Below are 54,213 nucleotides of genomic sequence, written 5' to 3' on the forward strand. Positions count from 1 at the left end.
CCGCGACGCCCGCGTCCCCGACCGCCGCGGCCGCGACGCCCGACGCCGCCGCGCCGTCGCCGGTCCTGACCAGTCACGCCCCCCTGCCCGTCGCCGACCTGGAATCCTATGTCGACGGCGTCGTGCGCGACCGCATGGCCCGCGACCACATCGCCGGCGTGACCATCGCCGTCGTCCAGAACGGCCAGGTGGTGCTGAAGAAGGGCTACGGCGTCGCCAGCCTGAAGGACGGCCGCAAGGTCGATCCCGACAAGACCCTGTTCCGCATCGGCTCGATCTCCAAGACCTTCACCTGGATCGCCCTGATGAACGAGGTGGACGCCGGCCGCATGCGCCTGGACACCCCGATCAACATCTACTTGCCCGAGAAGCTGCAGCTGAAGGACCAGGGCAAGAAGACCCCGGTGCGGCTGCGCGACCTGATGACCCACACCGCCGGGTTCGAGGACCGGGCCCTGGGCCAGCTGTTCGAGCGCGACCCGCGCCGCGAACGGCCCCTGGAGCTGTACCTGCGCCAGGAGCGTCCCAACCGCGTGCGCGAACCGGGCCTGCTGCCGGCCTATTCGAACTACGGCGCCGGCCTGGCCGGCGCGGCTCTGGCCAACGTCACCGGCCAGCCGTTCGAGAAGGAGGTCGCCGACCAGGTGATCCTGCCCGCCGGCCTGACCCACACCACCTTCCGCGAGAACCGTCCGTGGCGGGACGACCTGCCGCCGCCGATGGCCGCGAACCTGGCGGCCGACCTGTCGGACGGCTTCCGCTGGACCCCGCTGGGCTTCCAGACCGAGGACCCGGAGTTCATCGGCCACATCGCCCCCGCCGGCGCCGCCTCCAGCACCGCCGGCGACATGGCCCGCTACATGACCCTGCTGCTGAACGGCGGGACCATCGACGGCAAGACGATCTTCTCGTCCAAGACCAGCGCCCTGTTCCGCACGCCGATGTACCGCCCGGCCGAGGGCGCGCCCGGCTGGAACGCCGGCTTCATGGACATCCCCCTGCCCGGCGGCAAGCGCGGCTTCGGCCACGCCGGCGCCACCCTGTGGTTCCACTCCAACATGGTGATGGTCCCCGAGCTGGGCCTGGGCGTCTTCGTGGCGGTCAACACCGACACCGGCGCCGACCTGCCCGCCACCCTGCCCTCGACGATCATCGAGCGTTTCTACGCGCCGCGTCCGGAAATCCCCGCCGCCAGCCCGATCTCGCACGACGAGGCCCGCGCCTATGAGGGCCGGTTCCTGACCACGCGCCGCTCCTACGGCGGGCTGGAGGGCTTCATCGACCGCCTGATCGGCGAGGCCAGCGTGCGCGCCGCGCCCGACGGCCGCCTGACCCTGACCATCGACGGCCAGTCCAGCCAATGGACGGCGACCGGCCAGCCCGACACCTTCGCCCCCGTCGGCGGGTCCGGCCTGCTGGTCTTCCAGCGCGATGACGGCAAGGTCGTGCGGTTCTTCTCGCCGATGGGCGGAGCGGCGTTCGAGCGCATCGGCTTCCCGCACCAGCTGGGCCTGCTGATCGCCTTCGCCGTGCTGACCGCCCTGGCGGCCATCGCGACCCTGATCGGCGTGGCCACTCGCGACCGCCGCGAGGCGCGCCAGACCCCGACCCAGGCCCGCGCCAGCCTGATGCAGACCATCCAGTCCATCCTCTGGCTGATCGCCCTGGTCGGCGTCGGGGTGTTCGCCAGCGGTTCCTCCGACGTGGCCAACGTGGTCTACGGCTGGCCCAGCGGCTGGCTGCTCAGCGCCTCGGCCTGCGCCTTCGTCTCGGCCTGGCTGACCATCGCCACCCTGGCCATGCTGCCGGTCGTGTGGCGCGGCGGGCGGCGGGTCGACAGCTGGACCTCGCTGCGCAAGCTGGCCTTCACCTGCACGACCCTGGTCTTCCTGGGCTTCACCCTGCTGCTGGGCGCCTGGGGCTTCCTGGAATTCTGGAACACCTGACCCCCTCCGGCCCTTCGGGCCACCTCCCCCAGAGGGGGAGGAGCGGCACGCGATCTGCACCGCCCTCCCCGAGGAAGCCTCGGGGGGAGCCGATCGTGTCAAAACTGGACGCCGCCATCTTCAGCCTGGCCGGCCTGCTGGCCTGGCTCGCGGCCACCCTGTTCTACGCGGCCTATGGCGGCGGGCTGCTGGAGAAGGCCTTCTGGTTCTACGCCCTGAACGCCTTCGCGGCGGCGGCGGCGGCCACCTTCGTCTTCCAGGTCGCCGCGCGGCTGCGGCGGATCCCGCGGGCCCGGCGGCTGTTCCCGGCCATGGCCTTCGGCCTGCCGATCCTGGCCGGCGCCGACCTGGTGCTGGCCCACTTCGAGAAGCTGATGTCCGACGATCCGGCCAGCCTGGGCCGCTACGGCGCCTTCATGCTGGTGCTGCTGGTCTCGGTGGGGGCGTCAGTCTTCGAGCGTGGACCGCAGAAAGCGCGAGTCTAGCTTCCGCACCACGATGACGATCCGCTCGCGCTCGGCCGGGCGGCGCTCGACCAGCAGACGGGCCACCTGGGCGTCGTCGTGGAAGGCGTAGCCCTTGATGGCGTCCAGCAGGGCCTTGGCCAGGTTGTCCAGGTCCATCCACGGCGGCTCGCCGACGAACTCCATGCCGATCTCAACCGAGAACTCGCCCCAGGCCGGGCGCGAGCCACGCCAGACCTTGCGGAAGAACTCGTAGATCAGGGGCTTGTAGTACTTGGCCTGGGTGGTCAGGCCGTCGACCACCAGGGTCAGCTGACCGTCCGCCTCTCGGGCCCGGACCTTGCCGTGATGCGTCCAGCCGTCGTCCACTAAGCCTGCTCGACCTTCACGGCCGTGCCGTAGGCCAGGACCTCGGTGATGCCTTCCATGATCTCGTTGGCGTCGTAGCGCATGGCGATCACGGCGTTGGCGCCCAGCTCGGCCGCGTGGGCCACGAGCAAATCGTAGGCTTCCTTTCGGGCCGCCTCGGCCAGGTTCACATAGATCGACAGCTTGCCGCCGAAGATCGACTGGATCGAGCCGCCGAGATTGCCGATCACGCTGCGTGAGCGGACGGTGACGCCACGCACCAGGCCCAGATGGGCGACGACGCGATAGCCGGGCAGATCGTTGGTGGTGGCGACGAGCATGGGATGTCTCCTGACGTCCCGCCCCTATATCGGACCGCTCGCCGCCTCGCCATCACTAGAGCCGCAGGTGGATGCCCTTGCGATGCAGCGGCGTGATCGCCGCGGTGATCAGGGCCAGGATCGCCAGGGCGCACAGGAACGAGGCCAGGTAGGGATCGGCGGTCAGGCGCTGGGCCGTCTCGTAGCCGAAGCCCTGGGGCGTCAGGGCGGTCCCGTCCGCCCGATGGGCCAGCGCCAGGCCCGCGCAGGCGCCCAGCACCTGCGAGACCACGAAGGCCAGGATGGCGTTGCCGCCCAGCACCTTCAGCGGCGCAGCGACGATCTCGACCGCCCGGACCTTCAGGATCGCCTGCAGCACGACCAGGGCGACCAGCGAGGCGCCGCTGCTGAACAGGGCGAAGCTGGAGGTCCAGATCCGCTTGTTGACCGGCACGACCGGGTCCAGCGCCAGGCCGGCGACCACCAGGGCCACGCCCAGGATCAGAAGTGGGACAAGCCCGCCCGCCGCCTCCCCGTCCCGCTCCGAACGCCGGGTCAGCAGGGCGGCGGCGATCACGCCGACCAGGACGTTGACGGTGGCCGGGAAGGTCGAGAGCAGCCCCTCCGGATCATAGGTCACGCCCACGCCCTCGGTCAGGCCGTAAGGCCACAGGTGCGGGATCGTGAACACCGCCCGGTCGACGAAGGCGGGCAGCGAACCGTTGGAATCCAGCCGTCCGACGCCGAACCCCGGGACCGGCGTGAAGGCCAGCAGCGCCCAGTAGCCGACCAGCAGCACGGCGGCCGCCAGGGCGACGCCGCCGAGGTTGATCCGCAGCCTTCCGTCGCCGGCGGGCTTGGCGGGCAGCAGGCAGATGGCGCTGGCCAGGGCGTAGCAGAGGCCGATCCGCTGCAGGATGCCGGGGATGCGCAGATGGGCCAGGTCGAAGGTCGGCAGGGCGTTGAGCACCAGGCCCAGCAGGAGCAGCAGGCCGGTGCGGCGGGCGATCTTGACCCACAGCGCCGCCGAGCTCTGCTCCCCCGTCCGCAGCCGCGGCGCGGACAGGGCGATCGCCATGCCGACGCAGAACAGGAAGGTGGGGAACACCAGGTCCGCCGGGGTCCAGCCGTTCCAGGCCGCGTGCTTCAGCGGCGCGTAGCTGTGATCCCAAGACCCCGGACTAGTCACCAGGATCATGCCGGCGACGGCCAGTCCCCTCAAGACATCGAGCGCGACAACGCGTCCAGAGCCGACTTTCGTCGATTCCATAGTCACCTCCCCTATCGTTGCGGAAGTTATGACCAAGAAAGACAGCGCTGTCAAATGTGAGATGATTTTTCAATTACCTGACCATCCCCATCCAGAGGTGGATTTCAGGCCTTTACGCGCTTCAAAGCCTTACGAAACAAATGGATGATCGAGGTCAGAGCCCGACCACCGCCGCCAGCTTCAGGACGGTGTTCCAATTGCGGGCGGTGCCCAGCKGAGCCCGCTTGGTCTTCTTCCAGTCGCGATCGAGCATCGAATGGCCGACGTCCTCGGGATAGTCGATATAGAGCTCCCGCGTCCCGACCTTGAAGGTCTCGGGCCCCGTGATCGCCGCGCGCAGGATCGCCTCGTCCTCGTCTGACAGCCGCGCCTTCATGAAGTGCACCAGCAGGTGGTTGGGGTGGCTCTTGACCTGGTCCGGATAGGGGTTGCCGTCGATGATGGCCTTCAGCTCTGCGGGCGACCGGACGAAGAACTCGGTGCGCAGGCCCATGCGCTTCTCCAGCCCGTCCTCCAGGCGCCTTTCGATGTCGGCGTCAGAACCGCCCTTCCCCCACAGCACCAGATTGCCGCTGGCCAGCAGCGTCTTGGCCTCGTCGAAGCCCAGGTCCTTGGCCAGGCTCAGCAGATCGTCCTTCAGCACCTTGCGGCCGCCGACATTGACGCCGCGCAACAGGGCGATGTGAGGGCTCATGGGCGAACTCCGTTCTTCGAACGTTCCCGTCGTAGCGTCGCCGGTGCGGCTTCGCAAGCGCCGAGCGTTGCCCTCCGCCCGCCTTGGGTCTAGACCGCGCTCGACCGTTTTTCCGGAGACCCGCCGCATGACCGCCACGCGCAACGAGACCGACACCTTTGGCCCGATCGCCGTCGAGAACGACAAGTACTGGGGCGCTCAGGCCCAGCGTTCGCTCGGCAACTTCAAGATCGGCTGGGAGAAGCAGCCGCTTCCCGTCGTCCGCGCCCTGGGCATCGTCAAGCGCGCCGCCGCCGAGGCGAACCTGGCCCTGGGCAAGCTGGACCCGAAGATCGCCGAGACCATCGTCGCGGCCGCCAACGAGGTCATCGAAGGCAAGCTGAACGAGCACTTCCCGCTGGTGGTCTGGCAGACCGGCTCGGGCACCCAGTCGAACATGAACGCCAACGAGGTGATCTCGAACCGCGCCATCCAGATGCTGGGCGGCGAGATGGGCAGCAAGAAGCCCGTCCACCCCAACGACCACGTCAATATGAGCCAGTCGTCGAACGACACCTATCCGACGGCGATGCACGTGGCCTGCGCCGAGCAGATCGTCCATGACCTGCTGCCGGCCCTGAAGCACCTGCACACGGCCCTGAAGTCCAAGTCCGACGCCTGGGCCAAGATCATCAAGATCGGCCGCACCCACACCCAGGACGCCACGCCCCTGACCCTCGGCCAGGAGTTCGGCGGCTACGCCCAGCAGATCGAGAACGGCATCGCCCGCATCGAGAGCACCCTCCCCGCCCTGATGCAGCTGGCCCAGGGCGGCACCGCCGTCGGCACCGGCCTGAACGCCCCGATCGGCTTCGCCGAGAAGGTGGCCGAGCAGATCGCCGGCATCACCGGCCTGCCCTTCACCACCGCCCCGAACAAGTTCGAGGCCCTGGCCGCCCACGACGCCATGGTCTTCAGCCACGGCGCGATCAACACGGTCGCCGCCAGCCTGTTCAAGATCGCCAACGACATCCGCTTCCTGGGCTCGGGCCCGCGCGCGGGCCTGGGCGAACTGAGCCTGCCGGAAAACGAGCCGGGCTCGTCGATCATGCCGGGCAAGGTGAACCCGACCCAGTGCGAAGCCCTGACCCAAGTCTGCGTCCAGGTGTTCGGCAACCACGCCGCCGTCACCTTCGCCGGCAGCCAGGGCCATTTCGAGCTGAACGTCTTCAACCCGGTGATGGCCTACAACTTCCTGCAGTCGGTGCGCCTGATGTCGGACGCCGCGATCAGCTTCACCGACAACTGCGTCGTCGGCATCGAGCCCCGCGTCGACAACATCAAGAAGGGCGTCGAGAACAGCCTGATGCTGGTCACGGCCCTGAACGGCAAGCTGGGCTACGACATCTGCGCCAAGATCGCCAAGACCGCGCACAAGAACGGCACCACCCTGCGCGAGGAAGCCGTCGGCGGCGGCTACCTGACCAACGAAGAGTTCGACCAGTACGTCCGCCCCGAGAACATGATCTCGCCGGGCTGAACTTGATCCAGCTCGTTCGGATCATCGATGACCTGCCGGACGGCTTCGACGCCCTCCTCGCCTACGCGGCGAGCGAGGGCGTCCGCAACATGGCGCTGCTGGCCCAGGGCTGGGCCGGCGGCGACCAGCGCTTCGACGGCGACGGCGAGGCCCTGCTGGGCGCGCTGCTGGCCGGGGACCTGGCGGGGATCGGCGGCCTGTCGGTCGAGACCGCCGCCGCCGAGCCGGCCCGCCGCGTGCGCCGCTTCTACGTCCGCCCCGCCTTCCGCCGTCAGGGCGTGGCGCGCACCCTGGCCTCGGCCCTCGTGCAGGAAGCCCTCGACCAGGTMGACCTCCTCACCTGCAACGCCGCCGCCTCCCCCGTCGCCGCGCCGTTCTGGGAGGCCCAGGGCTTTTCGCGGGACACTTCAGGGCCTTGGACGCACGTGCTGCGGCGGAGCGCCGGCTAGAACCGGCGTTTCTGCGGCTGCCCTGACCCGATCGCCGTGTTAGCCTTGGCCCATGGGCAAGGTCGAACTCGACATCGGCATCGATCCGGAGCTGCTGGCGCAGGCCATGCGGCTGGGGATTTCCACCGCCGGCATGAGCGAGATCCAGCTGCGGCTGCACCTCCAGAAGGTCGACCCCGCCGGCGCCGAGGAGCGCGCGCGGCGTTGGGCCGAGGAGAACGCCGAGGCGATCAAGGAACACAACGTCTTCATCGAAGAGCATGGATTGCTCTCGGACCACCTGCGGACCTGGTAGGTGCGGCAATATGATCTCTACGAAAATCCGGCAGCGCCGATGCGTGGCGCTGTCCCGTTCGTGGTGGTCCTGTCCTCACATCTGCTGGCAGGCCTGACGGAGGTCATCGTGGCGCCCGTTCTTGCAGGTCGCAGCGCGCCGCTGAACGCCTTCGAAATTCAAATCGAGCACAATGCGGCGACGCTCCTGATCAGCGTCACGGGCATGACCGCGATCCGACAGCGCGACCTGCGACGACGTGCAGGCTCCCTCGCCGCCTATGAAGACGACATCCGTCGCGCGGTCGACCGCCTGTTCACCGGCTTCTGAAGCCTAGCGCCGGTCCACCACCGTCCGGCCGATCGGGGCAATGGCCGCGATGGCTAGCTGCAGGTCCTTGATGGCGAACGGGATGCCGATGATCGTCACGGCCTCGGCGGCGGCGGCGATCAGGTGCGACAGGGCGATGTACCAGCCGCCCAGCAGGAACCAGATCACGTTGAGCACGCAGCCCAGGCCGCCGGTGCCCAGGTCCTCGCGACCGGTGACCAGTTCGCGGGGGACCATCTCCTTGCCGAACGGCCAGAAGGCGAAKCCGGCGATGCGCCAGGCCGCGCCCGCATAGGGCAGGCCCACGATGGTGATGGCCAGCAGCGCGCCGCCCAGCAGCCACAGGCAGCCCGAGATGAAGCCGCCGCAGATGAACCACAGGATGTTGAGCAGCAGGCGGATCATGGCGGTCTCCGACGAAGGCGGCCTTAGGCGTGCGACGAATCGCGATCGATGTCGAGCTTCACCTTTCTCCTCCCGGCGGACGTGACCTTGCCACAAGCTATCGCTATGTGTCGGTCCAGAAACAAAGGCGGCGCTTCCGATTCCAAGCGCCGCGCCGCACGAGGGCACGATGGGTCTGTTCCGCAAGAAGAAGCACCAGGCGATCTCGCTGCCGGTCGGCGTCGCGCCCGTGCCCGTCCCGGTCAAGTTCCGCGGCTGCACCTACCGCATGCCCGACCACTGGGTGATCACCAAGCAGCTGCTGGACGGCAAGAACTACGAGCCCTGGGTGCTGGACTACTTCCTGCAGATCCTGAAGCCCGGCATGACCGTGCTGGACGTCGGGGCCAGCTGGGGCGCCTTCGCCCTGCCCGCGGCCAAGAAGGTCGGGCCCGACGGCCGGGTGATCGCCATCGAGATGAGCCCGGGCAACGGCCGGGTGATCCTGGAGAGCGCCAAGGCGAACGCCATCGACAACATCCGCCTGATCCTGGTGGGCGTCTCCGACCGGCTGGAGACGGCCTTCCTGCGCCGCCAGACCATGCACAACAATCACCAGCTCGAACCGGCCGGCCAGGCCGCGCCCGAAGACCTCTCCGACTACGACTTCGCGCCCGTCGTGCCGATCGACCTGCTGCGCGGCGAGCTGGGCCAGGTCGACGTGATGAAGATCGACATCGAGGGCATGGAATATCGCGCCTTCATGGGCGCCAAGGCGTTCATGGCCGAGCAGAAGCCGATCACCTTCCTGGAATACTCTCCAGCCTTCCAGGCCGAGACCTCGCGCGCCGAGGGTTCGGCCCTGCTGAGCTTCTTCCTGGACCTGGGCTACGGCGTCGAGATCCTGCACCGCAAGAAGAAGCGCGAGGCCGTGAAGGGCGCGACCGCCGCCGAGGTCATCGCCAATGTCGACGCGGCCTGGAAGCGGCATGTCGAGGACGACAACGGCACCCACCTGGACCTGTGCCTGAAGGCGAAGGCCTAGATCCCTACTTGATCAGCTGCCACTTGCGCGCCCATCGCCCCTTGCCGAAGCGCGTGAGGATCAGCAGGTAGAGGCCGGCATAGATCACCGCGCCCACGCCCACGAGACCCATCGCCCAGGGCCCCGGCGCGTGCCAGGGCGGCGGGACCAGCCAGTTGTGCGGCGGGGCGGTCAGCTCAAGCCACAGCCCGCCCACCCAGGCCAGCGAGAACAGCAGCACGGCCGGATAGCGCAGGACCGGGCTCTTCTGGACCAGCAGCAGGAACTGGATGAAGGCCACGGCCAGGCCGGCGGCGATCGCCGCCCCGGCGGTCAGCCAGCCGTTGTGCGCCAGGGCCTTGACCCGCACCGCCGCCGAGAAGGCCGCCCACAGCGGGGCCCACAGCACCGGACCGAAGGTCAGCAGCAGGATCCCGAACCCGATCACCACGCCCAGGCCGCCGCCGATCACCTTGCCGGCCGCCTCGCMCGCCTCGTGGGCGTGCCCATGGCCATGCGGGTCGCCGCTGGGATTGTCCGGCGTGGTCTTCAGCACGGTATTGAGGGACGGCAGCGGGCCTTCCGGCGGCAGCGGAAGCATGTTGCTGAGCTTGGATCCCCCCGGTCCCATCGCGTCAGGCCCTTCGGCTGACCGCGAAATCGGCGAGGCTTTCCAGGCTGGTGCGCCAGTCGTTGGCCGGGAAGCCCGACAGCGCGGCCTTGGCCTTGTCGGCATAGCCGCCCGCCAGGTCCAGCGTGGCGTCCAGCGAGCCCGTGCCGACGATCAGTTCGCGGGCGCGACGGAAGTCGGCCTCGGTCTGCTCGCGGCGGCCGATGGCCCGCTCCCAGAACTCGGCCTCGCGCGGGCCCGAGCGGGCGATGGCCAGCAGCAGGGGCAAGGTGGCCTTGCCTTCGCGGAAGTCGTCGCCGGCGTTCTTGCCCAGGGCCTCGGTCGTGCCGCCGTAGTCCAGGGCGTCGTCGGCCAGTTGGAAGGCCAGGCCCAGGTTCATGCCGTAGTCGCGCAGGGCGTTCGACTTCTCGGCCGACACCCCGGCCGAGACGCCGCCGGCTTCGGAGGCCGCGGCGAACAGCTCGGCGGTCTTGGCGCCGATGATCTCCAGRTACAGGGCCTGGGACAGGTTCAGGTCGTGGCTGCGGGTGAGCTGAAGCACCTCGCCCTCGGCGATGACGCGGCTGGCCTTGGCCAGGATCTCCAGCGCCTTCATCGAGTTCGTCTCGACCATCAGCTCGAAGGCCCGGGCGAACAGGAAGTCGCCGACCAGCACGCTCTGCGCCGCGCCCCAGATCAGGTGGGCGGCGACCTTGCCGCGCCGCAGCTGGCTGCCGTCGACCACGTCGTCGTGCAGCAGAGTGGCGGTGTGGATGAACTCGACGGCGGCGGCCAGCTTCAGGCAGCTGTCGTTGTCCGACCCGGCCAGGCGCGCGGCGGCCACGGTCAGCAGCGGACGCAGGCGCTTGCCGCCGGCGGCGATCAGGTGCTCGGCCAGGGCCGGGATGACCGGGACCTCGCTCTGCATGCGCGCGGTGATCAGGGCGTCGACCCCAGCCATGTCGGCGGCGGCCAGCCGCACAAGACGATCCACCGATCCCGGCTCCCGGGCGAGGGTCGCTGCAGCTGCGTCCAAAACCATACTCTCCCTGCTGACGCCCGCCGGAGGTCGGCCTGCGCCTCGCGTCCCTTGGGCTTGATCAGCCGTTGCGAGCGACAATGCTGGCGGGATAGGTCAGGGTCAAGGCGAGCACAAGGCTTGAAACGTTGCCGGACGCGTTACCCACATCCCCAGGCCCCCTCGCGGTCACCGAAGACGCCGTCCTGAACGGTCGCGTCAAGCTGCGCCAGCCCGTGACGGGCTACCGCGCCGGCATGGACGCGGCCTTGCTGGCCGCCGCCTGCGACGCCGCCCCCGGCGACCGGGTGATCGAGGCCGGCTGCGGGGTCGGCGGCGCGCTGCTGGCGGCGGCCGTCCGCCGCCCCGGCGCCCGATTCGTCGGAGTGGAGCGCGATTCCGCCGCCGTGGAGCTGGCGCGGGGCAATGTCGGGCTGAACGCCCTGGCCGATCGCGTGGAGATCGTCGCCGGCGACGTCGAGCGCGGCTTCCGGGCCCTGGACCTGCCGGTGTTCGACGCGGTGATCAGCAATCCGCCCTTCTTCGACGACCCCGCCGCCCTGCGCGCGCCCGCGCCGGAGAAGTCCGGCGCCTGGATGGCCGACGGCGGCCTGAAGGCCTGGACGGGCTTCTGCCTGAAGGCGGTGCGCGAAGGCGGGACCATCACCCTGATCCACCGCGCCGACCGCTTGGCCGACCTCCTGGCCCTGCTGGCGCCCAAGGCCGGCTCGTTCAGGATCCGCCCCATCGCCCCCTTCGCCGACGCCCCGGCCAAGCGGGTGATCGTGCGGGCGATCAAGACCGGCAAGGCGCCGCTGGTGCTGCTGCCGCCGCTGGTCCTGCACGAGCGGGAGGGATCGGGGCACTCGGCGGCGGCCGAGGCCGTCCTGCGCGGCGACGCGGCGCTCGGTTGGTGAAAATCATATAAAGATATCTTTATATCCCTCTTGACGATGAGCCGAAACGCGCGCTCCCTAGGCTCGTCGTGGTCTGCGGACGTTCGCGTCCGGAGCTAAGAGGGAAGTCGGTGCGGGGGTGAAATCCCAAATCCGGCGCTGCCCCCGCAACTGTGAGCGGCGAGCCGCTGTCCGATACGTGTCACTGACGCGCCGAAGCTGGATCGGTGGCGCGTCGGGAAGGCCAGGACAGGGGCGCTGACCCGTGAGCCAGGAGACCTGCCCCGACAGATAACGTCCTCCGGCGGGGTGCCCGGTCTGGTCGCTTGCAAGGCGCGACCGGGCCCGTGAACCCGTGCGCGACCGCGTGCGCGCCCCGATCAAGCCTCCGCCTTCACACCGGCAGAGGTTTTTTGAAATGACCGTMACCGTCGCCACCCTGGGCTTTCCCCGCATCGGCCCGCGCCGCGAGCTGAAGCTCGCGCTCGAGGACCATTGGGCGGGCAAGACCGACGCCCCTTCCCTGCTCGCCACGGCCGCCGGCCTGCGGGCGCACGGCTGGAAACGCCAGAAGGCGCTGGGCGTGGACCACGTGCCYAGCAACGACTTCTCGCTCTACGACCACGTGCTGGACGCCAGCGTCATGGTCGGCGCCGTCCCGGCGACCTACGGCTGGGCCGGCGGCGAGGTCGACACCGCGACCTATTTCGCCATGGCGCGCGGGACGCAGGGCGACGCCCAGGTCTGCGAACACGGMCACATCCACGCCCACGGCGCGGGCCTGCCGGCCATGGAGATGACCAAGTGGTTCGACACCAACTACCACTACCTGACGCCCGAGGTGTCGCGCGGCCAGGTCTTCACCCTGTCGTCCACCAAGCCGATCGACGAGTTCCTGGAGGCCAAGGCCCTGGGGATCCGCACCCGCCCCGTCTTGCTGGGCCCCGTCACCTTCCTGAAGCTGGCCAAGAGCCGTGACCCGGACTTCTCGCCGCTGACCCTGCTGTCGTCGCTGATCCCGGTCTATGTCGAAGTGCTGCAGCGCCTGATGGCGGCCGGGGCCGACTGGGTGCAGATCGACGAGCCGTGCCTGGCCCTGGACCTGACCGAGTTCGAGCGCGGCGAACTGCGCCGGGCCTACGGTCTGCTGACCCACGCCACGCCGGGCCTGCGGATCATGCTGACCAGCTATTTCGGGGCCTATGGCGACAACCTGTCGACCGCCGCCAACCTGCCGGTCGACGGCCTGCACATCGACCTGGCCCGCGCGCCCGAACAGCTGGACGCGGCGCTCTCGGCGGCCCGCGAGGGGCTGGTGCTGTCCCTGGGGGTGATCGACGGCCGCAACGTCTGGCACGCCGACCTGGAGGCTCTGCTGGACCGCCTGGACCCGATCGTCTCCAAGCGCGGCGGCGACCGCGTGATCCTGGCGCCGTCATGCTCGCTGCTGCACACCCCGATCGATCTGGAGCTGGAAACCGCCATCGATCCGGAGGTCCGCCAATGGCTGGCCTTCGCCGTCCAGAAGATCGAGGAGCTGACGATCCTGGCCAAGGCGCTGAACGAGGGCCGCGACGCGGTCCGGCCGGCCCTGGAGGCCGCCTCCAAGGCCGCCGCCGCGCGCCGGTCCTCGCCGCGCATCCACGACCTGGCGGTCCAGGCTCGACTGGCCGCGGTCACGCCGGACGACGCCCAGCGCGCTTCGCCGTTCGCCCGGCGTATCGCCCTGCAGCAGGCCCGCCTGAACCTGCCGTCCCTGCCGACCACCACGATCGGCTCGTTCCCCCAGACCAGCGCCGTGCGCAAGGCCCGCGCCGCCCACGCCAAGGGCGTCCTGGCCGACGCCGACTACCAGGTCTTCCTGCGCGAGGAGACCGCGGCCGCCGTGGCCTGGCAGGAGGAGATCGACCTGGACGTGCTGGTGCACGGCGAGTTCGAGCGCAACGACATGGTCCAGTATTTCGGCGAGCAACTGGCCGGCTTCGTGTTCACCAAGCACGCCTGGGTGCAATCATACGGCTCGCGCTGCGTGCGGCCGCCGATCATCTTCGGCGACGTGTCGCGGCCCCGTCCGATGACGGTGGAATGGTGGCGCTACGCCCAGTCGCTGACCGACCGGCCGATGAAGGGCATGCTGACCGGCCCGGTCACCATCCTGCAGTGGTCGTTCGTCCGCGACGACATTCCGCGCAGCCAAACCTGCCGCCAGATCGCCCTGGCGATCCGAGACGAGGTGGTCGACCTGGAGGCCGCCGGCGCCAAGGTGATCCAGATCGACGAGGCGGCCCTGCGCGAGGGCCTGCCCCTGCGCCGCGCCGACCGCCAGGCCTATCTGGACTGGGCGGTGGAGGCCTTCCGCCTGGCCGCCTCCGGCGTCCGCGACGAGACCCAGGTCCACACCCACATGTGCTATTCGGAGTTCAACGACATCATCGCCGCGATCGGGGCGATGGACGCCGACGTCATCTCCATCGAGACCGCGCGCTCGAAGATGGAGCTGCTGGACGCCTTCGAGGCCTACGCCTATCCGGCCGAGATCGGGCCGGGCGTCTACGACATCCACGCCCCCCGCGTGCCGGGACCCGAGGAGATGGTCGCCCTGCTGGCCAGCGCCGGCGCGCGGCTGTCGCCCGGGCAGCTGTGGGTCAATCCCGACTGCGGCCTGAAGACCCGCAAGTGGGACGAGGTCCGCCCGGCCCTGGTCAACATGGTGGCGGCGGCGAAGGCGGCTCGAGCGGTGCTGTAGCCTGAAGAAGGGGACACACACTCACCCCACGGTCTTCGCCGAACTGGCTAGGCCTTGCCGTGAGTGTGTGTCCCCACCTTAATCCCCTACTCCGCGTACAGCGCCAGCGCGTCCAGGCACATCTCCAGCCCGGTCAGGTCGTGCAGCGGATCGTCGGTGATGATCACGAACAGTCGCCGGGCCTCGGCCCACAGCATCAGGGTCTCGGGCAGGCCGAAGTCCTCGACCACGCAGCCGTCGCCGTCGCGCCAGACGCCGTGCTCGTCGCGCTGGGCGCCCACGTGCACCTCGACCCGGTCGACATATTCGGCCTCGCTCTCGTCGGCGACGTTGACATAGGCCATGACCGGCCGCCCCAGGCCCGCCAGGACGCCGGCCTCGAAGGCCGCGGCGCTGGCGCAGGAAGGCCCTCGGAACGGGGTCAGGTTGATGATCCCGGCGTCGGCCTGCCGCAGCTTGGCCATCCTCTCGGCGTAGAGTTCCCGCGCCTGGACCTCGACATTGTCGGCCTGGGTCTCGACGACGGCGGGAGCGGTCAGGCCGGTGAAGCCGTTATCAGCACAGAGGGCGCGTTGGCGCGCGGCCTGGGCCTCGGCGTCGGGAAGCCAGGGCTCGGGTCCGGCCAGCCAGATGGAACGTACGGGTCTCATGACCCTTAGAACTTGCCGAAACGGGACGCTGTCAACCGCCTTGAGGACCATGAACGCCCCTAAGACCGCTCCAGACCGCCGCGCCCTGATCGTCGCCGCCGCGTCCACCCTCGTCCTGCCCGGCCTCATCCCCGCCCCCGCCCGGGCCGCCATGAGCGACCCCTGGCTGGCCTATGACCGCCGCCTGCGCCGCCAGCTGGCGGAGAGCCGGGGCGATTTCGACCCCGATTTCGAGACCGACCTGCACGACCTGGGCGACATCTTCCGGCGGGCCCAGGGCCTGAACGCCCTGGCGCCCGATCCCGGCCTGACCCTGGCCGCCCGCGCCCACGCCGCCGACATCGCCCGCACCGGCGTGTTCGACCACATGACCCGCGAGGGCTTCGGCCCCGCCGCCCGGGTGGGCCTGCTGGCCCGCGACCTGGTCGGCGCGCCGGGCGAGAACATCGCCGAGCGGCTGAACGCCAGCGGCGCCGTGCGGCCCGACCAGATCATGGGCCAGTGGAAGTCCAGCCCCGGCCACCGCGCCAACCTGCTGGCGCCGGGCTTCACCCATGTGGGCTACGGCGTGCTGCGCCAGGGCCGCGAGGTGATGGCGGTCGGGGCCTATGCCGAGGTTTCGGCCCGCCTCTCCGCCCCCGCCCCGCTGCGCGTGGCGTCCGTGGGCGTGATCGCGGCCGCCCTGACGGGCGCCGTGCCGCGCATCGACCAGTTCTCGGTGTCGGAGCCCGGCGCGGAGGCCCTGGTCGAGACCTATGTCGAAAGCCCGGGCGCCCAGACCCTGCCGCCCGGCGCCTGGCAGCTGCGCCCGCACCTGTCGACCGGCCCACGGAAGTATCAGGTGGCCTGGGGCCCGGTGTTCGTGCTGGGGTGAGCGCGCAGGTCCGACAATCGCTCTCGCGCGGCTTCGGACGCCAGAAAAGCCGTCACCAGCCGAAAGCCCTCCCGCGCTTCGTCCCAGAATCCCTGCGGGGTGGAGCTCGTTTCGTCGCGCGCGCCGTGCTCGTCGAAAAGTTCGAGCAAAGCCGCGCCGTTCTCTGGCCGTAGAAGCCTCACGAGATAGGGCATGATGTCGATCCGGGCCCGCGCCATGCCGCAAAGCAACGTCTCGACCTCGCCGCCATGGGCGCCGTCACCGAGACCGGCCGCCCAGCGATCGAACCAGGCGGACAGGAAACCCAGGATCGCGGCGCGCTCGACGTCCGACCAGGCGCTCCACTCGGCCCGCGTTAGAGCGCCGACCGCCAGTTCTGGGGACGGCCACCAGGCCAGGTCGCTGGCCGACAGATCGAGGATGCGCGGCAGGAAATAGCGATAGTCGCCGACGTCCCCCACCGTCAGGAACACGCTGGATGCATAGGGGGCCAACTGGTCGCTGGTCAGAACGCCAAGCGGCCGCGTCAGCAGAACCTCCCGCGCGTCGGCGCCCAAACAGCAGAAGCAACCCTGGATCGACACCGGCGGCTCGGCGCTGAAGGTCTCGTAGAGTTCGGCCAAGGCGGCGTCGAAGGCGCTCATCACGGCAATCTCGATGGCCTGGTCCGTTTCGCCAAACGAAAAACGGCGGGCCCTCGCGAGCCCGCCGTTCGTCTTGGTCAGCGATGAAGCCGAGGCCTAGTTCTTGGCCACGTCCACCAGCTTGTTCTTGGCGATCCAGGGCATCATGGCGCGCAGGCGGCCGCCGACTTCCTCGATCTGGTGCTCGGCCGAGCGGCGACGGGTCGCCTTGAAGCTCGGCTGGCCCACCTGGTTCTCCAGCATGAAGTCGCGCACGAACTTGCCCGACTGGATGTCGTCCAGCACGCGCTTCATCTCGGCCTTGGTTTCCGGGGTGATGATGCGCGGACCGGTGACGTACTCGCCGTACTCGGCCGTGTTGCTGATCGAGTAGTTCATGTTGGCGATGCCGCCTTCGTACATGAGGTCGACGATCAGCTTCAGTTCGTGCAGGCACTCGAAGTAAGCCATTTCCGGCGCGTAGCCGGCTTCCACCAGCACTTCGAAGCCGGCGCGGACCAGCTCGACCGTGCCGCCGCAGAGGACGGCCTGCTCACCGAACAGGTCGGTTTCGCATTCCTCGCGGAAGTTGGTCTCGATGATGCCCGAGCGGCCGCCGCCGATGGCGCTGGCATAGGCCAGGCCGAGGTCGAGGGCGTTGCCGGTGGCGTTGTGGTGCACCGCGATCAGGCAAGGCACGCCGCCGCCCTTCTGGTACTMGCCGCGCACGGTGTGGCCGGGGCCCTTGGGGGCGACCATCAGGACGTCGATGGTGTCCTTGGGCTCGATCAGGCCGAAGTGCACGTTCAGGCCGTGGGCGAACAGCAGGGCCGCGCCGTCGCGGATGTTGGGCGCGATGTCGTTCTTGTAGATCGCGGCCTGATGCTCGTCGGGGGCCAGGATCATCAGCAGGTCGGCCCAGGCGGCGGCTTCGGCCACGGTCATGACCTTCAGGCCTTCGCCCTCGGCCTTCTTGGCCGTCGGCGAACCGGCGCGCAGGGCGACGGCCACGTTCTTGGCGCCGGAGTCCCGAAGGTTGAGCGCGTGAGCATGACCTTGCGAACCATAGCCTACGATCGCGATCTTCTTGTCCAAGATGCGAGCGAGGTCGGCGTCGCGATCATAATAGACGCGCATGTTTTTTCTCCAGGACTGGTCGTTTATGGCCGCCCCGCGCAACGGCGAAGCGACAAAGGCCGGGCGTTTGAGCGTTTTTTTGCCGTTTCGTCAAGGCGATGACGACAGAACGTTGTGACCCGAAAGCCTCTGTGGCGACGTTTTACGCCGCGGGGCGTTCCATCGCCATGCCGAGCCCGCAAGAAGCGCCTGACGACGCCCCGATCGTTTCCCCTGAACCCGCCGAGGATCGCGCCCTTCGCGTACTTCTGATCGCCGGCTCGCAGCGGCGGCACAACAGCTGCCCGGGCCTGGATTCCAAGGCGCGGGCGCTCATGCTGCGAATGGCCGCACGCCTGCCGGCCGGGTGGCAGATCGACACCGAGGACCTGGGCAACCAGCACGGCAAGCCCAAGATCCAAGCCTGCAACGCCTGCGTCTCCTCGTCGATGGCGCTCTGCGTCTGGCCCTGCAACTGCTACGGCCCGCGCAGCACCACCCAGCCCGACCTGATGTGGGACCTGGATCTCTACGGCCGCCTGGCCCGCGCCGACGCCTGGGCCTTCGTCGGTCCGACCAACTGGTACGGGCCCACGACCAATTTCAAGCTGATGTTCGACCGCCTGGTCTGCGCGGCCGGCGGCAATCCGCGCCCCGACCTGATCGACAAGAAGGACACCCTGAAGGCCCAGGCCCTGGAGCGCTCGCCCCAGTGGCGTCGGCTGACCCGCAACCACCTGGAAGGCCGCACGGCGGCCTTCTTCACCTATTGCGACGGCGGGGCCAACGAGATGGGCGAGGACGGCCGGCCCAGGCTGGTCAAGGAGAAGGCCTGGTTCGATCCGAAGAAGGAGCCCTACGCCGACGAGCGCCTGGCCTATCAGGGCCTGGTCTGGCAGTGCCGTTACAGCGGGATCGAGGTGCCGGACGACCTGTGGACCGCCGGGGTGTTCGGTGAGGGCAAGCCCTATGCCGACGACCAGGCCGACGACATGATGGCCGAGGCCGACCATGTCGCCCAGTTCGACGCCTGGGTCGAACGCTTCGTCGCCCATGTGGTCCCGAAGGGCATCGTGGCCACCAAGGACGACGAACGGGCGGCGAAGTCGACGACGAACGTCTAGGCGGCCGCCGCGTCGCGCCACGGGAACAGCGCCCGCAGCGCCGGGGTCCGCAGCCACAGCCCGCCCCACATGAACAGGCCCAGATAGATCGAGAACAGCTCGTGGCTGAACAGCGGGTTCTCGACCCGCACCTGGGTGGCCATGGCCCCGCCCAGCAGGCCGGTCATCAGCACCGCGCCCAGCAGGGCGGTGCGCGGGAACAGGTACAGGGCGACGAAGGTCAGCTCCATGATCCCGATCATCAGGACATAGTCGGCCTTCCAGCCCAGGGCCGTCAGGGTGTCGGCCGCCACCGACATGCCGGTCAGTTTCGGCAGGACGGACGCGCCCAGCATGAACAGGGCGAACAGGCCGGTCAGGACACGTCCGGTCCAGACCATGGGCGAAGCTTTGAACATCGTCGTTCCTTTCGAGGCCGCGACACGGCGGGGAAGGCGTTGCGCCTGGGCCCCTAGGACGCGCGTTCAGTCCGCCGGCCGACACGCCACCTCGAAAAACTTCACGCCCCTTGGCGCGCGGATGGCCGCGAGAAACGACAAACCCCGGGCGGATCGGGATCCGCCCGGGGCTCGTTCAGGACAGGACCGGTCCTACCAGAACAGGCCGTAATAGACGCTCAGCACCTGGCCGCTCCAGACGTCGACCAGCAGGGCGTCGTTGCCGACGCGGACCCACTCGCAGCCGACCGGCGGATACGGCAGGCCGTATTGCCAGGCGTCCAGGTAGTAGGACTGGCCGTACCAGCCGCCCGGCAGATAGTCGCCGAACGACCAGTGGCGCACGTAGAAGCCGCGCGGGTAGCGATAGGCTGGGGCGCGGTAGCGCTGCACGGCGCGATAGGACGGGCGGTACTGGCGTTGGTCGTAGCGCGGACGGTCGTGGTCGCGGTCGCGCCAGCGGCCGTCGCCCGGGCCCGGCCGGCCCTGGTCGCCGCGTCCGGGACCACGGTCCCAGCCGCCGTTCTGGGCGTTGCGGTCCCAGCCGCCACGGCCATCGCGGCCGTCGCGATCGCCCCGGCCCTGGTCCGGACGACCTTGATCGCCGCGGCCCTGATCGGGTCGACCTTGGTCCGGGCGGCCCTGGTCGCCGCGGTTCCAGCCGCCGCCACGTCCGCCCTGGCCGCGCCAGCCGCCTTCGCCGCCCTGTTGCGGAGCCTGGGCCTGGGGCGCGGGAGCGGGCTGCTGGGGCTGAGGCGCCGGCCGATCGCCGCGATCGGGACGGCCGCCGCGATCGCCGCGGTCGCCGCCGCCGGACTGACGCCAGCCGCCGCGATCGCCGCCGCCCGACGGCTGCTGCGGCTGTTGTTGCGGCTGCGCCTGTTGCGGCGCGGCCTGAGGCTGCTGCTGACGCCAGCCGCCGCCGTCGCCGCGCCCGCCGCCTCCCGGCCCGCGCTCGCGGCCTTGGCGATCTTGGCGCTCAGCGCCATCCTGCCCCAGGCCCGCGCCGGCGGCATGCGCCGAGACGCCGCCCAGCAAGGACAGGATCATAGCCGTCGTGATCAGACGTTTCATTGCTTTCCAAGTGCTCCAAGGGGCCTTGCATCGGCCCTGTCGCTCATCCCTTGTACGCAATGTCACCCTTGCACGATGAACCGCGTTTGAACGAAAGCGCCTGCCCCGAACGCCGCCGCCGGAGACCCTCGATGACCGCCAAACCTCAGGACGTGCTGGGCTTCTGGACCGCCGCCGGACCCGACAAGTGGTTCGCCAAGTCCGACGCCTTCGACGAGGCCATCCGCCTGAAGTTCGAGCCCGTCCACCTGGCCGCCTCGCGGGGCAAGTACGACGCCTGGGCCGAGCAGGCCGAGGGCGCCCTGGCCCTGCTGATCCTGCTCGACCAGTTCCCCCGCAACCTCTATCGGGCCAGCGGCCACGCCTTCGCCACCGACGGCAAGGCCCGCGCCGTCGCCGCCGCCGCCATCGCCGCCGGCCACGACAAGGCCGTCGCGCCCGAGCTTCGGCCGTTCTTCTACCTGCCCTACGAGCACGCCGAATCCCTGGCCGACCAGGAGACCAGCATCGGGCTGTTCGAAGGGCTGCTGAAGGACACCGGCGACGCCGACAGCCTCAAATGGGCCATCGCCCACCGCGACATCATCGCCCGCTTCGGCCGGTTCCCACACCGCAACGCCGCCCTGGGCCGGACGACCACGGCGGCCGAGCAGGCGTTCCTGGATGAGGGCGGGTTCGCGGGTTAGGGCGGGATAAGCGGCCAGGGCCTGTGGATCGTCCAATCCGCCGCACTACCCATCCGGCCGATTCGCCCGCAAACTCGGGCCATGAACGCCGTCACGCCCATCCACGCCGAACAGGCTCCCGCCGACCATCCCGAGCGGCAGTACCTGAACCTGCTCGCCGACATCCTGGAGAACGGCGTCCAGCGCGGCGACCGCACGGGCACCGGCACGCTGGGCGTGTTCGGCCGGCAGATCCGCTTCGACCTGTCGCGGGGCTTCCCGGTGCTGACCACCAAGAAGCTGCACCTGCGCTCGATCATCGTGGAGCTGCTGTGGTTCCTGAAGGGCGACACCAACGTGCGCTACCTGCAGGACAACGGCTGCAAGATCTGGGACGAGTGGGCCGACGAGAACGGTGACCTGGGTCCCGTCTACGGCAAGCAGTGGCGTTCGTGGGCCGCGCCGAACGGTCAATCGATCGACCAGATCGCCAACCTCGTCGAAGGTCTGAAGACCAATCCCAACAGTCGCCGCCACATCGTCAGCGCCTGGAACCCGGCCGACGTCGAGGACATGGCCCTGCCGCCCTGCCACTGCCTGTTCCAGTTCTTCGTCGCGGACGGCAAGCTGAGCTGCCAGCTCTACCAGCGCAGCGCCGACGTCTTTCTGGGCGTGCCGTTCAACATCGCCTCCTACGCCCTGCTGACGATCATGATCGCCCAGGTCGTGGGCCTGGAGCCCGGCGAGTTTGTCCACACCTTCGGCGACGCGCACCTGTACCTGAACCACCTGGAGCAGGCCCGCGAGCAGATCCAGCGCGAACCCAAGCCCTTCCCCACCCTGAAGATGGCCGACAAGCGCGACCTGTTCGCCTTCGAATACGAGGACTTCCAGCTGGAAGGCTACGAAGCCCACCCGCATATCAAGGCGGCGGTCGCCGTTTGAGGATCGCCCTCCTATCCTGTCTCGCCGGCCTGGCTTTGGCGACCTCGAGCGGGGTCGCCTCGTCGCAGACATCGCGGCCGATCGATTCCTTGAGCGACCTTGTCGTGCGAACCATTCAGGCCTGTCACGACGACCAAGATGGCAAAGAGATGCTGTTCGTCAGCGCCCAAAAGGACTTGGGGTTTGGCGGCTCCCTTACGTTCGGCTTCTTCCGTGAAGTCGAAGGCCAAAAGGTGAAGCTGGAAATCCAGAAGGACGGCTGTCGCCTCTCCTTCGCCACCTCGCCGGCGCCCTTCGGCCCGACTGTGGACGCCCTTGCTTCCCAGTCCCAGAGCTGGAACCCGCCGCAGCGGCTCTACGACAATCGCAAACCGCTGAAGCAGAGCGACGGCGACAGCCTGCGATCGTTCATCGGCTGGCAGTCCGAAGACAAGCATCACATGGAAGCGCTGATTGTCGACGAGCCCGATCCGAGCTCCGCGCACAGCCGCGATGGCTATATCGTCGCCTACGGTCGGTTCGGGCAGTGACCTGGGCCACCGACCGGCTCGAGCAGATCAAGGGCGGCGACGTCGTCCTGCCGCCGGTGGTGCAGACCCTGAAGCTGGGCGGCCTCGACGACTGGGGCGACGGCTGGGTCCGCAAGACCTGGACGCCGGCCCCGGAGCTGCTGAACGTCGACGGCTCGCTGTTCGGCGGCTACGTCGCCGCCCTGGCCGACCAGATTCTGGCCTTCGCGGCCATGACCGCCGCGCCGGCCGACGCCATGTTCCGCACCAGCAACCTGAAGGTCGACTTCATCCGGGTGGGCAAGGCCGAAGTGCTGACGATCGAAGGCCGCGTGGTCGCCAAGACCAAGGGCATGATCCATGTCGAGGCCGACTTCCGGCGGCCCGACGGCGAGCTGATCGCCCGCGCCTCCGCCCAGCAGGTCGTGGTCCCGTTCGGCGGCTAGAGTCGACCGCCCGACACGGCGGGTGGCCGCATCGCGCGACGCAGGGTAAACAGACCCCATGTCCGTTATCCTTACCGTCGGCCCCGTGGCCCGTTCGCTCAACGGCGTGATCGGCCGCGACAACGACCTGCCCTGGCGGTTGAAGTCCGACCTCGCGATCTTCAAGGCCTGCACGATGGGCAAGCCGGTGATCATGGGCCGCAAGACCTGGGACAGCCTGCCCCGCAAGCCGCTGCCCGGCCGGATGAACATCGTGCTGTCGCGCGACGGCTCGTTCGACCCCAGCCAGGCGGTGGTCTGCGAGAGCTTCCTGGAGGCCGTGCAGATGGCCAAGGAGCAGGCGGCCGAGGACGGCGTCGACGAGGTCTGCGTGATCGGCGGCCGCGCCCTGTTCGAGACCGCCCTGCCCAAGGCCCGGCGCCTGTACCTGACCGAGGTGCAGGCGAAGGTCGAGGGCGACGTCAGCTTCCCKCCGTTCGACGAAGCGGCCTGGACGGAAGTGCGTCGCGAGGCGCATCCTGCCGGTCCGGACGACGATCACGCCTTCGTCTTTCGTGTGCTGGAGCGCCGATGATGCGTCAGCTGACCGCCCTGCTCTGCGTGCTGGCCCTGGGCGCGGCCGGAGCCGCCTCCGCCGACATCAGCCTGGGCCAGAGCGACAGCCTGGCGCGGGCCGCGGCCACCGACGTGGTGATCTTCAACGTGGTCAAGGTGCGGCCGCTGGACGGCGGCGAGGTCGCCAGCTGCCGGGTGTTCGGCCGGGCGATCCGGGCCGAGCGCGGCAAACGCTTCAAGCCCCGCCAGTCCGTCCGCCTGACCGTGCCTTGCGCCCTGCAGGGCGCCGACGCCTCCGACGCCACGCCCAAGTGGGTGGACCGCGAGGCCCTGGTCCGCTCGGCCCACGGCCGCGCCTTCCTGGGCGGCGACGGCGGCCTGATCGCCTATGAGCTCTACGACCTGAACTAGGACCGGGGACATGCCCTTGCGGCGCGTCCCCAAGTCTTGGCTCGGAAGAGGCTGTTGGGGACACGCCCAAGGGCATGTCCCCACCTCGGACGCTGCCCCACCGGAAACTTGCCGCCGCGTTCAAACGCTCGTTTACTCCCAGGGCGCGCCCGTCAGAGGCGCCGTCCAGGGAGAGACGCATGCAGATGGAACTCGTCGCCGAGGGCCTGCGGTTTCCGGAAGGCCCGATCGCCATGGCCGACGGCTCGGTGATCCTCACCGAGATCCAGGGCCAGGTCCTGACCCGGGTGCATCCCGACGGCCGCAAGGAGACCGTCGCCGAGGTCCCCGGCGGCCCCAACGGCGCCGCCATCGGCCCGGACGGGGCGATCTACGTCACCAACAACGGCGGCGCCTTCCAGTTCTTCGAGGCCAACGGCCTGAACATCCCCGGCCCCACCCCGCCGACGCATACGGGCGGTTCGATCCAGCAGGTCGACATCGCCACCGGGGCGATCACCACGCTCTACACCGAATGCGACGGCAAGCGGCTGGTCGGGCCCAACGACCTGGTGTTCGACAAGCAGGGCGGCCTCTGGTTCACCGACCACGGCTGCTCGACGCCCGAGGGCCGCAAGTACGGGGCGCTGTACTACGCCCTGGCTGACGGCTCGAAGATCACCCGCTGGCGCGACCACTTCGTCTCGCCMAACGGCGTGGGCCTCTCGCCCGACGAGAAGACGGTCTACATGGCCGACACCATGCTGGGGCGGCTGTGGTCGTTCGACGTGGCCTCGCCCGGCGTCCTGGCCGACCCCGCGCCGCTGCAGCCCGGCAATGTGGTCTGCAACCTGCCGGGCTACCAGCTGCTGGACAGCCTGGCGGTCGAGGCCGACGGCAAGGTCTGCGTGGCCACGATCATCAACGGCGGCATCACCGCCTTCTCCCCCGACGGGACCACCGAGCACTTCGCCTTCCCGGATGTGATCGTCACCAACATCTGCTTCGGCGGGGCCGACATGCGCGACGCGTGGATCACGGCCTCGGGCACCGGCAAGCTCTACAAGGCCCGCTGGCCCCGGCCGGGCCTGAAGCTGAATTTCAACGCCTGATCGTCCTGATCGTGACTTGAATTCACAAGTCCAGGTCCCCGCGGCGGCGTAGTTTGGCGTCGTTGCGGGACCATTTGAGGCCTCGTCAACAACGGAGCCCAGCCATGGACCTCAAACTGCAAGACAAGACCGCCCTGGTGACCGGCTCGACCGCCGGCATCGGCCTGGAGATCGCCCGCACCCTGGCCGTTGAAGGCGCCAAGGTGTTCGTCACCGGCCGGGCCCAGGACAAGCTCGACGCCGCCGTCGCCGACATCCGCGCCTCGGGCGGGACCAAGGTCGAAGGCGTGCTGGCCGACGCGGCCACCGCCGAGGGCGCGGCCGCCATCCTGAAGGCCGTCCCCAGCGTCGACATCCTGGTCAACAACCTGGGCATCTACGAGATGAAGGCCTTCGCCGACATCCCCGACGAGGACTGGCTGCACCTGTTCGAGGTCAACGTGATGAGCGGCGTGCGCCTGTCGCGCGGCTATTTCCCCGGCATGCTGGAGCGCGACTGGGGCCGGGTGATCTTCATCTCCAGTGAAAGCGGTCTCGCGATCCCAGGCGAGATGGTCCACTACGGCATGACCAAGAGCGCCCAGCTGGCCGTCGCCCGCGGCATGGCCCAGCAGACCAAGGGCACCGGCGTGACGGTCAATTCCGTCCTCCCCGGCCCGACCCGCGCGGCGGCCATCGCCGACTTCCTGAAGAGCGTGTCCAGCAATCCGGAAGGCACGACGGCGGAGCACGAGGCCGAGTTCTTCGAGAAACACCGCTCGTCGTCGCTGCTGCAGCGGATGATCGAGCCGCAGGAGATCGCCAGCCTGGTGGCCTATGTCGCCAGCCCGCTGTCGGCGGCGACCAACGGCGCGTCGCTGAAGGCGGAAGGCGGACTGGTGACGACGATCGCCTAAGCAAGGAACCCGTCCCTCCCCCTCGTGGGGAGGGTGGCCTGGCGGAGCCATTGTCGGGTGGGGGTTACTGAGTCAGCAGGCCCCACCCACCGGCTTCGCCGGTCCCCCTCCCCACGAGGGGGTGGGAAAAACAGCTCTAGTACAGCACCCCCAGCGCCGAACGCTCGAAGTTCTGCAGTTCGTCCGTCCGGCCCTCGCGGACCTTCACCACCCATTCGGGATCCTGCAGGATCGCGCGGCCGACGCCGACCAGGTCGAACTCGTCGCGTTCCAGGCGCTCCAGCAGGCCGTCCAGCGAGGCCGGCTGGCTGCCCTCGCCGCCGAAGGCCGCGATGAACTCGCCCGACAGGCCCACCGAGCCGACGGTGATGGTGGGCGCGCCGGTCAGCTTCTTGGCCCAGCCCGCGAAGTTCAGGTCACTGCCCTCGAATTCCGGCTCCCAGAAACGGCGCTGCGAGCAGTGGAAGATGTCGGCCCCGGCGTCGKCCAGGGGCTGCAGCCAGGCCTCCAGCAGCTGCGGCGTCTCGGCGTTCTTGACCGCGTAGTCCTGCTGCTTCCACTGCGACAGGCGGATGATCACCGGATAGTCCGGGCCGACGGCGGCGCGAACGGCCTTCAGGATCTCGGCGGCGAACATGCTGCGCTCGCCGATGGTGGGGCCGCCGAACACGTCGTCGCGGACGTTGGTGCCGTTCCAGAAGAACTGGTCGATCAGGTAGCCGTGGGCCCCGTGCAGCTCGACGGCGTCGAAGCCCAGGGCCTTGGCGTTCCTCGCCGCGTCGGCGAAGGCGGCGATGGTGTCGGCCACCTCCTCGTCGGTCATCGGTTCGGTGAACGGCGAGCCGCCGGGCTTGGAGATGCCCGAGGGGCTGTCGATCTTGCCCAGCACGTCCTTGCCCTTGGCCGAGCCCACGTGCCACAGCTGCGGGGCGATCAGGCCGCCGGCCGCGTGCACCTCGTCGACCACCTTCTTCCAGGCCGCCAGCTCCTTCTCGCCGTGGAAGCGGGGGATGTTGGCGTCGTTCAGCGAGGCCGGCCGGGCCACGCCCGTGCCCTCGGTGACGATCAGGCCGACCTGGTTCTCGGCGCGCCGGCGGTAGTAGGCGGCCACGTCGTCGGTGGCCACGCCGCCGGGCGAGAACGACCGGGTCATCGGGGCCATCACCACCCGGTTGGGCAGCTTCAGCGACTTGAATTCGAACGGTTTGAACAGGGCGTCGAGGGCCATGGGCGGCTCCGGAAAGGATAGGTTAGCGACGGTTATAAGGGTGGGTTGCGTTTGAGGACTATTGAGAAAAACTGATGGGACACGTGGCCGGGGACAGGCGCATGCGCCTGTCCCCGATCGTGATCAGATCCCCAGCACCAGCTTGGTGATGATGTTCTTCTGGATCTCGCTGGAGCCCGCATAGATCGTGGTCTTGCGGTAGCTGAAATAGGCCGGGGCGACGGGGCCGGCGTAGTCGGGACCCGCGCGGCCGTCGTTGGTGGGCGCCCAGGTGTCGCGCACGAACGGCGCGGCGTAGCTCCCCACCGCCTCCAGGGCCAGTTCGGTGATCGCCTGCTGGGTTTCCGAGCCGGCCAGCTTCAGCATCGACGAGGCCGGCCCCACCGCCTTGCCCGCCCCGCGTCCGGAGAAGATGCGCAGCTCGGTGGCGTTCAGCGACTCCACGGCGATCTCCAGCTCGGCCACCTTGCGGCGGAAGTCAGGATCGTCGATCAACGCCCCGCCGTCGTCGGCCCGCTCCAGGGCGGCCATCTTCTTGACCTTGCGCAGCATGTGCATCAGGCCCGGCGCGTAGGCGTTGCCGCGCTCGAACTCCAGCAGGTACTTGGCGTAGGTCCAGCCCTTATTCTCCTCGCCGATCCGGTTGGCGACCGGCACGCGGACATTGTCGAAGAAGACCTGGTTGATCTCCTGCTCGCCCTCGGCCGGACCGTCCAGGGTGGGCAGCGGCTTGATCTGGATGCCCGGTAGGGTCATCGGCAGCAGCAGGAACGAGATGCCCTCCTGCGGCTTGCCCTCGGTCGAGGTGCGCACCAGGCAGAACATCCAGTCGGCCCACTGGGCGTGGGTGGTCCAGATCTTCGAGCCGTTCAGCACGTAGTCGTCGCCATCGCGGACGGCGCGCATCTGCAGGCTGGCCAGGTCCGAGCCCGAGCCGGGTTCCGAATAGCCCTGGCACCACCAGATGTCGGACGACAGGATCGGCGGCAGGTGCTGGGCCTTCTGCTCGGGCGTGCCGAACGCCATGATCACCGGCGCGCACATCTTCAGCCCCATCGGCGAGGGGTTGGGCGTGCCGGCCAGCGACAGCTCCATGTTGAAGATGTAGCGCTGCGACGGCGTGAAGCCCGCCCCGCCCAGCTCGACCGGCCAGTCGGGCGCGACCCAGCCGCGCTCGTACAGCTTCTTCTGCCACTTCACCTGGCCGGCCTTGTCGAGATAGCCGTTCTTCGATTGGCTGACCTTGCGGCGCAGGTCGTCGTCGAAGGCCGTGGCGATCCAGTCGCGGACCTCCTGCTGGAAGGCCAGGTCCTCGGGCGAGAAGGCGAGATCCAAGGCCCCTACTCCACCGCGTCCAGATATTCGATCTCGGGGCGACCGGCCATGAACGGCCCCATGGCCGCGCCGGCGGCCTTGAAGTAGTCGGTCCCGCCGTGATGCTTGAGGGCGTCCGCCGAGGCGTAGAGCTCCAGCACCTTGTAGACGCCGGCGTCGGTCCTGCTGCGGGTCAGCTGATAGACCAGGCAGCCCGGCTCGTTGGCCTTCACCTTGTTCTGCAGGTCCAGGAACACCTTCTCGAAGTCGCCCGCCTTGTCAGGCTGCACCGTCAGCACCGCCACCACGCCGATCATATCGTCCTCCCGAGGCCTTGCCGGCCAAACGCTTGTTTGAAGGCAGTGTCGAGGAAGCGGCGCTCAAGGGCAAGGGGGTGGTTGACCGCGATCGAGAATGGCGGAATGGCAGGGTGAGCCGCATGACGCGGTCCACCACGGAGTTTCCATGAGCGTTTCGGACGAAGCCCAGCAGATCGCCCGCGCCCTGGCGGACGCCTTCCGCGTCAGGTCGGCGACCCAGCCCGAGATCCGGCGCTATGGCGACGAGGGCGACAAGGGCACGGTGGACCTGCTTTGCTGCGCCGATTCACCGATGGACGGCGTCACCGCCTACGGCACCGTCCGGCTGTCGGACCATGCGTTGAGCAACGCCGGCGATCTGCGCGTCGAGATCGTCGGGGCCTTTCCGACCGCCCTGCCCGCCTTCGCCAATGTCATGGCCGCCTGCGCCTTCAACGTGATCAACGACGGCGCGCCCCTTCGGCCCGGCATGATCCACGGCCAGGCCATGGGCTTTCCCGACCTGTCCACGACCCTCCGGCACGTGATGTTCGTCCCGCCCTTCCTGTGGGGCGACAATCGGCCGGAGACCTTGAAGCTGTCGGACCGGACGGTGACCTGGCTGATGGCCGTGCCGATCACCGACGCCGAACGCGTCTATGCGGCCGAACACGGCTCGCACGCGCTGGAGCAACTGCTCGAGCGCGAGAACGTCAACATCCTGCACCCAAATCGGTCGTCGGCGGTCTGAGGACTTCGAGGGCGGCGCTTAGCGCCGCTCGTTCCAGCCGTAAGCCACCCACGAGTGGCCGCCCATGTGACGGGCTTCGATCAGGCCGGGATCGCCGCTGGGGGCGGCGGCGCGGGCCGAAGAGCGGCCTCGGAAGGCGAAGGCGGCCAGGCCGAGGAGCGCGGTGGCCATGAAGCCGATGACCACCAGGGTGGCGGCGAACACCACCGCGATCACGGCCGCGACGGCGACGGCGATCGAGGTCGCGACGGCGCCGGCCAGGGTGGCCAGGCTGCGCCAAGCGATACCGGTAGCCTTGCCTGAAGAAGTGCCAACCGTCTCCATCGTCGTCCTCGCAGGCGTGCCCCGCCCTTGCAAATCAAGATGGGGCGCCACTCGTGAACGTCAACTGAACACCCAGCGGATCGTTCCGCAAAATGAATTCCGCTCTAACCACGGCGAAATGACGGCTTAGTTCGCGGCGAGCCCCGCCAGTTCGCGGCGCTCGCGCATCACCGTCGAGAAGGCGGCGTTGATCGCGGCCGACTTGGCCTCGGCCACCTCGATGAACTCCAGAGGCAGGCCGCGGGCCCGTGCCCGGTCGGGGTGGGCTTCCGACATGGCCGAACGCCACGCCTGATGCACCACCGCGTCGTCGGCGTCGGCCGGCACGTCGAGGATGCGGTAGGGGTCGTCGGGCTCGGTCCCCACGTGGGTGGCCGTCAGGCGGCGGAACGACAGCGGCGACATGCCGAACAGATCGGCCACCCGCTCCAGATAGGCCAGCTCCTCCTGGGTCACCGCCCCATCCGCCTTGGCGATATGGAACAGGCCGTCCAGGACGTCCTCGAGGATCTGCGGGCAGGTGCGATACCGCTTGGCCAGGCGCTTGGCGTAGCTCTCGAAGCCATGCGTCGTCTGCCGCGCCAGGTCGTACAGGCGGTGGATGTTGTTTTCCGACTCGGGGTCGGGGTGGAACACCTCGGCGAAGGCGGCGTACTCGTCGCCGTCGGCCGAGCCGTCGGCCTTGGCCAGCTTGGCCCCCAGGGCMGTGACCGCCGTCGAGAAGGCCGGGTCCTGGCCCGGTAGACCGGGCGGACACTCCTGGCACTCGGCCAGGTCCAGCCGTCGTGCGGCGAGGGTTGCGATATTACGCCAGAAGGTCATGGCAGCGACGACAGTCCAGAAGCGTGGCGGAGTGATGACGGCGGAGACACGCCCCCGCCTCTCAACGGACCACGCTCCCTTTTCGCCTTCTAGCACAAAAACGCCGCTACCCCACCCGGTCCTTGCTGCGGCGCACATTGAAACTTTGTAACGTGCGGAAGAACGCGCAATCTCCGCAACGCTCGGCTGTACACAGGAATCTTTGCCGCAAGAGGGAGCTTTTTGGCCTATCCATTCGTTATGGCGCCGCTTGGCCGACCGCGGTGCAAAACATCCGGGCGCCATGCTCCGGTCCCAATGCGGCCGGAAATGCTCTAATTCGAACGCGACCGACTCTCTCGAGCGACGCCCTACAAGAGGACTTCCGCCCGCATGGCGACCGCCTTCCTTTTCGCCCTGGCCCTGATCGCCCAGGACGCTCCCGTCTCCACCGCGCCGGCTCCGACCGCTCCCCCGCCCCGCACGACCCCGTCCGCCACGCCGCCGACGGACGACTACGGCTATGTCGGCTGGTGCTACGGCGCGCTGGGCGGCTATGTCGAGCTGTACGACAAGGTGATGCCGGAAGTGACCCGCATCGAGAAGACCTTCCCCGGCCCCGACGGCTTCGCCGCGGCCATGAAGGAATATCCGGCCATGCGCGACCAGGCCAAGAAGGACCTGGTCACCTACCGCACCGCCATCGTCGCGGCCGAGAAGGCCAGCCCCCGTCCGATCTCGGAATACGGCGCGGCGGCGATCAAGAAGGGCCATTCGGTCTGGGGCGGCGCCGACCAGGTCGACAAGGCCCGCCTGGCCCAGGTCTGGATGAGCTGGAGCCCGCCCGGCGACTGCGAGACCCGCGCCAAGGCCCTGGAGACCAAGTCCAACCTGTTCGGCCAGGCCCTGAACTACAACGTCAAGAAGGGCGCCGCGCCGGCCGAACCGGCGCCCRCCCCGGAAGCCGCCGTGGCGGCCGAGCCCGAGGCCCCGGCGCCGGTCGCCGAGACCCCCGCGCCCACGCCCGTGGCCGAGGCCCCGGCCAAGCCCGCGCCGAAACCGGCGACGACCAAGACCGCCGCCAAGAAGCCGCCCGCCGACCTGCCGCCGATCGGGGCCAAGCCCGCGGCCATGCCGCTCGCCGCCAAGGGCGAGATCATCATCGATCCGGCCAATCCCCAGCCCTGCGCCGGCAGCCTGACCCCGGCCAAGCGCGGCGGGAAGAACGTACTGATCTGCAAGGCGGACTAGGCCGCGCCTCGAACTGGGGACACGCGCATGCGCGTGTCCCCAGCCGCGCTACGCCGTCGGCAGCATCCCCGTCGTCGCCACCTGCTTAAACCAAGCGTAAGACGCCTTGGGGGTGCGCACGCCCGTGGTCCGGTCCATCGCCACCAGGCCGAACTTCGACGTGTAGCCGATGTCCCATTCCCAGTTGTCGATCAGGGTCCAGGTGAAGTAGCCGCCGATCCGCGAGCCGGCCTCCATGGCGCTCTTCACCGCCTCCAGGTGCCGGCGCAGGTACTGGCTGCGGAAGCCGTCGTCGATCACGGCCGGGCCGTTGCCGAACGGGTCCGAGCAGCCGTTCTCGGTGATCAGCACCGGCGGATTGCCGTAGTCGTCGCGGACCATCTTCAGCACCTCGGCCAAGCCGGACGGGTCGATCTGGCGGCCGAAGGCGTCCAACTCCGCGCCCTTGGGCGGGGCGGCGGGCGCGATATGGCTGGGGCTGGCCAGGTCCAGCTTCACATAGGCCGGGGCGTAGTAGTTCACCCCCAGGAAGTCGATCGGCTGCTGGATCGTCTTMAGGTCGCCGTCGCGGAGGTGGCCCTTCAGGAAGTCGTCCATCAGCCCCGGATAGGTCCCCTTCAGCAGCGGGTCCAGCCAGGCGCGGTTCCACAGGGCGTCCAGCCCGCTCGAGGCCGGGCGGTTCCAGAACGCCGCCGCGCCGCCGGCGGGACGGCAGGGCTGCAGCGCCTGGGTCGTGCCGATCCTGAGGTCGCCATGAGCCGCCCGCAGGGCCTGGATCGCCAGCCCCTGCCCCAGGTTAATGTGGTGGGTGGTCGGCCCCAGCAGGGCGATGTCCTTCAGCCCCGGCGCGTGCTCGCCCAGCACATGGCCGAACACCGTGTGCACGGCCGGCTCGTTGAGGGTGATGAAGTTCTTGAGGCGATCGCCCATGCGCCCGGCCACGGCGGCGGCGTAGTCGGCGAAGCTGTTGGCGGTGTCGCGCGCGCTCCAGCCGCCCTTGTCCTGCAGGGCCTGGGGCAGATCCCAGTGGAACAGCGTGGCGTAGGGCGCGATCCCCTTGGCCAGGCACGCGTCGACCAGGCGCTCGTAGTGGTCCAGGCCCGCGGCGTTGACCGTGCCCGACCCGGTCGGCAGCACCCGCGACCAGGCCATCGAAAAGCGGAAGGCCTTCAGCCCCGCCCCGGCGATCAGGTCGACGTCCTCGGCGTAGCGGCGATAGCTGTCGGTGGCGACGTCGGCGTTCGAGCCGTCCTTGATCTTGCCCGGCAGTTTCTCGAACGTATCCCAGATGGTGGCGCCGCGTCCGTCGGCGGTGGGCGATCCCTCGGTCTGGAAGGCCGCCGTCGCCACGCCCCAGACGAAGTCGCTGGGGAACTGCCGCGACTTGACGGTCGCCTCGGTCGGCCCGACGCGGTCGCAACCGCTAAGGCCCACGCTGGCCGCCCCGCCGATCGCCAGGGCGCCCAGCGCCCTGCGGTTGATGCCGTTGTCCACCTGAGCCCCCTGTCCTGTCGGAGGTCGAGCGCCCCCGTGACGGTCAGGATGAACGCAAAGCGCGAGCTTTGACTAGGGTTCCCCTCGGGTCAGGCCCGCCGGCCCTTTACATAGGCGTCGATCACGCCCTCCAGTTCGGTCAGCGGGACGTTGCCGCCCATCACCACCGCGTCGTCGAAGGTGCGCAGGTCGAAGCGGGCGCCGAGCGCGGCCTGGGCCTTGCTCCGTAAACGGACGATCTCGCTATGGCCGACCTTGTAGCCGCAGGCCTGGCCCGGCCAGGCGCAGTAACGGTCGACCTCGCCCTGCACCTCCTCGCGGGTCGAGCCGTTGGTGGTCACGAACCAGTCGATGGCCTGATCTCGGCTCCAGCGCTTGGCGTGGATGCCGGTGTCGACCACCAGGCGGCAGGCCCGGAAGGCGATGGACTGCAGATAGCCCAGCTGGCCCAGCGGATCGCCCTCATAGACGCCCAGTTCGTCGGCCAACTGCTCGGCGTACAGCGCCCAGCCTTCCGAATAGGCGTTGAAGGCCAGCAGCGAGCGGACCAGCGGCAGCTTGTAGGTGTATTCGCCCTGCCAGATGTGGCCCGGCAGGCCCTCGTGATAGGTCAGGGTCGGCAGGCCATAGCGCGGCCACATGCCCGTGTCGCGCAGGTTGATGTAGTAGTTGCCCGGCACCGTGCCGTCGATCGAGCCCGCCGCCGCATAGCCGCCCGGCGCCCCGTCCTGGATCTCGACCGGCACGCGCTTGATCAGCAGGTTGCCCGGCACCAGCGTGGCGAAGGCCTTGGGCAGGCGCGTGCGGATGTCGGCCACCCGGCCGTTCAGATAGGCCAGGATCTGGGCCCGGCCCTCGTCGGTGTTGGGGAACAGGTTCTCGGGCTTCTCGCCCAGCGCCTTCATCCGCGCCCCGACGCTGCCCTGGGTCAGGCCCTGGGCCTTCAGCAGGCCGTCCATGCGGGCGAACAGCGCCTTCAGCTGCTCCTGGCCCATCTGGTGGACCTCGTCGGGCGTCATGCGGCTGGTGGTGCCGGCCCGCAGCGCCCAGGCGTAATAGGCCTCGCCGTCCGGCAGTTTCCAGGCGCCGGCGCCCGAGGTCGCCTTGGCGCGGTGGGCGGTCAGCTCGGCGATCTGGCGGTCCATGGCCGGGGCGATCTTGCCCTCGACGATGGCGGCGGCGCGGCGGGCGTGGTCGCCGGGGATATCCTTGGCCTTCTTGGCCAGGCCCGCGACCAGGCCCCAGTCGGCGATCGGTTGGGCCCGGGCGGCCTTCTGCTGCTTCAGGGTCTTGTCCAGCAGGAAGTCCGGCGCGATCACGCCCAGGGCGCCGTCGTGCTTCAGCCGCGCCGTCTCGCCGTCCAGCTGGGCGGCGTAGAGCTCCAGGCGATGCAGGTAGGACTCGACGTCGGCCGCGTTGGCCACACCGTGCAGGCTGTCCAGGAAGTCCGGCGTCTCGACGAAGGCCCCGGTGTTCTGGGCCACCACATAGGGCGCGTTGCGATACGACCATTGCGACGACAGGCCGATGGCGTCGCCATAGGGGAAGTCGAAGCCCTCGACCGCCAGCTCGTGGGCGGTCTGGACCACGCCCAGGTCGAGGGCGGCGGCGGGGCTGAGGGTCTTGCGGTCGACCGCCTTCATCTTGGCCACGCGCGCCTTGGCGGCGGCGGCCAGCTTGGTCCGGCCCTCCAGCGAGCGGTCGGTCAGGCTGGACTTCAGGGCGGCTCGCTTGTCCTTGTCCAGGCCCAGGGCCGAGGCGTTCTCGGGATATTCCCGCATCAGGTCCTCGGCGACCTGGGACAGCAGGGCCTCGGCGGCGGCGTCGCCGGATGCGGCGGCCAGGGCCGGACCGGTGGCCCCGAGCGCCAGGGCGGCGGCGCCCAGCGCCAGAACGTCGCGTCGATTGAACTGGCTCATGCTGGGTCTCCCGGATTCGCCGGGAAACCTAGCCGAGTTCGACGGGGACGCACACTCGCCGAGCCTGCGTCCCCGTTCCGGTCGCCTAGGCGTTGACGCCGCCGTCGGCGGTCAGGCCCGCGCCGTTGATGAACCGGCCTTCCGGACCGGCCACGAAGGCCACCAGGGCGGCGATGTCCTCGGGCTTGCCGTATTCGGGGATCGCCATCTGGGCGCGCAGGCCGTCGGCCTGGGGCCCGGTGGCGGGGTTCATGTCGGTGTCGGTCGGGCCGGGATGCACGACGTTGACCGTGATCCCGCGCGGTCCCAGGTCACGGGCCAGGCCCTTGGTCCAGCCRATCAGCGCCGACTTGCTGGCCGCGTAGAGCGAGATGCCCGGCGTGGCGACGCGCTCGGCCAGGCAGCTGCCGATCGAGATGATGCGGCCGCCGGCGGGCAGGTGACGGGCGGCCGCCTGCGACGCGACGATCACGCCCCGGACGTTGACGCCCAGGATGGCGTCGATGTCGTCCAGCGTCAGGCTTTCGATCGGCCCGCCGCGCGCCAGGCCGGCGTTGTTGACCAGGATGTCCAGCCCGCCCAGCGCCTGGGCGGCGTCGTCCACGGCCTGGCGCACGGCGGCCGGATCGGCGGCGTCCGCCTTCAGGGCCACGGCCTTGCGGCCAAGGGCCTCGATGCTCTTGACCACCTCGGCGGCCTTGTCGGCCGAGCGTTCGTAGGTGATGGCCACGTCGGCCCCGTCCTTCGCCAAGCGCAGGGCGATTGCCGCGCCGATGCCCCGGCTGGCGCCCGTGACCAGAGCGCGCTTCCCGCTGAGATCGCTMATATCGATTCTTTTCTGTGTCGATCGATACAGAAATACCTATGACCTTGTCGCCCCAGATCAAGGGCCTTATTTATCGATCGATACAGAATTCACGAAAGTTGCGATTTCACAATGGCGGAACGAGGACGACCGCGGGGTTTCGACCGTGACGCGGCCCTGGCCAAGGCGATGGAGGTGTTCTGGGCGCGCGGCTACGAGGGCGCGTCCATGAGCGAACTGACGTCCGCCATGGGCATCGCCTCGCCCAGCCTCTACGCCGCCTTCGGCTGCAAGGAGGCGCTGTTCGCCGAGGCGCTGGCGCTATACGGCGCCACGGAGAACGAAAGGATCTGGGGCGGGCTGGAGACGGCCGCCACGGCACGCGAGGCCTGCGAAGGCATGCTGGCGGCCTCGGCCCGCGCCTTCACCCGGCCCGACAAGCCGCCGGGCTGCATGGTGGTGCTGTCGGCCCTGCCCGGCGGCGACGCCAGCGACGCCCTGCGCGAGGCGCTGGTGCGCGGCAGGAGCGGCGCGATCGATCTGCTGGAGGCCCGGTTACGGCGGGGCCAGGCCGAGGGCGACGTGCCCGCCGGAACCGACATCCGCGCCGTCGCCACCTATGTGGTCACCGTCCAGCAGGGCATGTCGATCCAGGCCCGGGACGGCGCGACCCGGACGACCCTCGAGGGGATCGTCCGGGCCACGATGGCGGGTTGGGACGGCTTAATGGAAAGCCTCCGGACCGGCGCCTAACGCCGGTCCGGTTCGTCGTGACTAGGCCGCCAGCTTCAGGATCTCGCCCTGGGCGGTCTCCAGCGACTTGCCGCGGGCTTCCTCGCCGAGGGCAACGCCCTCGGCGCGGATGAAGCGGATGTCGGTGACGCCCAGGAAGCCGAACAGGCCCTTCAGGTAGGTCTCCTGGTGGTCCATGCCGGCGGCGGGCGTGCCCTCGCCGTAGAAGCCGCCGCGCGAGGAGGCGATGATCACCGTCTTGCCGCCGGCCAGGCCCTCGGGGCCGTTCTCGGTGTAGCGGAAGGTGCGGCCGGCCACGGCCACGCGGTCGATCCAGGCCTTCAGCTGGCTGGAGATCGAGAAGTTGTACATGGGCGCGCCGATCACCACGATGTCGGCGGCCAGGAACTCCTCGATGGCGGCCTGGCCCGAGGCGATGTCGGCGGCGATCGCGGCGCTCTCCGGCGTCGCGCCCTGGCCGGCGGCCAGGTGGGCGCCCGTCAGGTGGTCCAGCGGCTGGGCGGCCAGGTCGCGGCGGACGATCTCGAGACCGGGATGCTGGGCGGTCTGGGCGGCGACGATCGCGGCCGACAGCGTGCGGCTCACCGAGCCGGCGCCCAGGATGCTGGAATCGATGTGAAGCAGTTTCATGACCTTGGAACTCCGAAGCGCCCTATGGCGCGACGGTTGATTTAGGCCTTTCGAACCCAGCGCAAGAGCCTATATGATTGGATGATATCCATCGTTTTAACCGATGGATGAGGATCGATACATGCTCGACGGCGTCACCCTCGACCAGATGCGCACCTTCCTGGCGGCCGCCGACGAGGGCAGCTTCTCGGCGGCCGGGCGCAAGCTGGGCCGGGCCCAGTCGGTGGTCAGCCAGACCCTGGCCAATCTGGAGGGCCAGATCGGCGTGCAGCTGTTCGACCGCGCCGCCCGCCTGCCCGTGCTGACCGAGGCCGGCCGGGCCTTGCTGGTCGAGGCGCGCGAGGTGGCCGGCCGCATGGACACCTTCAAGGCCCGCGCCGCCAGCCTGGCCGGCGGGCTGGAGCCCGAGGTCTCGATCGTGGTCGACGTGCTGTTCCCGATGGTGGTGCTGACCCACGCCATCGGCGACTTCCAGCACCATTTCCCGGACACCACCCTGCGCATCCATGTCGAGGCCCTCGGCGCGGTGCTGGCGCCGGTGCTGGACGGCCGCTGCGCCTTCGGCGTACTGGGCTCGCTGCCCGACGCGCCGCCGGAGCTGACGCGCGAGCGGCTGATCTCATTGCGGATGGTGCAGGTGGCCGCCGCCGGCCATCCCCTGGCCGCCCTGCCCGGCCCGCTGAGCCCTGAGGACGTGGCCGGCCACATCCAGCTGGTGCTGACCGACCGCTCGAAGCTGACGGAGGGCCGCGAGTTCGGGGTGTTTTCGGCCCGCACCTGGCGGCTGGCCGACATGGGCGCCAAGCACGCCTTCCTGCGCGCCGGCCTGGGCTGGGGCGGCATGCCCTGGGACCGGGTCGAGGACGACCTGAAGGCCGGGACCCTGGTCGAGCTGACGATGCGCGACGCCCCGGCCGGCGGCTACATCATGCCCATGTACGCCGCCCACCGCGCCGACACGCCTCCGGGCCCGGCGGGCCGCTGGCTGATCGAGCGGCTGAAGGACACGGCGGAGCGGTGTCCGGCGCCGTAGGCTGCGATCAGGGCGTCAACGAAAGTCACAGGCCCCGTTCGCACCGGACCGAGGCGCCAGCTGTTGGTAGGTGACCGTTCCTGATCCCGTGGGCAGGAAACTCATGATCTGGACCGCGCCGCCGCCGGCGCGGACCCGTAGCTCGTACAGCTGGGCGGCGTCACCGTTCGTCCCTCGCACCTTTTCGACCACCGTCATGCCCTCGCGCAGGCCGGCGCGATAGGCGGCGCTATCCTGTCGCAGACCGCTGACCACCATCTGACCGTCGGCGCCCATTCGTGGCTCGAAGCCCAGGTCGAAACTCGGCGTCGTCATCGTCACCAGATCGGCGCATGGCGCGAAGACATCGGCCGGCAGTTCCAAGGCCCCTCCCTCTTCGACATGGGCGGCGATGTCGGCGGTGACATCCAGGCCGTGCGCCTTGGCCTGCTCTACGAACAGCTCGATCAGTCCGGCGCCCGGTCGGGCGGCGGAGGCCTTGGCTTGGGCACGCAGGACCTCGTCGAGGCTGGACCCTTGCTGGCGCAGCTTCCGGTCCCACAGCGCCGCCAGCATCGCGCCGCGCAGGTAGAGCATCCGCTCGGCGTCGGGATCGGTCCAGAAGGCGTCCGCGGCCTTGTCCCCCGGCGTCAGCTTGGCGGGCGAGGCGCCATAGGTCCGCAGCGCTTGGTTCCAGACCTTTATGAAGGCATCCGGCGTGATCAGCCGTTCACGCAGCAGCAGCCGGCGCGCGTAGAAATCAGTGAAGCCCTCGCTGAACCAGTAGCCGCGCGGCCCGATCGGCTGGCCCAGCCGCCCTGGGTTCCAGCTGTGAAAGATCTCGTGCGCCAGCAGGATCCGCAGATCGTCCGCGGTCATGTTGGCCGTGGCCACCATGGCGAAGGCGTCGAGCTTGCCCACGCCGGTGAAGTAGCCGCCGGTCTCGGAAGGCAGGCCGGCGGCGGTCACCAGATAGGGTGCGTCCTGCGGATCGCCGAAAAAGCCGCGCTCGGCTCGCAGGATCATGTTCAGGTCGTGGGCCAGGTCGGCGTCAGAAACGCCGAGGGCCCCGTGCACGGCCAGGCGGAGCGGGCCGGCGGTCACCACCCGCACATCGCGACCGCCGATCAAGGTGCTGTGCCCCACGGGTTTAGCTTCAGGCTGTTCGAGGTTGGAGGCCAAGGCGAAGCCCTTCGGCCATGCACCCCAGCGGAAGCGGGGCGTCTCGTCCTCGCGGCCATGCACGGTGGCGAAGACGCCGGCGCCGTCCAGATAGAACCAAGACGGACGCACCCAGGGCCGAGCCGGATAGCCGTCGCTCTCGCGCGGCTCTCGATCCAGCGCCGAGTTCACGACGTAGCGCACCGACAGCCGGTGACCGGGCGCCGAACGGATCACGCGTGCGGCCGGGCCGTCCTCGGTCACCGAAACCGCGCCGCCAACGGTGAGGTCGCTGATCCGCCGCCAGCCCTCCTTCTGACCCATCCATTGGTCGGGCAGGTCTAACCGGGTGACGCCGCTGGAATCCGCACGGAGGTCCATCGAGACCACGACGCCCGACAGGGCTTCGCCATCTAGCCTAGGCGAGACCGTGTAGGTCACGGCCGGCTTGGGTGCGGCCATCGCGGCGGCGGGCAAGCCCGCTCCCAGGATCAGCAGCCACAGCCCCGCGCCCCAGCCCCGCATGCCCCCTCCGATGTATGAAGCGCCCTACGCCGCCTCGCCCCGCGCCCGCGCGGCCGGGTCGTAGTTGAGGATCGGCGACAGCCACTTCTCGGCCATGGCCAGGTCCCAGCCCTTGCGGCGGGCATAGTCCTCGACCTGGTCGAGATCGACCTTGCCGACGCCGAAATAGTGCGACTGCGGATGGCTGAAATAGAAGCCCGACACCGCCGCGCCGGGGCTCATGGCGTAGCTCTCGGTCAGGATCATGCCGGTGGCCGCCTCGGCGTCCAGCAGCTTGAACAGCGTGCCCTTCTCGGTGTGGTCGGGCTGGGCCGGATAGCCGGGGGCCGGACGGATGCCCTGGTACTTCTCGGCGATCATCACGTCGACGTCCTCGCGCTCGTCGGCGGCGTAGCCCCACAGCTCGACGCGGGCCTTGTAGTGCAGCCACTCGGCGAAGGCTTCGGCCAGGCGGTCGGCCAGGGCCGAGGCCATGATGGCGCTGTAGTCGTCGCCGGCGTCCTTGAATTTCTTGACGATCTCGTCCTCGCCATGACCGGCGGTGACGGCGAAACCGCCCATGTAGTCGGCGCCCTGCCCCACCGGCGCGACGAAGTCGGCCAGGGCCAGGTTCGCCTTGCCCTCGGACTTGTCCATCTGCTGGCGCAGGGTGAACAGGCGGGTCAGCTCGGTCGAGCGGGTTTCGTCCGTATAGAGAACGATGTCGTCGCCGTCGGCCTGGGCCGGCCAGAAGCCGACCACGCCCTTGGCCCCGAACCACTTTTCGGCCACCACCTTGTCGAGCATGGCGCGGGCGTCGCGATAGAGGTCGGCAGCGGCCGCTCCCACAACATCGTCTTCCAGGATCTGCGGGAAGCGGCCGATCAGCTCCCAGCTGGCGAAGAACGGCGACCAGTCGATGAACGGGACCAGCTCGGCCAGCGACGGCTCGAAGGTCCGCGCGCCGATGAAGGTCGGCTTGGGCGGCGCGTAGCCGGCCCAGTCGATGGCGTACTTGCGCTTGCGGGCCTCGGCGATGGCGGTGCGGGCCTTGACCGTCTGGCCGCGGGCGTACTGCTCGCGCACCTTGACGTATTCGGCCCGGGTCTCGGCGATCACCCGGTCGCGCTCGTTCGCCGACAGCAGGTTGGAGACCACGCCCACCGCCCGGCTGGCGTCCAGCACATAGGTGGTCGGACCGGCGCGATAGGCCGGCTCGATCTTGACCGCCGTGTGGGTGCGGCTGGTGGTGGCGCCGCCGATCAGCAGCGGCATGGTGAAGCCCTGGCGCTCCATCTCGGCGGCCACGAACACCATCTCGTCCAGCGACGGCGTGATCAGGCCCGACAGGCCGATCATGTCGACCTTGTGCTTGCGCGCCTCGTCCAGGATGCGGTCGGCCGGGACCATCACGCCCAGGTCGATGACCTCGTAGTTGTTACATTGCAGCACGACGCCGACGATGTTCTTGCCGATGTCGTGGACGTCGCCCTTGACGGTGGCCATCAGCACCTTGCCGGCCTGCTCGCGCGGCTTGCCGGCCTTCTCAGCCTCCATGAACGGTTCCAGCCAGGCCACGGCCTGCTTCATCACGCGGGCCGACTTGACCACCTGCGGCAGGAACATCTTGCCCGAGCCGAACAGGTCGCCGACCACGTTCATGCCGTCCATCAGGTGGCCTTCGATCACGTGCAGCGGACGCTCGACCGACAGGCGGGCTTCCTCCGTGTCCTGATCGATGAACTCGGTGATGCCGTTGACCAGAGCGTGGGTGATGCGCTCGTTCACGGTGCCGTTGCGCCATTCCAGGTTGGCGGTCTGGACCTGGCTCTTGTCGCCCTTGTAGCGCGGGGCCATGTCGACCAGGCGCTCGGTGTTGGAGACGTTGGTGCGCTGCGGGCGATTGAGGATCACGTCCTCGACGGCCTCGCGCAGCTCGGGGTCCAGGGTGTCGTAGACCGGCAGGTCGCCGGCGTTGACGATGCCCATGTCCATGCCCGCCTCGATGGCGTGGTACAGGAACACCGAGTGGATCGCCCGGCGCACCGGCTCGTTGCCGCGGAAGCTGAACGACACGTTCGACACCCCGCCCGAGATGCGGGCGTGGGGGCAGCGCTTCTTGATCTCGCGCGTGCCCTCGATGAAGTCGACGGCGTAGTTGTCGTGCTCCTCGATCCCCGTCGCCACGGCGAAGATGTTGGGGTCGAAGATGATGTCTTCCGGCGGGAAACCCACCTTGTCGACCAGGATGTTGTAGGCCTTCTCGCAGATCTCGATCTTGCGGGCGGCGGTGTCGGCCTGGCCGACCTCGTCGAAGGCCATGACCACCACGGCCGCGCCGTAGCGCAGGCACAGCTTGGCCTGCTCGATGAACTTGGCCTCGCCTTCCTTCATGGAGATCGAGTTGACGATGGCCTTGCCCTGGACGCACTTCAGGCCGGCCTCGATCACCTCCCACTTGGAGCTGTCGATCATCACCGGCACCCGCGCGATGTCGGGCTCGGCCGCCATCAGGTTCAGGAAGGTGATCATGGCCTGCTTGGAGTCCAGCAGGCCCTCGTCCATGTTCACGTCGATGACCTGGGCGCCGGCTTCCACCTGCTGGCGGGCCACCGACAGGGCGGCGGCGTAGTCGCCCTCGACGACCAGCTTCTTGAACTTGGCCGAGCCGGTGACGTTGGTGCGCTCACCGATATTGACGAAGACAGGTCTCATTGGGCTTTGCTCAAGGTCGATTGCAGGGCGGCGATCTGGGTGAGCCACGCGTCGTGGTCGTCACCCTCCTGCCAGAGTTCGTCGAGTTCGGAGGCCGGGGCCACCACGCGGGCCAGGGCCGAACGGGCCAGGGCGACGGCCCCTTCCGGCGGCGCGCCCAGGGCGGCCTTCAACTCGCGATGATTGTCGGGAAGGATGGTCTCGTCTCCGACCGCGGCCGCGACGATAGCGGCGCCGGCCACGGCGATCGAGCCCTCCGGCGCCTCCAGGTAACCGGCCTGTTTGGTGACATAGTCGAGGGCCTGCACCACCGTGCGCCAGTCGGGCGCCTCGGCCAGGTCGTCGATGAAGTCCAAGGCGTCGTCGTTGTCGAACAGTCCGCTGGCCCAGGCGCTCATGATCCCACGGCCCCTTCGCTGACGCGTTTGGCGCGGGTGACCGCCAGGGCGATCTGGCCGTCCAGGAAGTCGCGGAACGCGATCCCCTGGGCCTTCAGCGACTTGGGATACAGCGAGGCGGCGGTCATGCCCGGCAGGGTGTTGATCTCCAGGAAGATCGGGCCGTTCGGACTGACGATGAAGTCGCTGCGCGAATAGCCGCCGGCGCCCACGGTCTTGTGGGCCTTCAGGGCCGCTTCCTGCATGGCGGCGTTGATCTCGGGCGCGAAGGTCGCCGGGCAGATCTCCTCCGTGGTCTTGGCCAGGTACTTGCCGACATAGTCGAAGGCGCCGTCGGCCGGGCGGATCTCGACCGGCGGCAGGGCGAAGACCTTGCCGTCCTGCTCCAGCACCCCGCAAGTGGCCTCGAAGCCGGTCACGAAGGGCTCGATCACATAGGCCTCGCGCGCCGCGGCGGCCTTCAGGGCTTCCAGGTCGGCGGCCGCGTTGACGAAGATCAGGCCGTAGCTGGAGCCGTCGGCCACCGGCTTGGCGACCAGCTTGCCGTACTTGGCTAGGGCGGCTTCCGCATCCGCCAGTTCAACGGTCGAGGGCGCGACGACGCCGGCCTTGGCCACGGCGGCCTTGGTGGCGATCTTGTCGAAGGCCAGGCGGCTGGACTGGCTGTCCGAGCCGGTGAAGGCCACGCCGCGCGCCTCGCACAGGGCCGCCAGGTCGCCGTTCTCGGCCGCCCCGCCGTGCATGCCCAGGAACAGCACGCGGTCCTCGGCCTTGGCCTTGTCGAGCGCGGCCTCGATGCCGCCGATCGGCGCGCCTTCCGTGGGCAGGTCGATCTCGAACGGCCGCTCATGGCCCTGCAGCACCGCGTCGCTGGCCACGTAAACCAGGTCGTCGGGCGCCCAGAACCACAGGTCGGCCTCGGGCAGCGCCTTGGCCAGAGCCTTGGCGCTGGCCACCGAGACCAGGCGCTCGCGGCTCATGCCGCCGAAGAGAAGAGTGGTGCGCATCTCTTAAGCCAGCTCGAACGGTTCCAGGCCCGCCAGGCGCATGGCCTTGGGGCGCTCGGGGATGGCGCGAGGCTTCACGCCGCGCACTTCATCGGCCACGTGGCGGATGTGGTCGGGGGTGGTGCCGCAGCAGCCGCCCAGGATGTTGACGATGCCGTCCTTGGCCCACTCGTGCAGCTGGTGGCCGGTCTGGTGCGGCTCCTCGTCGTACTCGCCCATGGCGTTGGGCAGGCCGGCGTTGGGATAGGCCGCGACCAGGGTGTCGGCGATGCGGGCCATCTCGGCGATGTGCGGACGCATCAGGTCAGCGCCCAGGGCGCAATTGAAGCCCACGGCGAACGGCTTGCAGTGCTTGATCGAGTTCCAGAAGGCTTCCGCCGTCTGGCCAGACAGGGTGCGGCCCGAGCGGTCGGTGATGGTGCCGCTGATCCAGATCGGCAACTCCTCGTGGCCCTCGTCGCGCAGGTCCAGGATCGCCTTGATCGCGGCCTTGCAGTTCAGGGTGTCGGTGATGGTCTCGATCAGGAACAGGTCGACCCCGCCCTCGTACAGGGCCGCCACCTGCTCGCGATAGGCCTGGTAGACCTGGTCGAAGTTGACCTTGCGCGCGCCGGGGTCGTTCACGTCCGACGACATCGACAGCATCACGTTCAGCGGACCGATCGAGCCGGCGATGAACTTCGGCGTTGCCGGGTTCTCGCTATTCCAGCGGTCGGCCACCGAGCGGCCGATGCGCGCGCCCTCGAAGTTGATGTCGCGCACGGTGGCGGCGTCCAGGCCGTAGTCGGCCTGGGCGATGGTGGTGCCCGAGAAGGTGTTGGTCTCGGAGATGTCGGCGCCGGCCGCGAAATAGGCGTCGTGCAGTTCGGCCACCAGGTCGGGCCGGGTCAGGCACAGGATGTCGTTGTTGCCCTTCATCTGGCCGTCGTAGTCGGCGAAGCGTTCGGCGCGGTAGTCGGCCTCGGACAGCTTCTTCTTCTGGAACATCACGCCCCACGAGCCGTCGAGGATCAGGATACGGTCCTTGGCGGCGGCCTTCAGCGCGGCGATGCGTCCAGCTCGGGTGGTGAGATCAGTCATGGTCGGCTCCTGCCGGAGGGGGCGTCCGGCGTTCGGGGGTCTTTCTAGCGCTTCGCGGGGAAGCGGAACTCAAATCTGCCGGCGCGGGGCCGGCGTCACGGTTTGCGGGCGGCCTGCTGCTCGGCCAGCGCCTTGTCGAAGGCCGCTTCCGAGGTGGCGGCGTAGCGGGCCAGTTCGGTGGGATCGACGAAGGCGTTGACGTCGCCGCCCAGCATCTTCTTGCGCTTGGCCAGCAGGTTCCCCTGCTCCTCGTGGCTGGGCAGCATCACGTCGGTGGGCAGCGCCTTCAGCATGGCGAAGGTCGCGCGGTAATCGGCGACGATGGTCTTGTAGGTCTTGTTGCCCACCAGGATGTTGCCCGCCACCGAGGCCGAGCACGGGAAGGTGACGTTCAGCGGCCGGTCGCGGTCGACCACCTGGGTGGTCCAGGTGGTGCAACCGATCGTGTGGCCGGGCGTCAGGTGGGCGATCAGGGTGGTCTCGCCCAGCTTCAGCTTCTGGCCGTCGCCGAACGCCTTGTCGACCTTCACGGCCGGGAACGGCGTCAGGCCGTTGTCGTTGTCGCCGAAGTGCYGCCCCTTCTCGAGCGCCGGCTCGTCGGGGCGCGAGGCCCAGACCTTGGCGCCGGTGTCGGCCTTCAGCTGGGCCAGGCCGCCGGCGTGGTCGAAGTGGGCGTGGGTGTTGATCAGGACCTTCACGTCCGTGAGCTTGAAGCCCAGGGCCTGGATGTTGGCCTCGATCAGCTTGGCCCCGGCGGCCGATGGCCCGCTGTCGAGCAGCACGTGGCCCTCCGACGACGAGATCAGCCAGGCCGACAGGCCTTCGGAGCCGACATAGTAGATGTTGCCGACCACCCGATAGGGCCGGATCGGCTTGGACCAGTTGGCCGGATCGTCGGCGTGCGCCGTCGTCCCCGCGACCGTGGTCGCCAGGGTCAGGGCCGCCAGGAGGATCGAGGCCGCCCGTTTCACGCCGCGGCCTCCGAGGGCGCGGGCGCGGCTTCCCGCACGCCCAGCACGCGGCAGATCGCATAGACCAGGTCGGCCCGGTTCAGAGTGTAGAAGTGGAAGTCGCTGAAGCCCTGCTCCTGCAACTTGGCGCACATCTCGGCGGCCACCGAGCAGGCGATCAGCCGGCGGGTGTCGGCGTCCTCGTCCAGGCCGTCGAACAGGTTGGCCAGCCAGCCCGGCACCGCCGTCTGGCAGGCGGACGACATCTTCACCAGGCCCTTGAAGTTGGTCACCGGCATGATGCCCGGCACGATCGGGATGGTGATCCCGGCCTTGCGGACCTTGTCGACGAACCGCAGGAAGGCGTCGGTGTCGAAGAAGAACTGGCTGATCGCCAGGGTGGCCCCGGCGTCGACCTTGGCCTTCAGGACCTCGACGTCGTGATCCAGCGACGGGCTTTCCGGATGCTTCTCGGGATAGACCCCGACCAGCACGTCGAACGGGGCGATGCCCTTGATCGCGGCGGTCAGCTCGGTGGCGTTCTTGTAGCCGTCCTCGCGGGGCACATAGATACCGCCGATGCCGCCCTCGCCCGGAGGCGGGTCGCCGCGCAGCGACACGATGTGGCGCACGCCCGTCTCCCAGTACTCGCGGATCACCTCGTCGACCTCGTCGCGGCTGGCGCCGACGCAGGTCAGGTGCGCGGCGGGCTTCAGGCTGGTCTCATCCAGGATGCGCTTGACGGTGCGGTGGGTGCGCTCACGCGTCGAGCCGCCGGCTCCGTAGGTCACCGAGACGAAGGCCGGGTCCAGCGGGGCCAGGCGCTTGATCGCCGCCCACAGGTTCTCTTCCATCGCTTCGGTCTTCGGCGGGAAGAACTCGAACGAGACGCGCGGGCGGTCTGTGCGCTCGCCGGCGCGGGCGACCGGACCGATGACGCGGCGGGGGGCGGGAACGGTCGTCATGCGGCGCTTCTTTCGGCGTTTCGGATGGCTGGACGGCGAGCCGTCCAAATCTTGACGGTGAGCCCCTCGGCCGAGGTCGGCGGCAGGGCGATGTTGGCGTCCAGGACCAGGCCGGTGGCCTCGATCCAGGGGATGATCTCGGCGTCGGCGAAGCCCAGGCGGCGATGCTGATGGCTCTCGCGCAGGGACTCGTGGTCGTGCGGCGCGAAGTCGGCGATCAGCAGCAGGCCGCCGTCGGCCACCAGGCGCGCGGCTTCGGCCACGGCCGCGGCGGGGTCGCCCAGATAGTGCAGCACCTGGTGGACGGTCACCAGGTCGGCGCAACCGCCCGGCAGGCCGGTGGCGAAGATGTCGCCGTGGCGCAGCTCGCACCGCGCCAGCCCCGCCTTGGCCACCTCGTCGCGCGCGATGTTCAGCATCTGCTGCGACAGGTCCAGGCCCAGGGCCATGCCGGCCCGGTGGCCGAACAGGGTCAGCATGCGGCCCGCGCCCGCGCCCAGGTCGACCATCTCGTCGAAGGGCCCCTCGCCCGCCGCCTGCAGGATGGCGGCCTCGACTTCGGCCTCGTCGACATAGAGCGAGCGGATCTCGTTCCAGCGCGCGGCGTTGCGGGCGAAATAGGCCTGGGCGCCAGCCGTGCGTTCGGCCCGCACCAGGGCCAAGCGCTCGGCGTCGCCCTGGACGACGGGGTCGTGCGGATCGATCAGATCGAGGGCCTGGTCGATCACGGCGCGGCCGGGCGACTTCAGGGCCAGGCGATAGAACACCCACGCGCCGTCGGGGAACCGCTCGACCAGCCCGGCCTCGGCCAGCAGCTTCAAGTGACGCGAGACGCGGGGCTGGCTCTGGTCGAGAATGCGGCACAGCTCCAGCACCGACAGCTCCTCGGCCGCGAGCAGGGCCAGCACGCGCAGGCGGGTCGATTCCCCCGCCGCGCGCAGCAGATCCACGACCTGTTCGGACGACACCTTCATAGGGGATATAAAGATATCTTTATGTCCGATTTGGCAAGCTAAATCCGATCCCGCGACGGCGAGACGCGGTGGGCTTCAAGCGGACCGGCGCGGCAAACTATGCCTCGGCGGAGGGCTTTGACGGCTGCCAGAGCTCGATTTTCACCCCGGCCGGATCGATCAGCCAGGCGAACTTCCCCATGCCCTCGTCGTCCTGCCGCCCCGTGGGCTCCACGCCCTCGGTCGCCGCCCGGGCCAGCACCCCGTCCAGGTCGTCGACGATGAAGTTGATCATGAACGGCGCCTGGGACGGTTCGAAATAGCGCGTCGCGGCGTCGAACGGCGCCCAGGTGACCGCGCCGACCTTGGGATGGTGGAACATCGCGCCCCAGTCCGACACCTCCAGRCCCAGCACGCGGGCGTACCAGCCCCGCAGCGCGGCCGGATCCTCGGCCTTGAAGAACACCCCGCCCAGTCCCAGGACCTTCGCCATCCTCATCCTCCCAGTTCGTCCGCCCACGCCTGCGACCAGGCCAACAGCGGCCAGAGGGCCTCGATCAGCGCCGCCCCGCGCGGGCTGAGGCGATAGCCGTCCTCGGCCGACACGATATCAGCGGCGCGCAGTTCCGCCAGACGGGTGTTGAGCGTGCCGGGCGGCAGCTCGGCCGCCGCCTGCAGGGCGCGGAAGGTCAGGACCCGCGCCTCGCGCAGTTCCCAGACGATCCGCAGGGCCCCGCGCCGGCCCAGCAGGTCCAGCGCCGCCATGATCGGCTTGCCGGTCGTCGAACCGCGGACGGCGCGCCCAGGCAGAGGCGCTTCCGGGGGCGCTTCATTTTTTGTAGCGACATCGCGATCAGCCATGATACAAATTTTGTAGCACGGAGGATTTCAGATGTCGCCCAGGATTGCCCCGGCCACGCAGCCCTACCCGTCCAACGTCGCCCAGGCGCTCGACCGACTGAAGACGCCGGGCGACGAACCGCTGTCGCTGTTCCGCACCCTGGCGCGCGACGAGCGGCTGTTCGGCCGCTTCACCGGCGGCGGCCTGCTCGATCCCGGCCATCTGACCCTGCGCGAGCGCGAGATCGTCATCCACCGGACCTGCGCCCTGAACCGCTGCGGCTACGAATGGGGCGTGCACGCGGCCCTCTTCGCGGACGCCGCCGGGCTCGACACCGAACAGCTGGCCGCCACCGCGGCGCCGGGCGTCGCCGCCTGCTGGACCCCGCGCGAGGCGCTGCTGATCGCCTTCTGCGACGCGGTCCACGCCCGCGCCGACATCGACGACGCCCTGTGGGGGCGCCTGGCCGAAGCCTTCCCGGAAGACGCCCGGATCGAGCTGATGATGCTGGCGGGCTTCTATCGGACGGTCAGCCTGCTGGCGAACGGCCTGCGGCTGGAGCCGGAGGCCTTCGCGACGCCCTTCCCCGCCTAGCCGCAGCGGTCGGCGACCTTGGTCCAGGTCTCGCGGACCGACACCGTCGGCGCGCCGCCGACGCCCGCCCCGCCGCCCAGGCTGGACTTCAGGGCCGCCAGCTGCTGCTTGGCGGCCTCGGCCTCCTCCGGCGGACCCGAGCGGATGGTCTCCTCGATCTGGGCGATGACCGGGGCCATGGCCGCCGTCGCGCGCGGGTCCATCGCGGCCGCCGGGGCGGCGACGGTCTGGGTCTCGAACGTGTGCTCCCAGCGCCCGTCCGCCAGCCGCTTCCAGTTGGACGACAGGGTCTGGCCGCCGGCGCAGACCGCCTGCTGGCTCGAGCCGCCGCCCGGCAGGGCGCTGTAGGCGCGATTGACGCAGGCCACGGCCCCGGGCGGCGGCGCTCCCGATCCCGAGCAGAAGCGGTTGGGCCCCTGCCCCGGATAGTCCTGCCGCGTCGTGGTCCCGTCCGGAGCCGACTGCTCGACGGTGACGTTCCCCGTCGCGCCGTCGACCCGCTGCACGGATTTCAGGACCATCGGCCCCGCGTGCGAGATGGTGGTGGTCTCGGAGTCGATCCGGTACTCGCCCGGCGACGGGTGGGTCGCGTCGGCCGCCAGCACGGCGGCGACCGACACCAGGGCGATCGCGCCGCTCAGGCCCAGGGCCCGCATCCGCGCCTAGCCGTCCACCGGCGAGGCCAGGGCCTCGCCCTTGAAGAACCGCCGCAGGTTCTCGACCGTCAGCCCGACCATGGCCGGGATGCTGTCCAGGGTCGCGCCGGCCGTGTGCGGCGTCAGCACGGTGTGGGGCACGCCGGCCCAGCGCGAGGCCGGGGTCGGCTCGTGGTCGAACACGTCCAGCCCCGCCATGCCCAGGCGGCCGTCCTTGAGGGCGGCGATCAGGGCGTCCTCGTCGACCAGCGAGCCGCGCGCCACGTTGACCAGCAGGCCCTGCGGCCCCAGGGCGTTGAGCACGGCCTCGTTGATCATGTGGCGGTTGGTGGCGTCCGGACGGGCGCAGACCACCAGGATGTCGCTGTCGCGGGCCAGGTCCAGCAGGCTCTTGGCGCGCGGACGCTCGGTCTCCTTGGGGCGCGGCGCCCACCACGAGACCTTCAGCTCGAAAGCCTCCAGCCGCTGGGCCACCGCCTCGCCGATATGGCCCAGGCCGACGATGCCGGCCTTGCGGCCGCGCAGGCCGTGGCGGGGGCTCATCCGCTCCATGCTGGTCCAGTGGCCGCTGCGCAGCTTCTGGTCGCCCTCGACGATGCCCCGCCAGGCGGCCAGCACCAGCCCCACCGCGTGGTCGGCGACATCGGCCGCGTTCAGGCCGGTGGAATGGGTGACGGCGATGCCGTGCTGCTTGCACCACGGCACGTCGACGCCGTCATAGCCGACGCTGACGCAGGCGATCAGGCCCAGGCGAGGCATCTCCGACAGCAGGTCCTTGGCCAGCACCATCTCGCCGGCGTGGACGATGGCGCGCACCTGCCGCCCCGGCCCGTCCAGGAACGCCAGCCGATCCGGATAGTCCCACAGCCTGTGCACCTGGTACGCCCCCTCGAGAAGCGGCTGCAGCGGCATCAGCATCTCGTGGGAAAGGACGATGTGGGGCTTTTCGGCGGGCGTTTGAGGCATGCCTGTTCTCCATCCCGAACGACGCTGGACCAACGCGGCCCACGCCTTCGCGATCTGTACCTGAAGATCGGAATCCAGTTCGCGGGATCAAGCTACTCCAGTTCCCGGCGAACGCCATCGGCGCCCCGATCCCGGAGATGTGATCACGCCAATCCTAATGACGCCCCTCGGCGAATTCCTCGATCATCTTGGCGCAGAAGGCCGGCAGGTCGTCCGGCTTGCGCGAGGTGACCAGCCCCTGGTCGACCACGACCTCGCGGTCCGTCCAGTGGGCGCCGGCGTTGCGCAGGTCCAGCTCCAGCGACGGCCACGAGGTCATGTGCTTGCTCTCAACCCCGCCCGCGTTGATCAGGGTCCAGGGGCCATGGCAGATCGCGGCGATCGGCTTCTTCTGGGTGACGAAATGGCGGATGAAGGCGATGGCCTTGGGCTCCAGCCGCAGGGCGTCGGGGTTCATCACCCCGCCCGGCAGGACGAGGGCGTCGTAGGCGGCCGCGTCGGCCAAGGCCAGCTCGCGATCGACCGGCACGGCGGAACCCCAGTCATGGTTCTTCCAGCCCTTGATCTGGCCGACCTTGGGCGAGACCACCTCGACCTGGGCGCCGGCGGCCTTCAGGGCCTCGACGGGCGTTTCCAGTTCCGACTGCTCGAAGCCGTCGGTGGCGAGGATGGCGACCTTGCGGCCGGCGAGGATCTGATCGGGCATGGGGCCTCCGGGCTGGCGAGGAACTGGCCAGCGAAACCCGGTCGCGCGGCGATGGGTTCCCCGCGAAAGGCCAAGCTGTGAACCGCCGCCGCGCCAAGGGGTTTTGCTACCGACGCGTCCTTTCGGCGCGCCAGGCCTGGAGAAGACTCCCATGATGATCAGAACGCTCGCCGCCGGCGTCGCGCTGGCCGCGCTCGTCTCGGGCGCGGCCGTGGCCGCGCCGCAAGCCATCGGTCCGTCGCAGCCGATCCCCTACGCCCAGCTGGACGCCTATCTGAAGGCCTCGCCCAAGGTCCGGGCCAGCAAGGACTGGTGGAGCGGCTCGGCCTCGACCGGCATGTCGACCGACACCGCCGCCACGGCCCCGGCGACGTCGACCTCGACCTCGACCTCGACCAGCACCGACACCTCGGTGAACCCATCGGCGTCGACCAGCATGCCGTCGGACTCCTCGACCAGCATGCCGTCCACCCCGCCGACCATGCCGGACTCGGCGACGCCCGCCCCCGGCTCGAACCTGCCCGGCTCGCCCGCCCCGGGCTCGCCGACCGAACCGAAGTAGGTTCCGGAACGAAGACGGGGCGACTCTTTCAGGCCGCCCCGTCTTGCGTACGGTTGGACCCTCGCGGCTAGACGCGAACCTCGACGACCGCCTCGCCTTCCTCCAGCCGAGCAACGACATCGGCCCAGGCGCGACGAACGATGTCGTACAGCGCGGCGTTCGTGCAATTCCCGACCCGCAGCCTGACGAGCGCCGTCTCGGCCGCCCCGCGCACCGMGAAGTTGACGAAATCGCTATCCTTGCTGACGACCGTCGCGCCTCGCGCGCTGGCCACGTGCCAGATATGCTGATCCGACGCGGTCGCCAGATCCAGTTGCTTGACGTGCAGCGCCTCATGTCCAAGCGCCTGCAGGACGTCCAACAGGCCGATCGGTAGGTTCTGGTCGATCAGGAACTTCAAGCGGCGGCTGTCACCGAAGCATGGTCGAGTTCCTGCGCCGCGTACGCGAGACTGGCGCGGATATCGTCCGCCTCCAACTCGTCATAGTCAGCCAGGATTTCAGCCTCGGACATCCCTGCCGCGAGCCAGCCCAGAACATCGCCAACGGTGATGCGCATGTGGCGGATGCATGGACGCCCGCCGCGCTTGCCGTCCTCGATGGTGATGCGGGACAAGAGATCGCTCATGCCCCGCACACTACACTATCGGGCGAACTTCTGGAACTTGATGCGCTTGGGGATCAGGCTGTCGGCGCCCAGGCGGCGCTTCTTGTCTTCCTCGTACATCTCGAAGTTGCCTTCGAACCATTCGACGTGGCTGTCGCCCTCGAAGGCCAGGATGTGGGTGGCCAGGCGGTCCAGGAACCAGCGATCGTGGCTGATGACCACGGCGCAGCCGGCGAACTCTTCCAGCGCCTCTTCGAGGGCCTGCAGGGTCTCGATGTCCAGGTCGTTGGTCGGTTCGTCGAGCAGCAGCAGATTGCCGCCGGTGGCCAGGGTCTTGGCCAGGTGGACGCGGTTGCGCTCACCGCCCGACAGCAGGCCGACCTTCTTCTGCTGGTCGCCGCCCTTGAAGTTGAACGAGCCCACATAGGCGCGGCTGTTGATCTCGCGCTTGCCGACGATCATCACGTCGGTGCCGCCGCTGATCTCTTCCCAGATGGTCTTGTTCGGGTCCAGCGCGTCGCGCGACTGGTCGACGTAGGACAGCTTCACCGTCTCGCCGACCTTGACCGTGCCCTGGTCGGGCTGCTCGCGGCCGGTGATCAGCTTGAACAGCGTCGACTTGCCGGCGCCGTTCGGCCCGATCACGCCGACGATGCCGTTCGGCGGCAGCTTGAACGTCAGGTCCTTGAACAGGACCTTGTCGCCGTACTCCTTCTCCAGGCCCGAGACTTCCAGGACCACGTTGCCCAGGCGCGGGCCGGGCGGGATCTGGATGTGGGCCTGGGTCTGGGCGGCGCGGGCGTTCTCCTGCGCGGCGACCATTTCCTCGTACGACGCCAGACGGGCCTTCGACTTGGACTGACGGGCCTTGGGCGAGCTACGGACCCATTCCAGTTCGCGGGTCAGGGCGCGTTGGCGGGCTTCCGACTCGGACTGCTCCTGCACGACGCGCTTCTGCTTCTGCTCCAGCCAGCCGGAGTAGTTGCCCTCGTAGGGGATGCCCTTGCCGCGATCCAGCTCCAGGGTCCACTTGGTGACCTGATCCAGGAAGTAGCGGTCGTGGGTGACCAGGATCACGCAGCCCGGGAACTCTTCCAGGTGGTGCTGCAGCCAGGCCACCGACTCGGCGTCCAGGTGGTTGGTCGGTTCGTCGAGCAGCAGCATGTCCGGCTTGCTGAGCAGCAGGCGGGCCAGGGCGATGCGGCGCTTCTCACCGCCCGACAGGCTTTCGATGTTGGCGTCGTTGGGCGGGCAGCGCAG

61 protein-coding genes, 2 pseudogenes and 1 riboswitch (1 of these 64 only partly in view) are annotated in these 54,213 nt (G+C 69.3%); of the genes and pseudogenes, 26 read left to right on the forward strand and 37 right to left on the reverse strand.

What is annotated here, in order from left to right:
* The coding region (locus AC1U89_RS21575; protein ID WP_479901691.1) for a serine hydrolase at positions 1-1,946 on the forward strand (1,946 nt) is incomplete at its 5' end.
* Positions 1,947-2,041: 95 nt separating this feature from the next.
* Positions 2,042-2,431 carry a hypothetical protein gene (locus tag AC1U89_RS21580; protein ID WP_479901692.1) on the forward strand — a complete coding sequence of 130 codons (390 nt, stop codon included), beginning with the start codon at positions 2,042-2,044 and terminating at the stop codon, positions 2,429-2,431.
* On the opposite strand, the gene AC1U89_RS21585 is transcribed toward AC1U89_RS21580, so the two are convergent.
* From AC1U89_RS21585 to AC1U89_RS21600, 4 genes are all read right to left on the reverse strand, one after another.
* Entirely contained in the window at positions 2,393-2,779 is a 387-nt protein-coding gene (locus tag AC1U89_RS21585; protein ID WP_029915654.1) for a RusA family crossover junction endodeoxyribonuclease, read from the reverse strand. The two genes, AC1U89_RS21580 and AC1U89_RS21585, sit on opposite strands and share 39 nt — an antisense overlap.
* A complete protein-coding gene (locus AC1U89_RS21590) occupies positions 2,779-3,099 on the reverse strand; it encodes a YbjQ family protein (protein WP_479901693.1) in 321 nt (106 codons plus the stop codon). Before AC1U89_RS21590 ends, AC1U89_RS21585 begins: the two co-directional genes overlap by 1 nt.
* Before the next feature lie 55 nt (positions 3,100-3,154).
* The gene (locus AC1U89_RS21595) at positions 3,155-4,348 is read right to left on the reverse strand and encodes an acyltransferase family protein (RefSeq protein WP_479901694.1); all 1,194 of its coding nucleotides are present in this window, start codon (positions 4,346-4,348) and stop codon (positions 3,155-3,157) included.
* Between the two features lie 154 nt (positions 4,349-4,502).
* Positions 4,503-5,042 (reverse strand): DUF1697 domain-containing protein, encoded by a 540-nt coding sequence (locus tag AC1U89_RS21600; protein ID WP_479901695.1) that lies wholly within the window; start codon positions 5,040-5,042, stop codon positions 4,503-4,505.
* A gap of 127 nt (positions 5,043-5,169) precedes the next feature.
* Between AC1U89_RS21600 and fumC the strand changes: the two genes are divergently transcribed.
* From fumC to AC1U89_RS21620, 4 genes are read left to right on the forward strand one after another with little or no spacing between them, the layout of a single operon-like run.
* The gene (gene fumC / locus AC1U89_RS21605; protein WP_479901696.1) at positions 5,170-6,561 is read left to right on the forward strand and encodes a class II fumarate hydratase; all 1,392 of its coding nucleotides are present in this window, start codon (positions 5,170-5,172) and stop codon (positions 6,559-6,561) included.
* 2 nt (positions 6,562-6,563) lie between these two features.
* On the forward strand, positions 6,564-7,010 hold the full coding sequence (locus AC1U89_RS21610) for a GNAT family N-acetyltransferase (RefSeq protein ID WP_479901697.1): 447 nt from the start codon (positions 6,564-6,566) through the stop codon (positions 7,008-7,010).
* Positions 7,011-7,062: 52 nt separating this feature from the next.
* Positions 7,063-7,305, forward strand: a complete 243-nt coding sequence (locus AC1U89_RS21615) for a type II toxin-antitoxin system CcdA family antitoxin (protein WP_479901698.1) — start codon at positions 7,063-7,065, stop codon at positions 7,303-7,305.
* Positions 7,306-7,614: a CcdB family protein gene (locus tag AC1U89_RS21620; protein ID WP_479901699.1), complete on the forward strand. Its 309-nt coding sequence runs from the start codon at positions 7,306-7,308 to the stop codon at positions 7,612-7,614.
* Between the two features lie 3 nt (positions 7,615-7,617).
* Here the strand turns inward: AC1U89_RS21620 and AC1U89_RS21625 are convergent, their stop codons facing one another.
* The gene (locus tag AC1U89_RS21625; protein WP_479901700.1) at positions 7,618-8,019 is read right to left on the reverse strand and encodes a YccF domain-containing protein; all 402 of its coding nucleotides are present in this window, start codon (positions 8,017-8,019) and stop codon (positions 7,618-7,620) included.
* Positions 8,020-8,188: 169 nt separating this feature from the next.
* Between AC1U89_RS21625 and AC1U89_RS21630 the strand changes: the two genes are divergently transcribed.
* Entirely contained in the window at positions 8,189-9,043 is an 855-nt protein-coding gene (locus AC1U89_RS21630; protein WP_479901701.1) for an FkbM family methyltransferase, read from the forward strand.
* A gap of 4 nt (positions 9,044-9,047) precedes the next feature.
* On the opposite strand, the gene AC1U89_RS21635 is transcribed toward AC1U89_RS21630, so the two are convergent.
* Together AC1U89_RS21635 and AC1U89_RS21640 are read right to left on the reverse strand one after the other, a co-directional pair.
* Positions 9,048-9,623 (reverse strand): hypothetical protein, encoded by a 576-nt coding sequence (locus tag AC1U89_RS21635; RefSeq protein ID WP_479901702.1) that lies wholly within the window; start codon positions 9,621-9,623, stop codon positions 9,048-9,050.
* A 34-nt stretch (positions 9,624-9,657) separates the two neighbouring features.
* Positions 9,658-10,668, reverse strand: coding sequence for a polyprenyl synthetase family protein (locus AC1U89_RS21640; RefSeq protein WP_479901703.1), 1,011 nt, complete (start codon positions 10,666-10,668; stop codon positions 9,658-9,660).
* Positions 10,669-10,886: 218 nt separating this feature from the next.
* Here AC1U89_RS21640 and AC1U89_RS21645 point away from each other — a divergent pair, with 218 nt between their 5' ends.
* The gene (locus tag AC1U89_RS21645; protein ID WP_479901704.1) at positions 10,887-11,567 is read left to right on the forward strand and encodes a tRNA1(Val) (adenine(37)-N6)-methyltransferase; all 681 of its coding nucleotides are present in this window, start codon (positions 10,887-10,889) and stop codon (positions 11,565-11,567) included.
* A 52-nt stretch (positions 11,568-11,619) separates the two neighbouring features.
* A riboswitch (cobalamin riboswitch) is annotated at positions 11,620-11,847 on the forward strand.
* 117 nt (positions 11,848-11,964) lie between these two features.
* Positions 11,965-14,292, forward strand: a complete 2,328-nt coding sequence (metE, locus tag AC1U89_RS21650) for a 5-methyltetrahydropteroyltriglutamate--homocysteine S-methyltransferase (protein ID WP_479901705.1) — start codon at positions 11,965-11,967, stop codon at positions 14,290-14,292.
* Between the two features lie 86 nt (positions 14,293-14,378).
* On the opposite strand, the gene AC1U89_RS21655 is transcribed toward metE, so the two are convergent.
* Positions 14,379-14,942 (reverse strand): nucleoside 2-deoxyribosyltransferase, encoded by a 564-nt coding sequence (locus AC1U89_RS21655; protein WP_479901706.1) that lies wholly within the window; start codon positions 14,940-14,942, stop codon positions 14,379-14,381.
* 49 nt (positions 14,943-14,991) lie between these two features.
* On the opposite strand from AC1U89_RS21655, the gene AC1U89_RS21660 reads away from it, so the two are divergent.
* Entirely contained in the window at positions 14,992-15,816 is an 825-nt protein-coding gene (locus AC1U89_RS21660) for a CAP domain-containing protein (RefSeq protein WP_479901707.1), read from the forward strand.
* On the opposite strand, the gene AC1U89_RS21665 is transcribed toward AC1U89_RS21660, so the two are convergent.
* Both AC1U89_RS21665 and ilvC read right to left on the reverse strand, forming a co-directional pair.
* Positions 15,780-16,460 (reverse strand): hypothetical protein, encoded by a 681-nt coding sequence (locus AC1U89_RS21665; protein ID WP_479901708.1) that lies wholly within the window; start codon positions 16,458-16,460, stop codon positions 15,780-15,782. The two genes, AC1U89_RS21660 and AC1U89_RS21665, sit on opposite strands and share 37 nt — an antisense overlap.
* 96 nt (positions 16,461-16,556) lie before the next feature.
* The gene (gene ilvC, locus AC1U89_RS21670; protein WP_479901709.1) at positions 16,557-17,576 is read right to left on the reverse strand and encodes a ketol-acid reductoisomerase; all 1,020 of its coding nucleotides are present in this window, start codon (positions 17,574-17,576) and stop codon (positions 16,557-16,559) included.
* 167 nt (positions 17,577-17,743) lie between these two features.
* On the opposite strand from ilvC, the gene AC1U89_RS21675 reads away from it, so the two are divergent.
* Positions 17,744-18,679 (forward strand): NAD(P)H-dependent oxidoreductase, encoded by a 936-nt coding sequence (locus tag AC1U89_RS21675; protein WP_479901710.1) that lies wholly within the window; start codon positions 17,744-17,746, stop codon positions 18,677-18,679.
* On the opposite strand, the gene AC1U89_RS21680 is transcribed toward AC1U89_RS21675, so the two are convergent.
* Positions 18,676-19,077 carry a DoxX family protein gene (locus tag AC1U89_RS21680; protein WP_479901711.1) on the reverse strand — a complete coding sequence of 134 codons (402 nt, stop codon included), beginning with the start codon at positions 19,075-19,077 and terminating at the stop codon, positions 18,676-18,678. The two genes, AC1U89_RS21675 and AC1U89_RS21680, sit on opposite strands and share 4 nt — an antisense overlap.
* Positions 19,078-19,269: 192 nt before the next feature.
* Positions 19,270-20,190 carry an RcnB family protein gene (locus tag AC1U89_RS21685; protein WP_479901712.1) on the reverse strand — a complete coding sequence of 307 codons (921 nt, stop codon included), beginning with the start codon at positions 20,188-20,190 and terminating at the stop codon, positions 19,270-19,272.
* Positions 20,191-20,321: 131 nt separating this feature from the next.
* Between AC1U89_RS21685 and AC1U89_RS21690 the strand changes: the two genes are divergently transcribed.
* From AC1U89_RS21690 to AC1U89_RS21725, 8 genes are all read left to right on the forward strand, one after another.
* A complete protein-coding gene (locus AC1U89_RS21690; RefSeq protein ID WP_479901713.1) occupies positions 20,322-20,876 on the forward strand; it encodes a DUF924 family protein in 555 nt (184 codons plus the stop codon).
* 81 nt (positions 20,877-20,957) lie between these two features.
* Positions 20,958-21,800 (forward strand): thymidylate synthase, encoded by an 843-nt coding sequence (locus AC1U89_RS21695; protein WP_479901714.1) that lies wholly within the window; start codon positions 20,958-20,960, stop codon positions 21,798-21,800.
* A gap of 89 nt (positions 21,801-21,889) precedes the next feature.
* Positions 21,890-22,330 (forward strand): hypothetical protein, encoded by a 441-nt coding sequence (locus tag AC1U89_RS21700; RefSeq protein ID WP_479901715.1) that lies wholly within the window; start codon positions 21,890-21,892, stop codon positions 22,328-22,330.
* Positions 22,327-22,755, forward strand: coding sequence for a PaaI family thioesterase (locus AC1U89_RS21705; protein ID WP_479901716.1), 429 nt, complete (start codon positions 22,327-22,329; stop codon positions 22,753-22,755). Before AC1U89_RS21700 ends, AC1U89_RS21705 begins: the two co-directional genes overlap by 4 nt.
* 58 nt (positions 22,756-22,813) lie before the next feature.
* The gene (locus AC1U89_RS21710; protein ID WP_479901717.1) at positions 22,814-23,329 is read left to right on the forward strand and encodes a dihydrofolate reductase; all 516 of its coding nucleotides are present in this window, start codon (positions 22,814-22,816) and stop codon (positions 23,327-23,329) included.
* The gene (locus AC1U89_RS21715; RefSeq protein WP_479901718.1) at positions 23,329-23,721 is read left to right on the forward strand and encodes a hypothetical protein; all 393 of its coding nucleotides are present in this window, start codon (positions 23,329-23,331) and stop codon (positions 23,719-23,721) included. Before AC1U89_RS21710 ends, AC1U89_RS21715 begins: the two co-directional genes overlap by 1 nt.
* 179 nt (positions 23,722-23,900) lie before the next feature.
* Positions 23,901-24,812 carry an SMP-30/gluconolactonase/LRE family protein gene (locus AC1U89_RS21720; protein ID WP_479901719.1) on the forward strand — a complete coding sequence of 304 codons (912 nt, stop codon included), beginning with the start codon at positions 23,901-23,903 and terminating at the stop codon, positions 24,810-24,812.
* 104 nt (positions 24,813-24,916) lie between these two features.
* The gene (locus AC1U89_RS21725; RefSeq protein WP_479901720.1) at positions 24,917-25,708 is read left to right on the forward strand and encodes an SDR family NAD(P)-dependent oxidoreductase; all 792 of its coding nucleotides are present in this window, start codon (positions 24,917-24,919) and stop codon (positions 25,706-25,708) included.
* Positions 25,709-25,844: 136 nt separating this feature from the next.
* Here the strand turns inward: AC1U89_RS21725 and AC1U89_RS21730 are convergent, their stop codons facing one another.
* The 3 genes from AC1U89_RS21730 to AC1U89_RS21740 all read right to left on the reverse strand — a co-directional run bounded on the left by AC1U89_RS21730 (position 25,845) and on the right by AC1U89_RS21740 (position 28,567).
* Positions 25,845-26,936: an NADH:flavin oxidoreductase gene (locus AC1U89_RS21730; protein WP_479901721.1), complete on the reverse strand. Its 1,092-nt coding sequence runs from the start codon at positions 26,934-26,936 to the stop codon at positions 25,845-25,847.
* Positions 26,937-27,059: 123 nt separating this feature from the next.
* Positions 27,060-28,271 (reverse strand): acyl-CoA dehydrogenase family protein, encoded by a 1,212-nt coding sequence (locus AC1U89_RS21735; protein WP_479901722.1) that lies wholly within the window; start codon positions 28,269-28,271, stop codon positions 27,060-27,062.
* 5 nt (positions 28,272-28,276) lie between these two features.
* Positions 28,277-28,567, reverse strand: a complete 291-nt coding sequence (locus AC1U89_RS21740) for a putative quinol monooxygenase (protein WP_479901723.1) — start codon at positions 28,565-28,567, stop codon at positions 28,277-28,279.
* A gap of 148 nt (positions 28,568-28,715) precedes the next feature.
* Here AC1U89_RS21740 and AC1U89_RS21745 point away from each other — a divergent pair, with 148 nt between their 5' ends.
* Positions 28,716-29,300, forward strand: coding sequence for a suppressor of fused domain protein (locus AC1U89_RS21745; RefSeq protein ID WP_479901724.1), 585 nt, complete (start codon positions 28,716-28,718; stop codon positions 29,298-29,300).
* 18 nt (positions 29,301-29,318) lie between these two features.
* On the opposite strand, the gene AC1U89_RS21750 is transcribed toward AC1U89_RS21745, so the two are convergent.
* Both AC1U89_RS21750 and AC1U89_RS21755 read right to left on the reverse strand, forming a co-directional pair.
* Positions 29,319-29,624 (reverse strand): hypothetical protein, encoded by a 306-nt coding sequence (locus tag AC1U89_RS21750; RefSeq protein WP_479901725.1) that lies wholly within the window; start codon positions 29,622-29,624, stop codon positions 29,319-29,321.
* A gap of 126 nt (positions 29,625-29,750) precedes the next feature.
* Positions 29,751-30,446, reverse strand: a complete 696-nt coding sequence (locus AC1U89_RS21755) for a TerB family tellurite resistance protein (protein ID WP_479901726.1) — start codon at positions 30,444-30,446, stop codon at positions 29,751-29,753.
* A 372-nt stretch (positions 30,447-30,818) separates the two neighbouring features.
* On the opposite strand from AC1U89_RS21755, the gene AC1U89_RS21760 reads away from it, so the two are divergent.
* Positions 30,819-31,676, forward strand: coding sequence for a hypothetical protein (locus AC1U89_RS21760; protein WP_479901727.1), 858 nt, complete (start codon positions 30,819-30,821; stop codon positions 31,674-31,676).
* 48 nt (positions 31,677-31,724) lie between these two features.
* Here AC1U89_RS21760 and AC1U89_RS21765 read toward each other — a convergent pair whose 3' ends face one another.
* From AC1U89_RS21765 to AC1U89_RS21775, 3 genes are all read right to left on the reverse strand, one after another.
* Positions 31,725-33,170, reverse strand: coding sequence for a GH1 family beta-glucosidase (locus AC1U89_RS21765; protein ID WP_479901728.1), 1,446 nt, complete (start codon positions 33,168-33,170; stop codon positions 31,725-31,727).
* Between the two features lie 89 nt (positions 33,171-33,259).
* Positions 33,260-35,089, reverse strand: coding sequence for a DUF885 domain-containing protein (locus AC1U89_RS21770; protein WP_479901729.1), 1,830 nt, complete (start codon positions 35,087-35,089; stop codon positions 33,260-33,262).
* Between the two features lie 85 nt (positions 35,090-35,174).
* Complete coding sequence (locus AC1U89_RS21775; protein WP_479901757.1) at positions 35,175-35,945, reverse strand: 3-oxoacyl-ACP reductase family protein; 771 nt, start codon at positions 35,943-35,945, stop codon at positions 35,175-35,177.
* 81 nt (positions 35,946-36,026) lie between these two features.
* Between AC1U89_RS21775 and AC1U89_RS21780 the strand changes: the two genes are divergently transcribed.
* Entirely contained in the window at positions 36,027-36,647 is a 621-nt protein-coding gene (locus AC1U89_RS21780) for a TetR/AcrR family transcriptional regulator (RefSeq protein WP_479901730.1), read from the forward strand.
* 21 nt (positions 36,648-36,668) lie between these two features.
* Here AC1U89_RS21780 and AC1U89_RS21785 read toward each other — a convergent pair whose 3' ends face one another.
* Positions 36,669-37,277 carry an FMN-dependent NADH-azoreductase gene (locus AC1U89_RS21785; RefSeq protein WP_479901731.1) on the reverse strand — a complete coding sequence of 203 codons (609 nt, stop codon included), beginning with the start codon at positions 37,275-37,277 and terminating at the stop codon, positions 36,669-36,671.
* Between the two features lie 121 nt (positions 37,278-37,398).
* Here AC1U89_RS21785 and AC1U89_RS21790 point away from each other — a divergent pair, with 121 nt between their 5' ends.
* Positions 37,399-38,310, forward strand: coding sequence for a LysR family transcriptional regulator (locus AC1U89_RS21790; protein ID WP_479901732.1), 912 nt, complete (start codon positions 37,399-37,401; stop codon positions 38,308-38,310).
* Positions 38,311-38,325: 15 nt separating this feature from the next.
* Here the strand turns inward: AC1U89_RS21790 and AC1U89_RS21795 are convergent, their stop codons facing one another.
* From AC1U89_RS21795 to AC1U89_RS21840, 10 genes are all read right to left on the reverse strand, one after another.
* Positions 38,326-39,975, reverse strand: coding sequence for a M61 family metallopeptidase (locus AC1U89_RS21795; RefSeq protein ID WP_479901733.1), 1,650 nt, complete (start codon positions 39,973-39,975; stop codon positions 38,326-38,328).
* Between the two features lie 24 nt (positions 39,976-39,999).
* Positions 40,000-42,669: a methionine synthase gene (metH, locus tag AC1U89_RS21800; protein WP_479901734.1), complete on the reverse strand. Its 2,670-nt coding sequence runs from the start codon at positions 42,667-42,669 to the stop codon at positions 40,000-40,002.
* Entirely contained in the window at positions 42,666-43,067 is a 402-nt protein-coding gene (locus AC1U89_RS21805) for a DUF4259 domain-containing protein (RefSeq protein ID WP_479901735.1), read from the reverse strand. The genes metH and AC1U89_RS21805 overlap by 4 nt, the downstream gene beginning before the upstream one ends.
* Positions 43,064-44,074: a D-alanine--D-alanine ligase family protein gene (locus tag AC1U89_RS21810; protein ID WP_479901736.1), complete on the reverse strand. Its 1,011-nt coding sequence runs from the start codon at positions 44,072-44,074 to the stop codon at positions 43,064-43,066. Before AC1U89_RS21810 ends, AC1U89_RS21805 begins: the two co-directional genes overlap by 4 nt.
* 3 nt (positions 44,075-44,077) lie before the next feature.
* The gene (locus tag AC1U89_RS21815) at positions 44,078-45,154 is read right to left on the reverse strand and encodes a homocysteine S-methyltransferase family protein (protein ID WP_479901737.1); all 1,077 of its coding nucleotides are present in this window, start codon (positions 45,152-45,154) and stop codon (positions 44,078-44,080) included.
* Between the two features lie 95 nt (positions 45,155-45,249).
* Complete coding sequence (blaCAU, locus tag AC1U89_RS21820) at positions 45,250-46,125, reverse strand: CAU/MBL1b family subclass B3 metallo-beta-lactamase (RefSeq protein WP_479901738.1); 876 nt, start codon at positions 46,123-46,125, stop codon at positions 45,250-45,252.
* A complete protein-coding gene (metF, locus tag AC1U89_RS21825; RefSeq protein ID WP_479901739.1) occupies positions 46,122-47,069 on the reverse strand; it encodes a methylenetetrahydrofolate reductase [NAD(P)H] in 948 nt (315 codons plus the stop codon). The genes blaCAU and metF overlap by 4 nt, the downstream gene beginning before the upstream one ends.
* Positions 47,066-48,043 carry an ArsR/SmtB family transcription factor gene (locus AC1U89_RS21830; RefSeq protein ID WP_479901740.1) on the reverse strand — a complete coding sequence of 326 codons (978 nt, stop codon included), beginning with the start codon at positions 48,041-48,043 and terminating at the stop codon, positions 47,066-47,068. The genes metF and AC1U89_RS21830 overlap by 4 nt, the downstream gene beginning before the upstream one ends.
* A 97-nt stretch (positions 48,044-48,140) precedes the next feature.
* Positions 48,141-48,515 carry a VOC family protein gene (locus AC1U89_RS21835; protein ID WP_479901741.1) on the reverse strand — a complete coding sequence of 125 codons (375 nt, stop codon included), beginning with the start codon at positions 48,513-48,515 and terminating at the stop codon, positions 48,141-48,143.
* Positions 48,516-48,517: 2 nt separating this feature from the next.
* Positions 48,518-48,883, reverse strand: a complete 366-nt coding sequence (locus AC1U89_RS21840; RefSeq protein ID WP_479901742.1) for a winged helix-turn-helix transcriptional regulator — start codon at positions 48,881-48,883, stop codon at positions 48,518-48,520.
* 31 nt (positions 48,884-48,914) lie between these two features.
* Here AC1U89_RS21840 and AC1U89_RS21845 point away from each other — a divergent pair.
* Both AC1U89_RS21845 and AC1U89_RS21850 read left to right on the forward strand, forming a co-directional pair.
* Positions 48,915-49,250: pseudogene (locus tag AC1U89_RS21845) on the forward strand (carboxymuconolactone decarboxylase family protein); the annotation flags it as partial.
* Positions 49,251-49,457 (forward strand): annotated as a pseudogene (locus AC1U89_RS21850) (carboxymuconolactone decarboxylase family protein); the annotation flags it as partial.
* Here AC1U89_RS21850 and AC1U89_RS21855 read toward each other — a convergent pair.
* The 3 genes from AC1U89_RS21855 to AC1U89_RS21865 form a co-directional block, all read right to left on the reverse strand.
* On the reverse strand, positions 49,454-50,113 hold the full coding sequence (locus tag AC1U89_RS21855) for a hypothetical protein (RefSeq protein WP_479901743.1): 660 nt from the start codon (positions 50,111-50,113) through the stop codon (positions 49,454-49,456). The pseudogene AC1U89_RS21850 and the gene AC1U89_RS21855 sit on opposite strands and share 4 nt — an antisense overlap.
* Before the next feature lie 6 nt (positions 50,114-50,119).
* Positions 50,120-51,079 (reverse strand): 2-hydroxyacid dehydrogenase, encoded by a 960-nt coding sequence (locus AC1U89_RS21860; RefSeq protein WP_479901744.1) that lies wholly within the window; start codon positions 51,077-51,079, stop codon positions 50,120-50,122.
* Positions 51,080-51,233: 154 nt separating this feature from the next.
* Complete coding sequence (locus AC1U89_RS21865; RefSeq protein WP_479901745.1) at positions 51,234-51,785, reverse strand: type 1 glutamine amidotransferase domain-containing protein; 552 nt, start codon at positions 51,783-51,785, stop codon at positions 51,234-51,236.
* Between the two features lie 151 nt (positions 51,786-51,936).
* On the opposite strand from AC1U89_RS21865, the gene AC1U89_RS21870 reads away from it, so the two are divergent.
* Positions 51,937-52,347 carry a hypothetical protein gene (locus tag AC1U89_RS21870; protein WP_479901746.1) on the forward strand — a complete coding sequence of 137 codons (411 nt, stop codon included), beginning with the start codon at positions 51,937-51,939 and terminating at the stop codon, positions 52,345-52,347.
* Between the two features lie 67 nt (positions 52,348-52,414).
* On the opposite strand, the gene AC1U89_RS21875 is transcribed toward AC1U89_RS21870, so the two are convergent.
* The 3 genes in view from AC1U89_RS21875 to ettA are tightly spaced (at most 15 nt apart) and all read right to left on the reverse strand, a layout consistent with a single transcriptional unit that may run on beyond the window.
* Positions 52,415-52,747 (reverse strand): DUF5615 family PIN-like protein, encoded by a 333-nt coding sequence (locus AC1U89_RS21875; protein WP_479901747.1) that lies wholly within the window; start codon positions 52,745-52,747, stop codon positions 52,415-52,417.
* Positions 52,744-52,974 (reverse strand): DUF433 domain-containing protein, encoded by a 231-nt coding sequence (locus tag AC1U89_RS21880; protein WP_479901748.1) that lies wholly within the window; start codon positions 52,972-52,974, stop codon positions 52,744-52,746. Before AC1U89_RS21880 ends, AC1U89_RS21875 begins: the two co-directional genes overlap by 4 nt.
* Positions 52,975-52,989: 15 nt before the next feature.
* On the reverse strand, positions 52,990-54,213 hold the 3' portion of the coding sequence (gene ettA, locus AC1U89_RS21885) for an energy-dependent translational throttle protein EttA (RefSeq protein ID WP_479901749.1). Its footprint extends 444 nt past the window's final position; 1,224 of the gene's 1,668 nt are visible here — the last part of the coding sequence; its start codon lies off the right edge, out of view; it ends in the stop codon at positions 52,990-52,992.

It is taken from the genome of Caulobacter sp. 05T431, from assembly GCF_056665975.1.

Excerpts from the sequence above, each read along its gene's own strand:
- AC1U89_RS21590 (WP_479901693.1), bottom strand. The coding sequence starts at position 3,099 with ATGCTCGTCGCCACCACCAACGATCTGCCCGGCTATCGCGTCGTCGCC.
- AC1U89_RS21595 (WP_479901694.1), bottom strand. The coding sequence starts at position 4,348 with ATGGAATCGACGAAAGTCGGCTCTGGACGCGTTGTCGCGCTCGATGTC.
- fumC (WP_479901696.1), top strand. The coding sequence starts at position 5,170 with ATGACCGCCACGCGCAACGAGACCGACACCTTTGGCCCGATCGCCGTC.
- AC1U89_RS21615 (WP_479901698.1), top strand. The coding sequence starts at position 7,063 with ATGGGCAAGGTCGAACTCGACATCGGCATCGATCCGGAGCTGCTGGCG.
- AC1U89_RS21630 (WP_479901701.1), top strand. The coding sequence starts at position 8,189 with ATGGGTCTGTTCCGCAAGAAGAAGCACCAGGCGATCTCGCTGCCGGTC.
- AC1U89_RS21655 (WP_479901706.1), bottom strand. The coding sequence starts at position 14,942 with ATGAGACCCGTACGTTCCATCTGGCTGGCCGGACCCGAGCCCTGGCTT.
- AC1U89_RS21660 (WP_479901707.1), top strand. The coding sequence starts at position 14,992 with ATGAACGCCCCTAAGACCGCTCCAGACCGCCGCGCCCTGATCGTCGCC.
- AC1U89_RS21665 (WP_479901708.1), bottom strand. The coding sequence starts at position 16,460 with ATGAGCGCCTTCGACGCCGCCTTGGCCGAACTCTACGAGACCTTCAGC.
- AC1U89_RS21675 (WP_479901710.1), top strand. The coding sequence starts at position 17,744 with ATGCCGAGCCCGCAAGAAGCGCCTGACGACGCCCCGATCGTTTCCCCT.
- AC1U89_RS21680 (WP_479901711.1), bottom strand. The coding sequence starts at position 19,077 with ATGTTCAAAGCTTCGCCCATGGTCTGGACCGGACGTGTCCTGACCGGC.
- AC1U89_RS21685 (WP_479901712.1), bottom strand. The coding sequence starts at position 20,190 with ATGAAACGTCTGATCACGACGGCTATGATCCTGTCCTTGCTGGGCGGC.
- AC1U89_RS21690 (WP_479901713.1), top strand. The coding sequence starts at position 20,322 with ATGACCGCCAAACCTCAGGACGTGCTGGGCTTCTGGACCGCCGCCGGA.
- AC1U89_RS21695 (WP_479901714.1), top strand. The coding sequence starts at position 20,958 with ATGAACGCCGTCACGCCCATCCACGCCGAACAGGCTCCCGCCGACCAT.
- AC1U89_RS21715 (WP_479901718.1), top strand. The coding sequence starts at position 23,329 with ATGCGTCAGCTGACCGCCCTGCTCTGCGTGCTGGCCCTGGGCGCGGCC.
- AC1U89_RS21725 (WP_479901720.1), top strand. The coding sequence starts at position 24,917 with ATGGACCTCAAACTGCAAGACAAGACCGCCCTGGTGACCGGCTCGACC.
- AC1U89_RS21740 (WP_479901723.1), bottom strand. The coding sequence starts at position 28,567 with ATGATCGGCGTGGTGGCGGTGCTGACGGTGCAGCCTGACAAGGCGGGC.
- AC1U89_RS21745 (WP_479901724.1), top strand. The coding sequence starts at position 28,716 with ATGAGCGTTTCGGACGAAGCCCAGCAGATCGCCCGCGCCCTGGCGGAC.
- AC1U89_RS21750 (WP_479901725.1), bottom strand. The coding sequence starts at position 29,624 with ATGGAGACGGTTGGCACTTCTTCAGGCAAGGCTACCGGTATCGCTTGG.
- AC1U89_RS21770 (WP_479901729.1), bottom strand. The coding sequence starts at position 35,089 with ATGAGCCAGTTCAATCGACGCGACGTTCTGGCGCTGGGCGCCGCCGCC.
- AC1U89_RS21780 (WP_479901730.1), top strand. The coding sequence starts at position 36,027 with ATGGCGGAACGAGGACGACCGCGGGGTTTCGACCGTGACGCGGCCCTG.
- AC1U89_RS21785 (WP_479901731.1), bottom strand. The coding sequence starts at position 37,277 with ATGAAACTGCTTCACATCGATTCCAGCATCCTGGGCGCCGGCTCGGTG.
- AC1U89_RS21790 (WP_479901732.1), top strand. The coding sequence starts at position 37,399 with ATGCTCGACGGCGTCACCCTCGACCAGATGCGCACCTTCCTGGCGGCC.
- AC1U89_RS21795 (WP_479901733.1), bottom strand. The coding sequence starts at position 39,975 with ATGCGGGGCTGGGGCGCGGGGCTGTGGCTGCTGATCCTGGGAGCGGGC.
- metH (WP_479901734.1), bottom strand. The coding sequence starts at position 42,669 with ATGAGACCTGTCTTCGTCAATATCGGTGAGCGCACCAACGTCACCGGC.
- AC1U89_RS21805 (WP_479901735.1), bottom strand. The coding sequence starts at position 43,067 with ATGAGCGCCTGGGCCAGCGGACTGTTCGACAACGACGACGCCTTGGAC.
- AC1U89_RS21810 (WP_479901736.1), bottom strand. The coding sequence starts at position 44,074 with ATGCGCACCACTCTTCTCTTCGGCGGCATGAGCCGCGAGCGCCTGGTC.
- AC1U89_RS21815 (WP_479901737.1), bottom strand. The coding sequence starts at position 45,154 with ATGACTGATCTCACCACCCGAGCTGGACGCATCGCCGCGCTGAAGGCC.
- metF (WP_479901739.1), bottom strand. The coding sequence starts at position 47,069 with ATGACGACCGTTCCCGCCCCCCGCCGCGTCATCGGTCCGGTCGCCCGC.
- AC1U89_RS21830 (WP_479901740.1), bottom strand. The coding sequence starts at position 48,043 with ATGAAGGTGTCGTCCGAACAGGTCGTGGATCTGCTGCGCGCGGCGGGG.
- AC1U89_RS21840 (WP_479901742.1), bottom strand. The coding sequence starts at position 48,883 with ATGGCTGATCGCGATGTCGCTACAAAAAATGAAGCGCCCCCGGAAGCG.
- AC1U89_RS21855 (WP_479901743.1), bottom strand. The coding sequence starts at position 50,113 with ATGCGGGCCCTGGGCCTGAGCGGCGCGATCGCCCTGGTGTCGGTCGCC.
- AC1U89_RS21860 (WP_479901744.1), bottom strand. The coding sequence starts at position 51,079 with ATGCCTCAAACGCCCGCCGAAAAGCCCCACATCGTCCTTTCCCACGAG.
- AC1U89_RS21865 (WP_479901745.1), bottom strand. The coding sequence starts at position 51,785 with ATGCCCGATCAGATCCTCGCCGGCCGCAAGGTCGCCATCCTCGCCACC.
- AC1U89_RS21870 (WP_479901746.1), top strand. The coding sequence starts at position 51,937 with ATGATGATCAGAACGCTCGCCGCCGGCGTCGCGCTGGCCGCGCTCGTC.
- AC1U89_RS21880 (WP_479901748.1), bottom strand. The coding sequence starts at position 52,974 with ATGAGCGATCTCTTGTCCCGCATCACCATCGAGGACGGCAAGCGCGGC.